Origin of the sequence: Streptomyces tyrfis (genome assembly GCF_037034285.1) — a bacterium.
In the GTDB taxonomy this organism is placed as follows: Bacteria; Actinomycetota; Actinomycetes; order Streptomycetales; family Streptomycetaceae; genus Streptomyces.
This window is the reverse complement of sequence record NZ_JBAGJZ010000007.1, coordinates 172,228-215,245: the sequence shown is the minus strand read 5'-3', so window position 1 is coordinate 215,245 and position 43,018 is coordinate 172,228. Positions and strand designations below refer to the sequence as shown.

Below are 43,018 nucleotides of genomic sequence, written 5' to 3'. Positions count from 1 at the left end.
TGCGTTCCCTCCCACCCCCCCCCCCCCCCCCCCCCGCCGCCATGTTTCACGTGAAACCTGACGCGACTCCTCCCCTGCCCCTCCGGGCGGGGCCGGTTCGCTCAGTTCTGGGCGGCCCACCACTCCCGGAGCCTGCCGACGGCCGCGTCATGCCCCAGCGGGCCGTGCTCCAGCCGCAGCTCCAGCAGGAAGGCGTAGGCCTTGCCGACCGTCGGCCCGGGGCCGATCCCCAGAACCTTCATGATCTCGTTACCGTCCAGATCGGGCCGGATGGCGTCCAGCTCCTCCTGCTGCTGCAACTGCGCGATGCGCTCCTCAAGACCGTCATAGGTCCGGGACAGGGCGGCGGCCTTGCGCTTGTTCCGCGTGGTGCAGTCCGACCGGGTCAGCTTGTGCAGCCGCTCCAGCAGCGGCCCCGCGTCCCGCACGTACCGGCGCACCGCGGAGTCGGTCCACTCGCCGTCGCCGTAGCCATGGAAGCGCAGATGGAGCTCCACGAGCTTCGAGACATCCTTGATCATCTCGTTGGAGTACTTGAGCGCGGTCATCCGCTTCCGGGTCATCTTCGCGCCCACCACCTCATGGTGGTGGAACGAGACGCGGCCGTCCTTCTCGAAGCGCCGCGTCCTCGGCTTGCCGATGTCGTGGAGCAGGGCGGCAAGCCGCAGCACCAGGTCGGGGCCGTCCTGCTCCAGGTCGATCGCCTGCTCCAGAACGGTCAGCGAGTGCTCGTAGACATCCTTGTGACGGTGATGCTCGTCACTTTCCAGGCGGAGGGCGGGCAGCTCCGGGAGGACGTGCTGCGCCAGGCCCGTGTCGACGAGCAGCGCCAGGCCCTTGCGGGGGTTGGCGGAGAGCAGCAGCTTGTTGAGCTCCTCCCTGACGCGCTCGGCGGAGACGATCTCGATTCGTCCGGCCATTTCCGTCATCGCCGTGACCACCTCGGGGGCCACGTCGAAGTCCAGCTGCGCGGCGAAACGGGCGGCGCGGAGCATCCGCAACGGGTCGTCGGAGAAGGACTCCTCGGGGGTGCCGGGGGTGCTCAGCACGCGCCGGGCCAGGTCCTCCAGCCCGCCGTGAGGGTCGACGAACTCCTTGCCCGGGAGCGCGACGGCCATCGCGTTGACCGTGAAGTCGCGGCGGACGAGGTCGTCCTCGATGGAATCGCCGTAGGACACCTCGGGCTTGCGCGAGGTCCTGTCGTACGCCTCCGACCGGTATGTGGTGATCTCGATCTGGTAGCCGTCCTTCTGGGCGCCGACCGTGCCGAAGGCGATCCCCACCTCCCACACCGAGTCGGCCCACGGCCGCACGATCTTCAGCACCGTCTCGGGGCGGGCGTCCGTCGTGAAGTCGAGGTCGTTCCCGAGCCTGCCGAGAAGGGCGTCCCGGACCGAGCCGCCGACCAGAGCGAGACCGAATCCGGCATCCTGGAAGCGGCGGGCGAGGTCGTCGGCGACCGGTGACACCCGCAGCAGTTCACCGACTGCGCGATGCTGCACCTGGGTCAGGGCGCTGGAGCTGTCTTCGTTGGCGTTCGACACAACAGAAAAGGGTACGTGCCCGGACCGGCCCGGTCGTCCGGGTTCCGTCCGGCCCTGCGAGACTCTTCCGATCTTGTAGCGCACTCCGCAGCACTCGGCACCCGCGCACCTCGTTACCATGCGTGGACGCAGCAACCGAGAACCATCGACACGACACCATGCTGACAACGACGAGGGACGGGTAGGCGCGTGGCCGAGGCGGCAGACAATCAGGGGATCGGTCCCTCTCCTGCTCGCCGGTGGTTGCGGCGCACGGCATCGTCGATCCTCGGGGCCCCGCTCGTCGCGGCCCTGCTGACCGTACCGGCCGTGCCCGCGCACGCCGCGCCACCCGCCAAGGCCCCCTCCGGGTCCCAGACCGTGAAGGTGTCCCTGGACACCGTCTCCCCCAGCGCCCCGGTGAAGGGGGACACCCTGACCGTCGCCGGCACGGTCACGAACCGGGGCAAGGCCGCGATCACCGACGCGAGAGTCGATCTGCGGGTGGGGCCGAGGCTCGACGGCCGCACGTCGATCGACGACGCAGCCGGGCGCTCCGGGTACACGCCGGGCAGCGACCCCGCCCCGCTCGGCGGCAAGTACACCGTGAAGCTCCCGAAGCTCTCCTCCGGGATCAGCCAGGACTTCAAGCTGTCCGTCCCGGTCGGCAAGCTGGGGCTCGGCGACGACGGCGTCTACCAGATCGGCGTCTCGCTGTCGGGGCAGACCTCCCGGGCGCACTACGACCAGGTGCTGGGCATCCAGCGCACCTTCCTGCCCTGGCAGGAGGAGGAACGCGACCCCCGGACGCAGCTCACCTATCTCTGGCCGCTCATCGCGTCGCCGCACGTCACCGCCGAGACCGGCACCGACGACGAACAGACGCCGGTGTTCACCGACGACGACCTGGCCGATGAGCTCGCTCCGGGCGGGCGTCTCGAACAGATGGTGTCGCTGGGCAGCGGGCTGCCGGTGACCTGGGTCATCGACCCGGACCTGCTGGCCAGCGTCGACGCGATGGCACGGGGCTACCGGGTGAAGTCCGGCGACACCACCGTCGCCGGGAAGGGCGGGGCCGTCGCCAAGAAGTGGCTGGCCGCCCTGGAGGCCGCGGTGTCCGACGACAAGGTCGTCGCGCTGCCGTTCGCCGACCCCGATCTGGCGGCCATCGCCCACCGCGGGAAGAACGTGTCGGGGACCCTCAGCCACCTGCAAACCGCTACGGAGGCGGCCGCGTCGACCGTGCAGACGGTCCTCCACGTGAAACCGTCGACGGACTTCGCGTGGCCCGTCGACGGCGCGATCGACCCGGCGATCGTCGACGTCGCCACCTCGGCCGGCGCCCACAAGGTGATCGCCCGCAGCGACAGCCTCCAGGAGACCAGCGGACTGCCGTACACGCCGACCGCGGCCCGCCCGATCGGCGGCGGCACCACCGCGGTGGTCGCCGACGCCCGGCTCTCCACCGCGTTCCAGGGCGACATGTCTAAGGCCGGCAACTCCACCCTCGCCGTGCAGAAGTTCCTCGCCCAGACCCTCGCCCTGACCGATCAGGACACCGACATGGAGCGCAGCATCGTCGTCGCGCCCCAGCGGATGCCGACGGTCGCCCAGGCCCAGTCGATGGCCCGCGCCCTGTACGCCCTCGACGACGACCGCTGGACCGAGCCTCTCGGACTCGCCGACGCGGCCGAGGCGAAGCCCGACGAGAACGCGACGACCAGCGTCCCCGGCTCCTCCCGGTACCCGAAGAAGCTCCGCGCCCAGGAGCTGCCCACCCAGGCGTTCCAGGACGTCAAGTCCACCCAGGCCGCGCTCAGCAAGTTCCAGGTCATCCTCACCCAGCCCGAACGCGTGGTCACCCCCTTCGGCAACGCGGTGAACCGGTCCATGTCGACGTCGTGGCGCGGCAGCGCCCTGGAGGCCCAGCAGTACCGGGACTCCGTTCGCGGCTATCTGCAGGGGCTCATCAACGAGGTCCAGCTCATCTCGAAGTCGGACGTCACCCTGTCCGGCCGCAGCGCCACGATCCCCGTGACCGTGCAGAACAGGCTGCTGCAGGGAGTGGACCACCTGGTTCTCCGCCTGAAGTCGGACAACGCGACCCGGCTCAGGCTGAACGACGGCGGAGCCGTGGCGGAACAGCCGATCCGGATCGCCGGCGGCCACAGCCAGTCCGTGAAGTTCGACGCCGCGGCCAACGTCAACGGCCAGGTGCAGATGACCGCCCAGCTCTACACCGAGGACGGCACGCCGTACGGCGAGGAGATGACCTTCACCGTGAAGGTCTCGGAGCTGACCCCGACCGTGCTGCTCGTGATCGCCGGCGGGCTGCTGCTGCTGGTTCTCGCCGGCATCAGGATGTACACCCAGCGCAAGCGGGCCAACGCCGACGGCGCGAACGGGGACGACGGCGACGAACCCGGGCAGCCGAGTGACCCCGCGCCGGACACCGGACCGGAAAGCCAGGAGGCTTCGGACCCGGGTGAGAAAGTGGAACGTTGAGCGATTGCTGTCGTGGCCGGTCGGCCGGGGACGATGAGGTGGGGTTTCGATGAACGCGCCGTACGACGGAGACCGCGGTCAGGGTGCGGGCGCAGCCGGGTCCCCCGGCGGGCCCCCGGCGCCTCCCGGGCCGGGCGGGGTTCCGCCGGTGCCCGAGCCGTACCCGCAGCCCCTGTACGACCACGATCCCTACCGGGCCCAGGACCTCACGGTCCAGGACCCGGTGGGCGAGGCGCTGTACGACCGTGCCGCGCATCCCCCGCCGCCGCCCGGCGCCTACCAGCAGCCCCAGCCGCTCTACCAGCAGCCGCCCCCGGCGCCGTACGCGCCCGACCCGCGTCTCTGGGCCCAGACCCCGCCGCCCGAGCCGGACGGCCCCTCGCGCCATCTGCCGTACGGCGACGCCGCGGCGGCCACCCGGTTCGTCGGGGTGGACGACCTCGTCAGCCAGACCTCCCAGGACCAGGACCAGCCGGACGCCTTCGCGCACCTGTACCGGGACCAGGAGGGGCCCGCGGGCGCGTCCGCCGCGCCGTCCGAGCCCGAGCCCGCCCCGGCGCCCGCGCCGCCCAAGTCCGGCGGCCGGGCCTCCGGGCTGCTGAAGTCCAGCGCCCTGATGGCGGCCGGCACGCTGGTGTCCCGCCTCACCGGCTTCGTCCGCACGCTCGTGATGACCGCCGCGCTCGGCGCCGCCCTGCTCGGTGACAGCTTCACCATCGCGTACACCCTGCCGACGATGATCTACATCCTCACCGTCGGCGGCGGCCTGAACTCGGTCTTCGTCCCCCAGCTCGTCCGTTCCATGAAGGACGACGAGGACGGCGGCGAGGCCTACGCCAACCGGCTGCTGACCCTGGTCATGGTCGCGCTCGGGTTGATCGTCACGCTGGTGGTCTTCGCCGCCCCGTGGCTGATCCACATGATGTCCCCGACGATCGCCGGGGACCCGGCGGCCAACGGCGTAGCGGTGACGTTCGCCCGGTACTGCCTGCCCACGATCTTCTTCATGGGCATCCATGTCGTGATGGGCCAGATCCTCAACGCGCGCGGCAGGTTCGGCGCGATGATGTGGACCCCGGTCCTCAACAACATCGTCATGATCTTCACATTCGGCCTGTTCATCTGGGTCTACGGCACCTCCGCCGAGTCCCGGATGGGCGTCCAGACGATCCCGCCGGAGGGCATCCGGCTGCTGGGCATCGGCACGCTGCTGGGTCTGGTCGTCCAGGCCCTGGCCATGGTCCCGTATCTGCGTGAGGCGGGCTTCCGGTTCCGTCCGCGCTTCGACTGGCGGGGGCACGGCCTCGGCAAGACGGTCAAGCTGGCCAAGTGGACCGTGCTGTTCGTCCTGGCCAACCAGGCGGGCGTGATCGTCGTCACCCAGCTCGCGACCTCGGCGGGCAAGCTGTCCGGCAAGGACGGCACCGGCTTCCTCGCGTACTCCAACGCCCAGCTGATCTGGGGCATGCCGCAGGCGATCATCACCGTGTCGGTCATGGCCGCTCTGCTGCCCCGCATCTCCCGCGCCGCCCACGACGGCGACCCGGGCGCCGTCCGCGACGACATCTCCCACGGGCTGCGGAACTCGGCGGTCGCCATCGTGCCGATCTCCTTCATGTTCCTCGCGCTCGGCGTGCCGATGTGCACCCTGCTGTACGCCTCCGCCGGCACCGAGGCCGCCCGCTCCATGGGCTTCATCCTCATGGCGTTCGGGCTCGGGCTGATCCCGTACTCCGTGCAGTACGTGGTGCTGCGCGGCTTCTACGCCTACGAGGACACCAGGACGCCGTTCTACAACACGGTCATCGTCGCGGCGGTCAACGCGGCGGCCTCGGCCCTCTGCTACGTGGTGCTGCCCTCCCAGTGGGCCGTGGTCGGCATGGCCGCCTCGTACGGGCTCGCCTACGCCGTCGGCGTCGGCGTCGCCTGGCGGCGGCTGCGCAACCGGCTGGGCGGCGACCTGGACGGCGCGCTCGTCGTGCGGACCTACGCCCGCCTGTGCCTGGCCGCCGTTCCGGCGGCGCTGCTCGGCGGCGGCGTCGGCTTCGCCACTCTCAAGGGGCTCGGTGACGGCGCCCTCGGTTCGCTCGTCGCCCTGGTCTGCGGCGGTGCCGTTCTGCTGGGCGTCTTCGTCGTCGCCGGCAAGCGGATGCGGATCGAGGAGATCAACGGCATGGTCGGGATGGTTCGCGGACGACTCGGGCGCTGAGCGTCCCGGTGCACAACCATCACCGCCCCCTGCGTGTCGTGCATAGCGCGGGAGTGTGGGCACAATTGGCGTGACTGTGCAGGGCCGGCTGGCATCGCGCAATGGATGGGGAGGCAGGAACGACGGTGGCGGAACGTAGCACGGCTGCCGTCGACGTGGCCGACAACAGCGGTGAGACGCTGGCCGCCAAGGCGGACGAGGCCACGACCGACGGGACGGCAGAAGCGCAGGACTCCGCGGCCACCGAGCCGCAGGACACGGACGACGGGCTCCACCGCTCGGAATCCCCCCTGCCGGCCCCCGATCTGCACAGCGGGCACAAACTCGCCAGACGCTACCGGCTCGAGGAGTGCGTCACCCGACTGGACGGATTCAGCAGCTGGCGCGCCGTGGACGAGAAGCTGCGCCGCGCGGTGGGGGTCCATGTGCTCCCCGCCGACCACCCCCGCGCGCGTTCCGTGCTGGCGGCCGCCCGGTCCGCCGCGCTGCTCGGCGACCCGCGGTTCGTGCAGGTGCTCGACGCGGTGGAGGAGGACGACCTCGTCTATGTCGTCCACGAATGGCTTCCCGACGCCGTCGAGCTGACCGCCCTGCTGGCCTCGGGGCCGATGGAGGCGCACGACGCGTACCAGCTCGTCAGCCAGGTCTCCCAGGCCATGGCGGCGGCGCACCGGGAGGGGCTCGCCCATCTGAGGCTGACGCCGGGGGCCGTGCTGCGGAGCTCGACCGGCCAATACCGGATCCGCGGTCTCGCGGTGAACGCGGCCCTGCGGGGCATCACCTCCGACGGGCCGCAGCGGGCGGACACCGAGGCCATCGGCGCCCTGCTCTACGCCGCGCTGACCCACCGCTGGCCGTACGAAACCGACGCCTACGGGCTGTCCGGGCTGCCCAAGGGTGTGGGGCTGCTCGCCCCCGACCAGGTGCGGGCCGGGGTGCACCGCGGTCTCTCCGAGATCGCCATGCGCGCGCTCGCCAACGACGGGGCCACCGCCTCCCGGCAGGAGAAGCCGTGCACCACGCCGGACGAGCTGGCCAAGGCCGTGGCCGCGATGCCCCGCATCCGGCCTCCGGAGCCCGCCTTCACGGCTCCCCCGGAGTACCAGCGCACCACGTACCAGCAGGGCACCTACCGACGGCCGCCCAGCAGTCCCGGCATCGCCACCACCGCGCCCGTCGCCGTGCCGCCGCCTCCGCTGCAAAGCCGCACCGGCAAGGCCCTGAAGTGGGCGGTCTCCGCCCTGCTGATCGCCGCACTGGGACTCGGCAGCTGGCAGCTCGCCGAGAAGCTCATCGGCCGGGCCGACAACTCGGGGACCGACAGCACGCAGACCCCGCCGCCGAGCCGTGACAACAAGCCTCCGGTCCAGCCCAAGCCGTTGCGGATCGACAGCGCCTCGGAGTTCATGCCCAGCGGTTCCGGGATAAGCCAGAAAGACGCGCCGAAGGCCGTCGACGGCAACAGCGGCACCGCCTGGATCACCCCGCGGTATGTGGGCTACGCGAACTTCGGCAACCTCCCGCCCCGTAAGGACGGCAGCGGCGTCATCGTCGATCTCGGCAGCGTGCGGGACATCAGAGGCCTCAAGATCAAGATGTTCCGGGGCGGTCAGAAGGCCGAGGTGCTCGCCGCCGACCCGAACGCCTCCGTCCCCTCGTCCCTCGCGGACTTCCCGCAGCACCTCACCAAGCTGGAAACCGTGGGAAGCGAGCTGAAGCAGACCTTGGACAAGCCGGTACGAGCCCGCTTCGTCCTGGTCCACATCACTGAGCTGCCGTCGGACGGCACATCCGACGGCTACCGGGGCGGCATCTCGGAGATCTCGGTACTCGGCTGACGGATCCGGCCGGTGAGGGATCCCCCACCGGCCGGCCGCGCCCCTGCCCCGGCCGGCCCCGGCACCCCCAGTGAATCCCCCTCTTCCCCTCTGCCCTCGTCCGCTCGGATCGTGATAGACAGACGGATCTCGATACGGACAGGGAGGGAGGGGGAGGTGGCCGCCGAGCCGTCCGAACCACTCAGCGACTCAGACCTCCTCGCTCGCCATGTGGCCGGTGAGCCCGATGCCTTCGGCGAGCTGGTGCGCCGCCATCGTGACCGGCTGTGGGCGGTGGCGCTGCGTACGCTCGGGGACCGCGAGGAAGCGGCCGACGCCGTCCAGGACGCCCTGGTCTCGGCCTTCCGCGCCGCCCATACCTTCCGCGGTCAGTCGGCCGTCACCACCTGGCTGCACCGCATCACCGTCAACGCCTGTCTCGACCGGGCACGCAAAGCGGCCTCTCGCAGGACCTCACCGGTCGACGACACGGAACGGTTCGAGCAGCTCCTGGAACCGCATGAGTCCGCGGAGGCCCCGGCGGAGCGCCGGGATCTGCACCGCGAGCTCCTGGCCGCGCTCTCGACCCTTCCCCCCGAGCAACGCGCGGCGCTCGTTCTCGTGGACATGCAGGGATATCCGGTGGCCGAGGCCGCGCGTATCCTCGACGCTCCCACCGGCACGGTGAAGAGCCGCTGTGCACGGGGCCGGGCCCGGCTCGCTCCGCTGCTCACCCATCTACGCAACGAAGGCATGAGAGTCGACGAGCTCGACGTGGACGTGAAAAGGAACCGGACGCCGCACGCATCCGTCCCACCCCCATCGGGACCGAAGGACACGGGCACGAGTGATCCCGCCGCGGCGAAGGGCGGAGGTGGACGCGCATGACATCGACCGACACGAGCGGGCACCCGGACGTCGCGGAGATCTCCGATCTAACGGAGGGACTGCTCCCGCCCTCGCGCGCGGACGAGGTACGCGGTCATCTGGACGGCTGCGCGCTCTGCGACGACGTCCACGCTTCGCTCATCGAGATCCGCGACCTTCTCGGCACGGTGCCCGTGCCGCAGCGCATGCCCGACGATGTCGCGGACCGCGTCGACGCCGCACTCGCCGCAGCGGCCGTCGGCTCTGCGGTCTCCGACGGCCCGGCGCATGTTTCACGTGAAACAACGCCCACCCGAACCGCCGAGCCCAACGCGAAGATCCCGGCCATGGACCGCCCCGCGGGCCGTCCCAGGGCCGCCACCGGCCCGGGCCGCCGCTCCCCCGGGCCCCGTCGCCGTGCGGCGGTGCTCGGTACCGCGCTGGGCGCGGCCGTCATCGGCGTGAGCCTCTTTCTGCTGCAGAGCGTCCAGCCGGCCCAGGACGCCGACGCCCCCAAGACGGCGATGCACGATTCAGGCTCCGCCACGGGCGACGGTTCGACCTTCTCGGAGTCCACTCTCGAAGGCCGGGTACGCACGCTTCTGCGGCACGCCGACCGGCAGTCATCCACCCCGAACGGCATCGGGCCCGAGAAGCAGGCGCCCTCCGTGACGACTCAGTCGACGCCCGGGAACTCCCCCCAAGCGCCCGAGCCGCCCTCCGCACCTCTGCGCACGCCCACCGCCTCCGTCCCCGCCTGCGTCCGCGCGGGAATCGGCCTCGACACCCCGGCCCTCGCCGTGGAAGCGGGGACCTACGAAGGAACGAACGCCTTCCTCGTCGTCCTGCCCGATCGCTCCGATCCCGCCCGCGTCCAGGCGTACGTCGTCGACGCTGCCTGCACCCGGGACGAAACCGTGTCCGAGGGGAAGCTCCTGCTCAGCCACTCCTACGCGCGGCCCTGAGAACACCCCCGTGCGCCGCCCCGGCGTGTGGGGAATGCATCCCCCGTAGGATCCGTTGGGTGGGGTGTGAGTCGTTGAACCGACCCCCAGTAGGCGTGGACAGCAGGCAGTCTGCAGAGACGAGGAAGAAACCCGTGAGCGACGTCCGTAACGTGATCATCATCGGCTCCGGCCCCGCGGGCTACACAGCCGCTCTTTACACCGCACGTGCCTCGCTGAAGCCGCTGGTCTTCGAGGGCGCCGTCACCGCCGGTGGCGCGCTGATGAACACCACCGACGTGGAGAACTTTCCGGGCTTCCAGGACGGAATCATGGGCCCCGAGCTCATGGACAACATGCGCGCCCAGGCCGAGCGCTTCGGTGCCGAGCTCGTCCCGGACGACATCGTCTCCGTGGATCTCGCCGGTGACATCAAGTCCGTGACCGACACCGCCGGCACGGTGCACCGCGCCAAGGCCGTCATCGTGGCGACCGGCTCTCAGCACCGCAAGCTGGGCCTGCCCAACGAGGACGTCCTTTCCGGCCGCGGTGTCTCCTGGTGCGCCACCTGCGACGGCTTCTTCTTCAAGGACCAGGACATCGCCGTGATCGGCGGCGGCGACACCGCGATGGAGGAGGCCACCTTCCTCTCCCGCTTCGCCAAGTCGGTCACCATCGTCCACCGCCGTGACACGCTGCGCGCCTCCCAGACCATGCAGGACCGCGCCTTCGCCGACCCGAAGATCAAGTTCATCTGGGACAGCGAGGTCGCGGAGATCCACGGCGATCAGAAGCTCTCCGGGCTCACCCTCCGGAACACCAAGACCGGCGAGACCTCGGAGATCGCGGTCACCGGCCTGTTCATCGCGGTGGGCCATGACCCGCGGACCGAGCTCTTCAAGGGGCAGCTCGACCTCGACGACGAGGGTTACCTCAAGGTCGAGGCCCCTTCGACCCGCACCAACCTGACCGGTGTCTTCGCCGCCGGTGACGTCGTCGACCACACCTACCGGCAGGCGATCACCGCCGCCGGAACGGGTTGCTCGGCCGCTCTCGACGCCGAGCGCTTCCTCGCCGCGCTCGCCGACGAGGAGAAGGCCGCGACGGCGACTGTCTGATCAACGTCTTTCACCCCACTCCCCCAGTAGTTGAGTTAAGGAGGCCGCCGTGGCCGGCGCCCTGAAGAACGTGACCGACGACTCCTTCGACGAGGTCGTCCTCAAGAGCGAAAAGCCCGTCCTGGTGGACTTCTGGGCCGCCTGGTGCGGTCCCTGCCGCCAGATCGCCCCGTCCCTGGAGGCCATCGCCGCCGAGCACGGCGACCAGATCGAGATCGTCAAGCTCAACATCGACGAGAACCCCGCCACGGCCGCCAAGTACGGCGTCATGTCCATCCCGACCCTGAACGTCTACCAGGGCGGCGAGGTCGCCAAGACCATCGTCGGGGCCAAGCCGAAGGCCGCGATCCTCCGCGATCTCGAAGGCTTCATCGGCGCCTGAGACTGCGATTCGCTGTTTCACGTGAAACGGTCCATCCCCTCGGGGGTGGACCGTTTCACTTTCCCCGGCCCGGCTCACTCGACCTGGGCGGAACAGCCGGATCACGGAACTCGGATCACAGCGGTCGCAGGGCCGGTTCCTTCTGGACCGCGCCCAGCAACCGGTCCAGCGCCAGTTCGACGTCCTCCTTCCAGGAGAGCGTCGTACGGAGTTCCAGCCTCAGCCGTGGATGGACGGGATGGGGCCGCACGGTCTTGAAGCCGACCGCGAGAAGGTGATCCGCGGGAAGCACACAGGCCGGCTCCTTCCAGCGGGCGTCCCCGAAGGCCTCGATCGCCTTGAACCCCCGGCGCAGCAGGTCCTTGGCGACGGTCTGCACCATCACCCGGCCCAGCCCCTGTCCCTGGTATCCGGGAATGATCCGGGCGGTCATCAGCTGCACCGCGTCAGGAGAGACGGGACTCGTGGGGAACGCCGTCGAACGCGGCACATAGGCCGGCGGTGCGTAGAGAACGAAGCCCACCGGCACATCGTCGACATAGACCACGCGGCCGCACGATCCCCATTCCAGCAGGACGGCCGAGATCCACGCCTCTTTCTCCAGCTCCGGTGTTCCCGCCTTCACCGCGGCGTCCCCGCTGACCGGATCGAGCTCCCAGAAAACACATGAGCGGCAGCGCTGGGGAAGATCGGAGAGGTTGTCCAGTGTGAGCGGTACGAGCCGACGCCCCATGAAGGCTGTTCCTCGCTTCCTTCGCCTGTCGCATCGCGTACGACAACCGGTGCGTCCCGCTCGGGGAGCGGGCCACCGGCGCATCCTCCGGCAGCTCCCGGGCCCAGCCGCACCGTCGCCGATGGGCTGCGGCTTCACCGGTCGCGTGGCTCTCCCCCGCCGAGGTGGCTCAAGCCGGATAGGCCGTACCAGAATGCATCGTAGCCAGCCCGGCATCGAGTCGACACCGAGGGAGAGCAAAGGGCGGGCTGTGATCCGGCGTCCACCGGAACACAGCCCGCCCGCGATCATCCCGCCGACTCAGTCCTGGTCCTCGTCGCTCGTGGCGCCGTCCTCCGCCGTCACCCGGTCCAGCACCCGGCCCTCGCCGGGGGCCAGGCTGCCGAGAATGCGGTCGAGGTCCTCCATCGACGCGAACTCGACGACGATCTTCCCCTTCTTCTGTCCGAGGTCGACCTTCACCCTGGTCTCGAAGCGGTCCGACAGGCGGGAGGCGAGATCGGACAGCGCCGGCGAAACCCGGCCGCCGGCCCTCGGCCTCTTCGACTTGACGGGGCTCCCGGACTCGGAGCCCATCAGCGTCACGATCTCCTCGACGGCTCGCACCGACAGCCCCTCGGCCACGATGCGATGGGCCAGCCTGTCCTGCTCCTCCGAGTCGTCCACGGAGAGCAGCGCCCGTGCGTGCCCGGCGGACAGCACCCCGGCCGCCACTCGCCGCTGAACCTGCGGCGACAGCCTCAGCAGGCGCAGGGTGTTGGAGACCTGCGGGCGAGAGCGGCCGATCCGGTCGGCCAGCTGGTCATGGGTGCACTTGAAGTCCTTGAGTAGCTGGTCGTACGCCGCCGCCTCTTCCAAGGGGTTGAGCTGAGCCCGGTGCAGGTTCTCCAGCAGGGCGTCCAGGAGGAGCTTCTCGTCCTCCGTGGCCCGCACGATGGCCGGGATCCGCTCCAGCTCCGCCTCCCGGCAGGCCCTCCAGCGCCGCTCGCCCATGATGAGCTCATAGCGGTCCGGGCCCGCCTTCCGGACGACGACGGGCTGGAGCAGGCCCACCTCCTTGATGGAGGTGACCAGCTCGGCGAGAGCGTCCTCATCGAACACCTCGCGTGGCTGACGCGGATTGGGCGTGATGGCGTCGATGGGAACCTCGGCGAAGTACGCACCGGCTACGCCGGCCGGCTCCGCTGCCGCCACGGGCTCCGACACCGGGGCGCTGGGCTCCGGCACCATCGGCGTGGCGCCCAGGGAGGCCGCCTTCGCCGCGGCGACCCCCCGCATCGGCGCCATGACAGGACCCGCACCGGCAGAGGCCGCGCCCGGCATCTGCTTCTCCTGCGGAGCGGCGGGGATCAGGGCACCCAGCCCACGCCCCAACCCTCTACGACGCTCACTCACTGAATCCCCTCCGAAATGTTCTGCTGACTGTTCCCGCTGCCCGGGTGGGCATGCTGGGCCTCGTACTGCACCCCAACACCTCGGAGGGCGATCTCACGCGCCGCTTCGAGGTAAGACAGCGACCCGCTCGACCCGGGGTCATAGGTCAGCACGGTCTGCCCGTAACTCGGCGCCTCCGAGATGCGCACCGACCGGGGAATGCTGGTCCGCAGCACCTCCTTGCCGAAGTGGGTGCGCACCTCCTCCGCGACCTGCGAGGCGAGCCTGGTCCTGCCGTCGTACATGGTGAGCAGAATCGTCGACACGTGAAGCTCCGGGTTGAGATGTCCGCGGACCAGCTCCACATTGCGCAGCAACTGCCCGAGCCCCTCCAGCGCGTAGTACTCGCACTGGATCGGGATCAGCACTTCGGCACCGGCGACCAGCGCGTTGACCGTCAGCAGGCCGAGCGAGGGCGGGCAGTCGATCAGGATGTAGTCCAGCGGCTGCTCGTACGACTGGATCGCCCGCTGCAGCCGGCTCTCCCGCGCCACCAGCGACACCAGTTCGATCTCCGCACCGGCGAGATCGATGGTGGCGGGGGCGCAGAAGAGGCCCTCGACATCCCGTACGGGCTGAACCACTTCCGAGAGCGGCCTGCTCTCCACCAGGACGTCATAGATGGAGGGGACTTCGGCGTGGTGGTCGATCCCCAGGGCCGTGGAGGCGTTCCCCTGTGGGTCCAGGTCGACCACCAGAACACGTGCGCCGTGAAGCGCGAGCGAAGCGGCAAGATTCACCGTCGTGGTCGTCTTGCCCACGCCGCCCTTCTGATTGGCCACCACCATGATGCGCGTCTGGTCGGGGCGGGGCAGGCCCGCACCGGCACGGCCAATGGCCTCGACCGCCATCTGGGCCGCGCGCCCGATGGGTGTGTCGTCCATCGGCGGCGGTGTTTCACGTGAAACATCCTCCCCCGCCGATTCGGTTCGGGGACCGGGGACCGGTTCGGTCATCGGTCCCGCGATGTTGGCGTCGGACCGCAAGGATTCACTCTCCTCGACTTCAGGCTCGCGATGAACAGAGCCTGCCATGCTTTCGGGGTCATGAACCAGCGAGGCCCGCTCTTCTGTGGACGAATCCACTTCTGTGGACAACTCCGTAGCCCTAACGGGCCCGCGATGCCGCGGTGCGGTGGTGGCACGGCCGCGGCTGATGATCCCATGCAGCAGAGAGCGACGTTTCACGTGAAACACGATGCCCCCGCAGCCACGCTGCGGGGGCACGACACTCCGTACCGTGCACACGGACAATGTGTCAGGAGGATCACCACCCTGCGGAAGCCCGCCTGATCACAGGACAGTCCTTACAGCTTCCGCAGCGCGTCCGTGCGCGTCAGCGACGCCGTCTCGATCGGCTCGTCCGCGCGGCCTTGGCCCTCTTCGCGGCGAACCTGACACCACCCGGACTCTCCCCGACCACCACGCGCACGACCGTGGACAGCGGATCGACGACGCCCTCGCCGACGTGGAGGACCTCGGTCTCCACCACGCCGAGCTTGCTCAGCGCGCCTCGGGCACCGGCGAGCTCCTCCTCGGCGGTGTCCCCCTTGAGCGCCAGCATCTCGCCGTACGGACGCAGGAGTGGAACACCCCAGCCCGCCAGCCGGTCCAGCGGCGCCACCGCGCGAGCGGTCACCACATGCACCGGCTGGAGCGTTCCCAGAACCTCCTCGGCCCGGCCGCGCGCCACCGTCACATGGTCCAGCCCCAGCAGTTCGACGACCTCCTGGAGGAAGTTGGTGCGCCGCAGCAGGGGTTCCAGCAGGGTGATCTTCAGGTCGGGGCGCACCAGCGCCAGCGGAATGCCGGGCAGGCCCGCGCCGGAGCCCACATCGCACACCGTGACCCCTTCGGGCACGACCTCGGAGAGCACCGCGCAGTTCAGCAGGTGCCGCTCCCACAGCCTGGGCACCTCGCGCGGACCGATCAGTCCCCGCGTCACCCCGGCGTCCGCCAGCAGTTCCGCGTACCGGACAGCCTCCGGGAAGAAGTCACCGAATACCGCCCGCGCGCCCTCGGGCGCCTGGGGAAGCTCTACTTCCGCCGTCACGGGAACCGTCCTTCCATACCGCACGACCGCACTGGGGCGGCTGACTATCAGGCTGACAAAGATCGGCCCCGCCTGCGAACAGACGGGGCCGACAGAACAAGGGTCCGGTCAGGCCGGGAGAACGCCCCGGTCAGGCCGGGAGGACGACGACGAAACGCTGGGGCTCCTCGCCCTCCGACTCGCTGTGCAGTCCGGCGGCCGCGACCGCGTCGTGCACGACCTTGCGCTCGAACGGGGTCATCGGGTCCAGCTTCACCGGCTGCCCGGTGCTCTTGACCTCGTCCGCCGCCTTGGCTCCGAGCTCGGCGAGCTGGGCCTTCTTCTTGGCCCGGAAGCCGGCGATGTCCAGCATCAGACGGCTGCGGTCACCGGTCTCCCGGTGCACGGCGAGCCGCGTCAGCTCCTGAAGCGCCTCCAGCACCTCACCGTCGCGACCCACGAGCTTCTGCAGATCACGCGCCGAGTCACTGATGATCGAGACCGCAGCCCGGTCCGCCTCGACGTCCATGTCGATGTCACCGTCGAGATCGGCGATGTCGAGCAGTCCCTCGAGGTAGTCCGCCGCGATCTCGCCCTCCTGCTCCAGGCGGGTCAGGGTGTCGGTGCCCTCAGCGGCCGTGGAGGTGGTGCCTTCCGTCACGGATGGACTCCTTCTTACTTCTTGGACGGGTGCTTGGGCCGCTGCGGGCCCTTGCGCTGCCCGGACTTGGCTTGGCGTGAGGAGCCGGACGCGGTCGAGCCCGCCGGCTTGGACGTGTCGTCCTGCGACGCGTCCGACTTCTTCTGCGTGGTCTTGGCCCGCGCGTGGGAGGTGCCGGCCCGGGAGCCCGCCTGCTGGGCGGTACCGGTCTGCCGCTGGGCCTTGGTCTGGCGCTTGGGCTGCTGGCGTCGCTGCGCGGCCCCGCTCTCGTCCTCGGCGAGGGCGGCGCTGTCGCTCCTGATCACCGTGCCGTCCTCCTGGGCGGCGAAGCCCTGCTTGGCCAGGCCCGTGATGAACTTCCGCTCGATGTCGTTGCGGTCCGGACCCTTGGACACGATGCGCTTGATCATGTTCCGCCTGGTCCTGCCGCGCACCTCGCCGTGAGCGATGACGCTCTTCAGTAGACGTCCCAGGTACTGGTCCTGCGCCTTGCTGCCCGGGGTCGGGTTCTGGTTGATCACGTACATCTGCTGACCCATGGTCCAGACGTTGGTGGTCAGCCAGTAGACGAGGACACCGACGGGGAAGTTGATGCCCATGACGGCGAAGATCAGCGGGAAGATGTACATCAGCATCTTCTGCTGCTGCATGTACGGCGTCTTGACCGTCAGGTCGACGTTCTTCGTCATCAGCTGGCGCTGGGTGAAGAACTGGGACGCCGACATCAGCACGATCATGACCGCGGTGACGACCCGGACATCGGTCAGCGAGGCGCCGAGGGCCTGGGCCTTCGCCTCGGTGTCCATGAACTTCACGGCGAGCGGCGCGCCGAAGATGTGCGCCTGGCGGGCGCTGTCGAGCAGCGGCTGGTCGATGACCCCGATCGTCTTGCCCGAGGCGATGGCCGAGAGCACGTGATACAGGGCGAAGAAGAACGGCGACTGCGCGAGGATCGGGAGGCACGAGGAGAGCGGGTTGGTGCCCGTCTCCTTGTACAGCTTCATCATTTCCTCGGACTGGCGCTGCCGGTCGTTCTTGTAGCGCTCCTGGATCGCCTTCATCTTCGGCTGGAGCACCTGCATGTTCCGGGTCGACTTGATCTGCTTCACGAAGAGCGGGATCAGGCAGATCCGGATCAGCACGACCAGAGACACGATGGACAGGCCCCAGGCCCAGCCGGTGTTGGCGCCGAAGACGGCTCCGTACAACCTGTGGAACTGGACGATGACCCAGGAAACGGGCCAGGTGATAAAGCTGAACAGACTGGCAATCGTGTCCACTAATCAGGCTCCTTGAGCATTGGGCGAAGTCTCTGCGGCCGGGCTCGGAGGTTCGGAGACCGATCCCCCGGGAGGCACATCAGCGGCGGAGTCCCCGCCCTTGCCACCGCGCATGGCGTTGCGCAGCAGTTCGTGCCAGCGCGGACGTTTACGTGGTGGGACATGATCCACGCCACCGGGTGACCACGGATTGCACCGCAGGATGCGCCAGGCCGTCAGCGCGGTTCCCTTGATCGCTCCGTGCCGGTCGATCGCCGTATATCCATAGTGGGAACACGACGGGTAGTAACGGCAGACGGGCCCGAGCAGCGGGCTGATCGTCCACTGGTAGAGCTTGATCAGAGCCAGCAGCGGGTACTTCATCGCGCGCCCCCTCCCAGGAGCCGCTGGAGTGCGGCATCCAGGTCTCGGGCCAGTTGCTCGTGATCGGCGTCGCCCGCTCCGGGCAGCGCTCGTACGACAACCAGGCTACCGGGGGGCAGCAGGGCCAGCCGGTCGCGGACCAGATGGCGAAGCCTCCGCTTCACCGCTGTGCGCACAACCGCGCCACCCACGGCCTTGCTGACAACGAAACCCGCACGTGTCGGGGGAGCATCCTCCCCAGTCACGTGCGGGTACGTGGCACCGCTGCGTAGATGAACGACGAGGAGCGGGCGCCCGGCCCGGCGTCCTCGGCGTACTGCGGTCGCGAAGTCCTCGCGCCGCCTCAGCCGATTCTCGGTAGGCAGCACGTCATGACCTGTTGGCGATCAGGCGGACAGGTTGGCGCGACCCTTGGCACGGCGGGACGCGAGAATCGCGCGGCCGGCACGGGTGCGCATCCGCAGCCGGAAGCCGTGGGTCTTCGCGCGACGACGATTGTTCGGCTGGAAGGTGCGCTTGCTCACTCGGGGGCTCCAGAAATGACTCGGGTTTCGGCGGGACGTCGCCTGGCTGTCACCGTGCGCCCACGAGAGACTCGCGTAAACGCTCAAGTGCACCGCTTCACGATCACAGATCGTGATCTTTGCCCATCGGAGGCAGGCGGCAGCAGCCATCGACAACTCGACCTGGTCACGGTACGCGCGGCTACGCCATCCGGTCAAACCAGCTCCCCGGCACCCGCCACTGTGCACAGGCTGTGGACAACGACTTGAACCTCGCGGGTCGCCCTGACTACCGTGGCTGAACTCCGGTTCTTTTTCTTCCCGCCTGCCGGTCCTCACCCATACCGACCCACACCGACCCACCCCGTCCCGAGAACCACACATTCGTGGGACCAGCGAGAAAGCGTGCCTTGTGGCTGACGTACCTGCCGATCTTGCCGCAGTGTGGCCACGCGTGCTGGAACAGCTCCTCGGGGAGGGCCAGCAGGGCATCGAGCCGAAGGACAAGCAGTGGATCGAGCGCTGCCAGCCGCTCGCCCTGGTCGCCGACACGGCGCTGCTCGCCGTCCCCAACGAGTGGGGCAAGCGCGTGCTGGAGGGCCGGCTGGCGCCTCTGATCAGTGAGACGCTGAGCCGCGAGTGCGGCCGTCCGATCCGCATCGCGATCACCGTCGACGACTCCGCCGGCGAGCCGCCGAGCCCGCCCGCGCCGCCGATGCACCAGCCGCCGCAGCCGCCGCGATATCCGGGCCCGCAGCACGACGACGCGTACGACGGCTACGGGCACCGGCCCTCGGACGACGGCATGCCGACGGCCCGGCCCGCCTACCCCGACTACCAGCAGCAGCGTCCCGAACCCGGTGCGTGGCCGCGCACCCAGGAGGACCTCTCCTGGCAGCAGCCGCGGCTCGGCGGGTTCCAGGACCGCGACAGCGCCGCCGACCAGTGGCGCGAACCGTACGGCGGCGGTCACCCGCAGCACGACTACCGCCCGCAGCCGCCCGAGCGCCCGGCGTACGAACAGCACCGCCCCGAGCGCCACGAGCTGCCGGACCCGCAGGCGCCGCACCGGCCGTCCGCCGCCGGCACGGGCAGGCCGGGCGGCGCCGCCGGGCCGATGGGCGCGCCGTCCGCCGCGACGCCCGGCCCCGGGGAGCCCGCCGCGCGGCTGAACCCGAAGTACCTCTTCGACACCTTCGTCATCGGCGCGTCCAACCGGTTCGCGCACGCGGCGGCGGTGGCGGTCGCGGAGGCCCCCGCCAAGGCGTACAACCCGCTCTTCATCTACGGGGAGTCGGGGCTGGGGAAGACCCATCTGCTGCACGCCATCGGGCACTACGCCCGCAGCCTCTACCCGGGCACCCGGGTGCGGTACGTGAGCTCCGAGGAGTTCACCAACGAGTTCATCAACTCGATCCGCGACGGCAAGGGCGACACCTTCCGCAAGCGCTACCGCGATGTGGACATCCTGCTGGTCGACGACATCCAGTTCCTGGCGAGCAAGGAGTCGACGCAGGAGGAGTTCTTCCACACCTTCAACACGCTCCACAACGCCAACAAGCAGATCGTGCTGTCCTCGGACCGGCCGCCCAAGCAGCTGGTGACCCTGGAGGACCGGCTGCGGAACCGGTTCGAGTGGGGGCTGACCACCGATGTGCAGCCGCCGGAGCTGGAGACCCGGATCGCGATCCTGCGCAAGAAGGCGGTGCAGGAGCAGCTCAACGCCCCGCCGGAGGTACTGGAGTTCATCGCCTCCCGCATCTCCCGGAACATCAGGGAGCTGGAGGGCGCGCTGATCCGCGTGACGGCGTTCGCCAGCCTGAACCGCCAGCCGGTGGATCTCGGGCTGACCGAGCATGTGCTGAAGGACCTGATCCCGGGCGGCGAGGACGCGGCTCCGGAGATCACGGCGGCGGCCATCATGGCCTCGACGGCGGACTACTTCGGCCTGACGGTGGACGACCTCTGCGGAACCTCGCGCAGCCGCGTGCTGGTGACGGCCCGCCAGATCGCCATGTACCTCTGCCGCGAGCTCACCGATCTCTCGCTGCCCAAGATCGGGGCGCAGTTCGGCGGGCGCGACCACACGACGGTGATGCACGCGGACCGGAAGATCCGCGCGCTGATGGCGGAGCGGCGGTCCATCTACAACCAGGTCACCGAACTCACCAACCGCATCAAGAACGGCTGAGGAAACGCTGGAGCGTTCCGTTCCCGTTCTCCAGGCGTCGCCGAGGGCGCCCGGGCAACCCCTGACAGACGGTTGCCCGGGCGCCCTCATGCGTCAAAAAATTCCGCTGGATAAAAACTGGTCTGCGGGGCGGTGTCCGGGCCGTGCGGGCTCGCCGGCGCGGCGGACCATCCCCGTATCGCGGCCTCTCCCCGGCTCCCACGCCTTCCGACGGTGCCACCCGGCCCCACCCGTGGCGCCCTCAGCCCTCGAACGAGCCCTTCGAGGCCCCTCCCGGACCTTCCCGAGGCCCCTCCCGGACCTTCCCGAGGCCCCTCCCGGACCTTCCCGAGGCCCCTCCCGGACCTTCCCGAGGCCCCTCCCGGTCCCTCCCGAGCCTTCCCGAGAGCCGTTTCGGACTCGGTCCCGCCGTCCCGGCGCGTCCGCGGTGTTCGAATACCTGCCGCGCGCACCCGGTTCTCCACAGATCTGGGGAGATTTTCCCCTCCACAGCCTGGGGATCCAAGAGTTGTCCATACTGCTTCCACAGGGCTTGCTGCCGATGCACCATCAGGCCAGGTCAGAGGCTTGGGGATTTGTGGCAAACCGTGATCCACAGGCTGTGGAAAAAATCTTCGTGCACATGCCGCCCCCGATGTTGTCCACGGGGATCCCACAGCTACGACCGCGTTGTCCCCAGCAGACCCGGGCTTCTCCACACCCCTGTCCACTGTTCGGCAACACGACACCGCTCATCACCACGCCGAGTGAAAGGCGTCACATCGAGAGGCGCGATTGGGCTGTGGGGAACCTGGGTAAAGCTGGGGACAGCCCTGGGGAGAACCACCCCTGCCCTGTGCACCGGTTGTGCAGAACTTTCGGGTGTCCACAGAAACGCCGGGTTGTCCACTCCGCCCCCCACAGGACCGGTGGACAAAAAATCCGTTCTGACCTGCGCAAACGGCGTTATCCACGGTTTCCACAACCCCTACTACTACCCCCACTCATAGTTAGCTCGGGATTCGTTTGGAAGCGGGGCCTGTGCACAACTCGGCGCCGACGCTCGCCGCGCCTCTCGTCGCGACTTGACCCCGAGCAGCAGCGACTGTCGGTGCGGTACGTCAGACTGGTCCCCGGCGTCCTTCCGCCCTCATGGCCGAGGGACCCGATCAGATGACGAAGGCCGGCAAGGGCGAGCGAGCAACAGCAGGAGGCGGTTCCGGTGAAGATCCGGGTGGAGCGCGATGTACTCGCGGAGGCGGTGGCCTGGGTGGCCCGCAGCCTCCCGGCCCGTCCGCCGGCGCCCGTTCTCGCGGGCCTTCTGCTGAAGGCGGAGGACGGCGCCCTCAGCTTCTCCAGCTTCGACTACGAGGTCTCGGCGCGGGTCTCGGTGGACGCCGAGGTGGAGGAGGACGGCACGGTCCTGGTCTCCGGCCGGCTGCTCGCCGACATCTGCCGCGCCCTTCCCAACCGCCCGGTGGAGATCTCCACCGACGGGGTGCGGGCCACCGTGGTCTGCGGCTCCTCGCGATTCACACTCCACACCCTTCCTGTGGAGGAGTACCCGGCGCTCCCCGAGATGCCGAGCGCGACCGGGACGGTCCCCGGCGAGGTCTTCGCCTCCGCCGTCGCCCAGGTCGCCATCGCCGCGGGCCGGGACGACACGCTGCCGGTCCTGACCGGCGTGCGGATCGAGATCGAGGGCGAGACCGTCACCCTGGCCTCCACCGACCGCTACCGCTTCGCGGTCCGCGAGTTCCTGTGGAAGCCGGAGAACCCGGAGGCCTCGGCCGTCGCCCTGGTCCCCGCCAAGACTCTGCTGGACACCGCCAAGGCTCTGACCAGCGGTGACACGGTGACGCTCGCGCTCTCGGGCACGGGCGCCGGCGAGGGCCTGATCGGTTTCGAAGGCGCGGGCCGGCGCACCACCACGCGGCTGCTCGAAGGCGACCTGCCGAAGTACCGCACGCTGTTCCCCACCGAGTTCAGCTCGGTCGCGGTCATCGAGACCGCCCCGTTCGTCGAGGCCGTCAAGCGCGTCGCCCTGGTCGCCGAGCGGAACACCCCGGTGCGGCTCAGCTTCGAGCAGGGCGTGCTGATCCTGGAGGCCGGTTCCAGCGACGACGCACAGGCTGTGGAGCGGGTCGACGCGGTGCTGGAGGGCGACGACATCTCGATCGCCTTCAACCCGACCTTCCTGCTGGACGGCCTGAGCGCGATCGACTCCCCGGTCGCCCAGCTGTCCTTCACCACCTCGACCAAGCCCGCGCTGCTGAGCGGCCGCCCGGCCGTCGACGCCGAGGCCGACGAGGCGTACAAGTACCTGATCATGCCGGTGCGCCTCTCCGGCTGACGGCTTCGCGGCTCACGGCCGGAGACCGGCGGCTGACGACCGACGCGTGCCCGACGGCGGCTGGCACCCGGCCGCCGTCGGGCCGCCGCCCGGCACGGCCGTCCGGAGCCGGAGCCCCGCGGCCGCGGGCGAACACGGCGGGCGCCCGACGGCGGCCACGCCCGCCGGTCCTTCCCCCTTCGGGCGTAGGCTCGCTCCTGGGTACGAATCGGCACAACGCTTAAGGAAATCTCTGATGGAGCTCGGTCTCGTCGGCCTCGGCAAGATGGGCGGCAACATGCGCGAGCGCATCCGCCGCGCAGGCCACACCGTCATCGGTTACGACCGCAACCCGGACCTCTCCGACGTCGGCAGCCTCGAGGAGCTCGTGGGCAGGCTGAACGGCCCCCGGGTCGTCTGGGTGATGGTGCCGGCCGGCGCTCCGACCCAGGCCACCATCGACGAGCTGGCCGGACTCCTGTCCCCCGGCGACGTCGTGGTGGACGGCGGGAACTCCCGCTGGACGGACGACGAGAAGCACGCCGTCGAGCTGGGCATCAAGGGCATCGGCTTCGTGGACTGCGGGGTCTCCGGCGGCGTCTGGGGCCTGGAGAACGGCTACGCGCTGATGTACGGCGGCGACGCCGAGAACGTGGCCAAGGTCCGGCCCATCTTCGAGGCGCTGAAGCCCGAGGGCGACTTCGGCTCCGTCCACGCGGGCAAGGTCGGTGCCGGCCACTTCGCGAAGATGGTCCACAACGGCATCGAGTACGCCATGATGCAGGCGTTCGCCGAGGGCTGGGAGCTGCTGGAGAAGGTCGACTCCGTCACCGACGTGCGCGAGGTCTTCCGCTCCTGGCAGGAGGGCACGGTCATCCGTTCCTGGCTGCTGGACCTGGCGGTCAACGCGCTGGACGAGGACGAGCACCTCGGCAAGCTCCGGGGCTACGCCGCCGACTCCGGCGAGGGCCGCTGGACGGTGGAGGCGGCGATCGACAACGCGGTGCCGCTGCCCGCGATCACGGCGTCGCTCTTCGCCCGGTTCGCCTCGCGGCAGGAGGACTCCCCGCAGATGAAGATGATCGCCGCGCTGCGCAACCAGTTCGGCGGCCACGCGGTCGAGAGCAAGTAGCAGCCGCGGGGGTGCGGGCCGTCCCGCCCGCGCCCACCGCTCGGAGCACGGAGCAGGAAGCCGGGAAGGTCGGCGCACACCCATGCACGTCACGCATCTCTCGCTGGCCGACTTCCGCTCGTACGCCCGGGCCGAGGTTCCCCTCGACCCGGGCGTCACCGTGTTCGTGGGGGCCAACGGTCAGGGCAAGACGAATCTGGTGGAGGCCGTCGGCTATCTGGCGACGCTCGGCAGCCACCGGGTCTCCTCCGACGCGCCGCTGGTGCGGATGGGCGCCGACCGGGCGGTGATACGGGCCGCCGTCACCCAGGGCGAGCGTTCCCAGCTGGTCGAGCTGGAGCTCAACCCCGGCAAGGCCAACCGCGCCAGGATCAACAGATCGTCGCAGGTCAGGCCCCGTGACGTGCTGGGCATCGTGCGGACGGTGCTGTTCGCCCCGGAGGACCTGGCGCTGGTCAAGGGCGACCCCGGGGAGCGCCGGCGCTTCCTCGACGAGCTGGTCACGGCGCGTTCGCCGCGCATGGCCGGGGTGCGCGCCGACTACGAGCGGGTGCTGAAACAGCGCAACACCCTGCTGAAGTCGGCGGCGATGGCGCGCCGGCACGGCGGCCGGTCGATGGACCTGTCCACCCTGGACGTGTGGGACCAGCATCTGGCCCGGGCGGGCGCGGAACTGCTGGCGCGGCGGCTCGATCTGGTCGCCGCCCTGGGGCCGCTGGCCGACAAGGCGTACGGCGACGTCGCGCCGGGCGGCGGCCCGGTGACGCTGGAGTACCGGAGCTCCGCCGCCGGGGCGGAACCGGCGGCCGGCCGGGAGGAGCTGTACGAGCGGCTGACCGCGGCCCTGGCCGAGGTCCGCAAGCAGGAGATCGAGCGCGGCGTGACGCTGGTCGGCCCGCACCGCGACGACCTGCTCCTGGGCCTGCGCGGGATGCCGGCCAAGGGGTACGCGAGCCACGGCGAGTCCTGGTCGTACGCGCTGGCGCTGCGGCTGGCCTCGTACGAGCTGCTGCGCGGCGAGGGGAACGAGCCGGTGCTGGTGCTGGACGACGTCTTCGCCGAGCTGGACGCGCGGCGCCGCGAGCGGCTGGCGGAGCTGGTCGCGCCCGGGGAGCAGGTGCTGGTGACGGCCGCGGTGGACGACGACGTCCCCGGGGTGCTGGCGGGGGCGCGGTACGCGGTCTCCGCGGGCGAGGTGGAGCGACTGTGACCGGCCGGGACGAGGCGCCGGGAGCGCCGGGGGGCCGGGCGGGCGGAGCCGTCGGGCCGGAGCCGTCGGGCGTCGACCTGGCCCGGGTGGCGTTGCGCGCGGCGAAGGAGCAGGCGCGGGCGCGCGGCGCGGCGGTGCAGCAGCGGAAGCAGGCCCGGCGAGGCGGGGGGCTGCGTTCCGGGGCGCGGGCCGACGGGCGCGACCCGTTGCCGCTGGGCGCGGCGATCAACCGTCTGATCACCGAGCGGGGCTGGGAGACGCCCGCCGCGGTGGGCGGGGTGATGGGGCGCTGGCCGCAGATCGTGGGCGAGGACCTGGCCAAGCACTGCGTGCCGCTGCGGTACGACGAGGAGCCGGACGCGCGGGTGCTGACCGTGCAGTGCGACTCGACGGCGTGGGCGACGCAGCTGCGGCTGCTGGCGCCCCAGCTGGTGGCCCGGCTGAACGCGGATCTGGGGCATGGCACCGTCCGGATGATCAAGGTGCTGGGGCCGGGCGGCCCGCAGCGCGGATACGGCCCGCTGCGGGCGCCGGGGAGCAGGGGACCGGGCGACACCTACGGCTGAGGCGGCGCGCTCCTCCCCCCGGCGGCGCGTCGGAGCCGGGTCTCTCCCCCGCTCCCGGGCCTGGACCTCTCCCCCGCTCCCGGGCGTCCGGACCGGACGGGCAGGGCCTTGGACCGGACGGACGGGACCTGGTCCGGGTCCGGGACGGGCCCTCTGAACGAGATCTGGGCCGGGGCTGGACGAGCCGTCGGACGGGCGGTCGGTCCGTGCCTCGGACGCAGCGGTTCGCGGGCGCGGCGGGCCCCGGACCCATGGCCTCCGCCCGGCGGGACGCCCGTCGCACCCCGTCTCGTACAGGCGTACGGCGGTCGAAACCACAAGGCTGGAGCGGGGCGTCCCTCACGGTAGCGGGAGGTTGACAGTCGGAAGCGCACAATGCCCGCGTGAGCCTCTTGGGGGCCCTTCCTGAATATGGGGAGTCGTCAGGCGCTCATTGAGGGCGGCACATGCGTACTCAGGTACCGGCAAACCCCCATGAGTGTCGGCGCTACCGGTAGACTGGTGGACAATCCCGCATTTCGCGGGAGTCGTCGATTACAAGCCGAACGACGCAGCCGCTCCGGTCTGTCCGGAGGATGGCCTGTGCTGTGCCAGAAAGGGCGCTTCGTGGCCGATTCCGGCAACCCCAACGAGAACATTCCGTCCGCATCCGGTGAGAGCGGCGAGCCCGCCGTCCCGGACGAATCGGTCGCCGTCGAGGCGGCGGCGGCCGGGGCCCCCGGCTCCGGCGAGGCCGCCGCCTCGTACGACGCCAGCGCGATCACCGTCCTTGAGGGCCTGGACGCGGTCCGCAAGCGACCTGGCATGTACATCGGCTCGACCGGTGAACGCGGCCTGCACCACCTCGTGCAGGAGGTCGTCGACAACTCGGTCGACGAGGCGATGGCCGGGCACGCGGACACGATCGACGTCACGCTCCTGGCCGACGGCGGCGTCCGCGTGGTCGACAACGGCCGCGGCATCCCGGTCGACATCGTGCCGTCGGAGAAGAAGCCGGCGGTCGAGGTCGTGCTGACGGTGCTGCACGCGGGCGGCAAGTTCGGCGGCGGCGGCTACGCCGTCTCCGGCGGTCTGCACGGCGTCGGCGTCTCCGTGGTGAACGCGCTGTCGACGCGCCTCGCCGTCGAGGTCAAGCGGGACGGATACCGCTGGACCCAGGACTACAAGCTCGGTGTGCCCACGGCCCCGCTGGCCCGCAACGAGGCCACCGACGAGTCCGGCACCTCGGTCACCTTCTGGGCCGACGGAGACGTCTTCGAGACCACCGAGTACTCCTTCGAGACGCTGTCGCGCCGCTTCCAGGAGATGGCGTTCCTCAACAAGGGCCTGACCATCCGGCTCACCGACGAGCGCGAGTCGGCGAAGGCCACGGTGGGCGCGGACGTCGCCGAGGTGGCCGAGGTCGCCGAGGAGGAGCAGGCCCGCACGGTCACGTACCACTACGAGGGCGGCATCGTCGACTTCGTGAAGTACCTCAACTCCCGCAAGGGCGAGGTCATCCACCAGTCGGTGATCGACATCGAGGCCGAGGACAAGGAGCGTCTGCTCTCGGCCGAGATCGCCATGCAGTGGAACACGCAGTACACCGAGGGCGTGTACTCCTTCGCGAACACGATCCACACGCATGAGGGCGGCACCCACGAGGAGGGCTTCCGCGCCGCGCTGACCACGCTGGTCAACAAGTACGCGCGCGAGAAGAAGCTGCTCCGCGACAAGGACGACAACCTCACGGGCGACGACATCCGCGAGGGCCTGACGGCGATCATCTCGGTGAAGCTGGGCGAGCCGCAGTTCGAGGGCCAGACGAAGACCAAGCTGGGCAACACGGAGGCGAAGACCTTCGTCCAGAAGGTCGTCCACGAGCACCTCACGGACTGGTTCGACCGCAATCCGAACGAGGCGGCCGACATCATCCGCAAGGCCATCGCGGCCGCCACCGCCCGGGTCGCGGCCCGCAAGGCGCGCGACCTGACCCGCCGCAAGGGGCTGCTGGAGAGCGCCTCGCTGCCGGGCAAGCTGAGCGACTGCCAGTCCAACGACCCGTCGCAGTGCGAGATCTTCATCGTCGAGGGCGACTCCGCCGGCGGTTCGGCGAAGTCCGGCCGCAACCCGATGTACCAGGCGATCCTGCCGATCCGCGGCAAGATCCTGAACGTCGAGAAGGCCCGGGTCGACAAGATCCTGCAGAACGCCGAGATCCAGGCGCTCATCTCGGCCTTCGGCACCGGGGTCCACGAGGACTTCGACATCGAGAAGCTCCGCTATCACAAGATCATTCTGATGGCGGACGCCGACGTCGACGGCCAGCACATCAACACCCTGCTGCTGACGTTCCTCTTCCGTTTCATGCGCCCGCTGGTCGAGGCCGGGCACGTGTTCCTCTCCCGCCCGCCGCTCTACAAGATCAAGTGGGGCCGGGACGACTTCGAGTACGCGTACTCGGACCGCGAGCGCGACGCCCTGGTGGCGCTGGGCAAGCAGAACGGCAAGCGGATCAAGGAGGACTCGATCCAGCGCTTCAAGGGTCTCGGCGAGATGAACGCCGAGGAGCTGCGCGTCACCACCATGGACATCGACCACCGGGTCCTCGGCCAGGTCACGCTGGACGACGCGGCGCAGGCCGACGACCTCTTCTCGGTGCTCATGGGCGAGGACGTCGAGGCGCGGCGCTCGTTCATCCAGCGCAACGCCAAGGACGTCCGCTTCCTCGACATCTGAGTCGGCCGTACCAGCAACCGCCGCTCGAAAGGACTTTGACCAGCAATGGCCGACGAGAACACCCCTGTGACACCTGAAGAGGAGCCCGCCGCCGCCGGCGTGGGCATGCGCGTCGAGCCCGTCGGGCTCGAGACGGAGATGCAGCGCTCCTACCTCGACTACGCGATGTCCGTGATCGTCTCGCGTGCGCTGCCGGACGTGCGGGACGGCCTCAAGCCCGTCCACCGCCGCGTGCTGTACGCGATGTACGACGGCGGCTACCGGCCCGAGAAGGGCTTCTACAAGTGCGCCCGCGTCGTCGGCGACGTCATGGGCACGTACCACCCGCACGGCGACTCGTCGATCTACGACGCCCTGGTGCGCCTGGCGCAGCCGTGGTCGATGCGGATGCCGCTGGTGGACTCCAACGGCAACTTCGGTTCCCCGGGCAACGACCCGGCCGCCGCCATGCGGTACACCGAGTGCAAGATGATGCCGCTGTCCATGGAGATGGTCCGCGACATCGACGAGGAGACCGTCGACTTCCAGGACAACTACGACGGCCGCAACCAGGAGCCGACGGTCCTGCCGGCCCGCTTCCCGAACCTGCTGGTCAACGGTTCGGCGGGGATCGCGGTCGGCATGGCGACCAACATCCCGCCGCACAACCTGCGCGAGGTCGCGGACGGCGCCCAGTGGTACCTGGAGCACCCGGAGGCCTCGCAGGAGGAGCTCCTGGAGGCGCTGATCGAGCGCATCAAGGGCCCGGACTTCCCGACCGGCGCGCTGGTCGTGGGCCGTCAGGGCATCGAGGAGGCGTACCGCACCGGCCGCGGTTCGATCACGATGCGCGCGGTCGTCGAGGTGGAGGAGATCCAGAACCGCCAGTGCCTGGTGGTCACGGAGCTCCCGTACCAGACCAACCCCGACAACCTGGCGCAGAAGATCGCCGACCTGGTGAAGGACGGCAAGATCGGCGGCATCGCGGACGTCCGCGACGAGTCCTCCTCGCGCACCGGCCAGCGGCTCGTCATCGTGCTGAAGCGGGACGCGGTCGCCAAGGTCGTGCTGAACAACCTGTACAAGCACACCGACCTCCAGAGCAACTTCGGCGCCAACATGCTGGCGCTGGTCGACGGCGTGCCGCGCACCCTGTCGATCGACGCGTTCATCCGCCACTGGGTGACGCACCAGATCGAGGTCATCGTCCGGCGCACCCGGTTCCGGCTGCGCAAGGCCGAGGAGCGGGCGCACATCCTGCGCGGCCTGCTCAAGGCCCTGGACGCGATCGACGAGGTCATCGCCCTCATCCGGCGCAGCCAGACGGTCGAGGCGGCGCGCGAGGGCCTGATGGGCCTGCTGGAGATCGACGAGATCCAGGCGAACGCCATCCTGGAGATGCAGCTGCGCCGACTGGCCGCGCTGGAGCGCCAGAAGATCACCGCCGAGCACGACGAACTCCAGGCGAAGATCAACGAGTACAACGCGATCCTGGCGTCGCCGGAGCGGCAGCGGCAGATCGTCAGCGAGGAACTGGCCGCGATCGTCGAGAAGTTCGGCGACGACCGGCGTTCCAAGCTGGTGCCCTTCGAGGGCGACATGTCCATCGAGGACCTGATCGCCGAGGAGGACATCGTCGTCACGATCACGCGCGGCGGCTATGTGAAGCGCACGAAGACGGACGACTACCGCTCGCAGAAGCGCGGCGGCAAGGGCGTGCGCGGCACGAAGCTCAAGGAAGACGACATCGTCGACCACTTCTTCGTGTCGACGACCCACCACTGGCTGCTGTTCTTCACCAACAAGGGCCGGGTGTACCGCGCGAAGGCGTACGAGCTCCCGGACGCCGGGCGGGACGCGCGCGGTCAGCACGTCGCCAATCTGCTGGCCTTCCAGCCGGACGAGCGGATCGCCCAGATCCTGGCGATCCGCGACTACGAGGCCGCGCCGTATCTGATCCTGGCCACGAAGGGCGGTCTGGTGAAGAAGACCGCGCTGAAGGACTACGATTCCCCCCGTTCCGGCGGTGTCATCGCCATCAACCTCCGTGAGACGGAGGATGGTTCGGACGACGAGCTGATCGGCGCGGAGCTGGTGTCGGCCGAGGACGATCTGCTGCTCATCAGCAAGAAGGCGCAGTCGATCCGGTTCACGGCGACGGACGAGGCGCTGCGGCCGATGGGCCGTGCCACCTCGGGCGTGAAGGGCATGAGCTTCCGCGAGGGGGACGAGCTGCTCTCGATGAATGTTGTCCGTCCGGGCACGTTCGTGTTCACTGCCACCGACGGCGGTTACGCGAAGCGGACTGCCGTCGACGAGTACCGGGTTCAGGGTCGCGGCGGCCTCGGCATCAAGGCCGCCAAGATCGTGGAGGACCGCGGTTCGCTGGTCGGGGCGCTGGTGGTGGAGGAATCGGACGAGATCCTCGCCATCACCCTGGGCGGTGGCGTGATCCGTACCCGAGTGAATGAGGTCAGGGAGACGGGCCGTGACACCATGGGCGTCCAACTGATCAATCTGGGCAAGCGCGATGCCGTCGTCGGGATCGCTCGCAACGCCGAAGCCGGCCAGGAGGCCGAGGAGGCCGAGGGGTCCGAGACGGACGCCGGGGCCGCGACGGCGGAGCCCGCCCAGGACACGGCCGGCAGCACGGTCGAGGGCAACGCCGAGGACACGTCGTCCTCGGCCGGGGAGCACGAGGAGTAGAGCGTGAGTGGAGCCACGGGCGCCGGTTCGGCCGCTTCCGGAGCTGGAGCGAACGGTGCCCGTGGCCCTGCCACGGACTCCCAAGGGGGCACTGTGACGGACACCCGGGGGCCTCGGCCCTCGTACGAGGGCTATGCGAACGGGCCGTTGCCCGGTGACCGCGAGCCCGCATCGGGGCAGGCGAGCGGGCCGTACCACCCGCCGCAGGCGTACCCCTCGCCCGCGGGCGGGACCCAGGGCGGCCGGCCGAACGGCACGGAGGGGGCGCAGGCGTCCCGGATGCCGCGGACCGGCGCGCGCACGACCCCGCGCACCCGCAAGGCCCGTCTGCGGGTGGCGAAGGCCGACCCGTGGTCGGTGATGAAGGTGAGCTTCCTGCTCTCGATCGCGCTCGGCATCTGCACGGTGGTGGCGTCCGCGGTGCTGTGGATGGTGATGGACGCGATGGGCGTCTTCTCCGCCGTGGGCGGCACGCTCAGCGAGGCCACCGGCTCGAACGACGGCGGCGGCTTCGATCTCCAGTCGTTCCTGTCGCTGCCGCGGGTCCTGCTGTTCACGTCGGTCATCGCGCTGATCGACGTGGTGCTGGCGACCGCGCTGGCGACGCTGGGCTCCTTCATCTACAACCTGTCGGCCGGTTTCGTGGGGGGCGTCGAGCTCACGCTGGCCGAGGACGAGTAGGGCTCGCGGTATCGATTTTGGGACTGGCCCCGACGTGCGCTAATCTTCAGAAGTCAGCGCACAGCGCGGCGGGGCTATAGCTCAGTTGGTTAGAGCGCATCCCTGATAAGGATGAGGCCACAGGTTCAAATCCTGTTAGCCCCACAGTGACGGACGAAGGCCCGGTAACTCCTCGGAGATACCGGGCCTTCGTCGTGCGCAGCGGTCGTGATCGGCGGACGGTCGGGGCGGTGGCGGCCGGGCCTGGCGGCGGAGGAGCGCCGGGCGGCCCGGGTGTCGGGGAGAGTGCCGGACGGGCCGGGTGGTGCGGAGGCGCCGGACGGGCCGGCTGGGGCCGGCCGACGGGGCGGCGAGTCTGCCGGCCGGCGGATGGCCGGGCCGGCGGAATGGTCTGGCGGGCGGGTCGGCGGGAGGCGCTGGGCGCGTGAAGAAGCCCCCGCCCGGTGTGGACCGGGTGCGGGGGCTCGGTGTGCCGGTCACCGCCCTCGGGGCGGCGGGGCCGCTCAGGGCGGCAGGAGGGAGGTGTCCCCCGCCGCGGCCCAGTGGGCGATGCGGGCGGAGCCGATCGCGGCCGGGATGTTCGCCAGGGCGTCCGCGGGGACGTGTCTCGCGGCGGGCGAGGAGCCGTGCGCCTCGGCGCGGATGCGCTGCTTCATCGTCGGCGGCAGCGTCCTGTCACGCGGAAGAGTCCATCGGACCGACGGGGCGGTCGCGGTCACCGTCGTCGAACCCGCCTGTGCCTGGTTCGTGGTGGCCGGTTCCGGGACGCTCTGCTCCGTGGCCGTGGCCGGGCTGCTCATGAGGCCCAGGGCGGCGAGGAGGGCGAAGAAGGCGGTGACGAAGGCGGTCCAGATGCTCTTGGGCGTGAAGGCGCTCATGGCCCCTCGCTTTCGGTCGGTCCGGTTTGCTTGCCTTTCCGATGATGTGGAAGAGGCTCGCGATTTCGTGGACCGACGCCTCGAATCCGGCGATCTTCAGATGAACACCACTCGTATGGTTCAACCGGCCTTGACGGGCTTCTCCGGGCCGAGCGATGCGGCCCCGCCCGCCGGGTCCGGCGGGTCCCCGCGCGTGCTTCTCGGGGCGGCTCACGGGCCGTCCTCGGGAGGATTCTCCGGGTGGTCACGGGTGGGCGTGCGGTGCGTTGATCGCTTTTCCCCCGGCTCCAGTTGGGTCGCGGGCAGGTCACCGATCGATATCGGCCGGTGTGTATAGTCGGGCGGCAGAAGTCCCCTACGTCAAGGAAAGACGAGGTCGCGCGGTGAAGAAGCTTCTCCTGGTCGCACTGGCCGCCATCGGCGGGCTCCTCGTGTACCGCCAGATCCAGGCGGATCGCGCCGAGCAGGATCTGTGGACGGAGGCGACTGACTCCGTGCCCGCAGGTTCGGGTGTGTGAGACAGACAGCCTGATTGCGGGCCCCGGTCGCTGAGCGGCCGGGGCTTCGTGCTGTTGCGGCGGCGGCGCGTCCGTGCGCCGGACGCGTCCTCACCGCGGGTGTCGCCCGCGCGTATCGGCCGGGCGTGTCGGCCGGGTGCGCGCGGGCCCGGCGGGAGGCCGCCCGGCCGCGCGGCCGGGCGGCCGGAACCTGGACAAGGCGGGCAATCGGATCGGCGTCGAAGACAGCGGCGGTGCGGGCGGGGCAGGATGGACCGGCATCGCGGCCGCCGCCGGGCGGACGCCGCGGCGGTGATCGCGCGGCCCGTGTCCGTACGTCCTGGCGTCGCGGGCGGGCCGGGCAGGGGACGACGAGGGGAAGCGCGTGATGAGGCAGCGCAGCAGGGGCCGGACGGCGCTGGTCGCGGTCGCGGCGATGTGCGCGGCGGCGGCGCTGCCGGGGCAGGCGTACGCGGCCGGGGAGAGCTCGGCGTACACCTTCGATCCCGGGGCGAAGAAGATCACCGGCTCCGAGGTCAGCATCGAGGCGTCGCCGCTCTCGGCCGGGTCGGTCTACCGGAGCTCGATCAAGGGCGGCGAGCAGCTCTACTACCGCCTGGACCTCGACGCGAAGACGAACGCGTACGTCTCCGTCGTGGCCGTGCCCAGGGGCGGCGGCCAGGTCGCCTACGGGGACGGCTTCACGGTCAGCGTCCGGGACAGCACGGACCGGCAGTGCGGCTACGACACGGCCAGGTTCCAGTCGGCGGAGTTCCCGCGCCCGATCGCCGCGTACGCCTACCGGACCGTCGACGAGGGCGGCGGCGCCTGCCAGGAGGCCGGGACGTACAGCGTCCTGATCGAGCGGGAGAGCAAGGACACCTCGTCGCCCGAGGCGTGGGACCTGGAACTGCGCTACGTTTCGGAGCCGCGGCTGAGAGCGGCCGGCCCGATGCCCTCCGAGGCCCCGGAGAACTGGCCGTCCGAGTCGCCCGCGCCGCCCGCCACCGCCCCCCAGAAGCGCTCCGGCGGCACCAGCTACTACGACGCGACCAGCCTGGACACCGGCGAGTGGCACGACGACGTCGCGCCCGGGCAGACCCGCTTCTACCGGGTGCCGGTCGACTGGGGCCAGCAGCTCTACGCCACCGTCGACCTGGGCAACAACAACGCCTCCACCGAGTTCGTCGGCAGCGCGCTCACGCTGTCCCTGGACAACCCGGCGCACGGCCACGTCGACGACGCGTCGCCGCTCTCGTACGCCGGCAAGTCCACGTCGGTGTCGCTGGCCCCGCTGCCCCCGGTGGCGTACGAGAACCGCCACGCGTCCAACAGCAGCGTCAGCGCGATGCGCTTCGCCGGGTGGTACTACCTGTCGGTCACGCTCAGCCCCAAGGTGGCGAAGTCGTACGGCGACAAGCCGATCCCGCTCAGCCTCAAGGTCACGGTGAAGGGGACGGCGGAGAAGACGCCGTACGCGGGAGACCCGGGGATCTTCTCGGTCACCGGGAACGACAAGGACATGGCGAGAAGCGGAAAGAGCGCCTCCGACGCGGCCCGGAGCGACACCATGCGGGCGGTCGGCGTGGCCGGGATCAGCGCGGGCGCGGTGCTGGTGCTCGGACTCGGGGTGTGGACGCTGCTGGCCCGCCGCCGGGCCGCGGCGACGGCCGGAGGCCAGGGCGGGGCCCCGGGTGCGACGGCCGGCGCGTCCGGTGCGGCCGGTGCTCAGGGCGGGGCTGCCGGGGACGGCCGGTCGCCCTACGGAGGGCCGCCGCAGAACTGGTAGCGGCCACGCGGGCCGCGCGTCCGGCCCCGCCGTCCGGGCGCGTGCCGGGAGGCGGCGCGTGCCGGGAGGCGGCGTGTGCCGGACGGCGGCGCGTGCCGGACGGCGGGTGCGTGCCGGACGGCGGGCGCGTCGGATACGCCGGAGGGGGCCGGGCCGGAGGCTCAGGCCTGGGTCAGCGCCCAGATGCCCACGGCGAAGCAGAGCAGGGCCACCACCAGGACCGGGACGGCCACCTTCGCGGGCGGTCCGGGACGCCGTACCGGTACCGGAACGGCGCTCCCCGGATGCGGCGCGTCCGCCGGTCCGGGGCCGGGGAACGGCGGACGGCCGGAGGTGTACGCCCGGGTGAGGGCCGGATCGCGCGACACCCCGGCCGTCGGGAGCTGCGACGGGTCCGGCGCGGCGGCGGCCGGAGGGAAGGCCGCGGCGGGCGCGGCCGCCGGGTCCTGCGGCCCGGACGGCCCGGGCGGTACGGCGGACGCCGGGTCCTGCGGGGCCGTCGGCGCGGGCTGCCGGGGCGGCGGCGGGAGGTGGAAGCTGCCCGTCTCCGACATCGACACGGGCGGCTGCGCGGGGGGCGACGCCACGGGCTGCGCCGACCGGGCGGCCTGCCCCTGGCCGGCCGGGAAGCTCTGCTCGGTCCGCGGGCCCTGGCCCGGGTACGGCTCGGCCCCCGACGGCGGGCCCTGCCGCCGCGACTCCGGATGCCGCGCCCCCTGGTGGGGGGAGCCCTGCTCCGGTCCGGGCGCCTGGCCCGGCCGGGGCGCGGCCTCGGGGCCGTCGGGGCCGAAGCCGGCGGGCAGCGGGCCGATGTGGTCGAAGACCTCCACCGGCTCCTCGTCGTCACCGGCCTCCGGCAGCATCTCGACCGCGGCCGACAACGCCTTGCGCGCCCCCGTCGCCGTACGGAACCTGGCCTGGGGGTCCGGTTGCAGCAGCCCGGCGAGGACCTGCCAGAGCGGTTCCGGAATGCCCTCGGGGGCGCCGGGGGTGCCGTGCGCCGCGAAGTGCTCGACGAGGGCCCGCGAGTCCGGCTTCTGCCCCTGGAGCAGATAGAGCGAGACCAGCCCGACCGCGAACAGGTCGGCGGGGAAGTCGGGTTCCGCGCCCATCATCTGCTCGGGCGCGAAGTAACCCGGCGTCCCGACCACGTAGTTGGTCTCGGTGAGCCGTGGTTCGCCCTTCCGCATGGAGATGCCGAAGTCGGACAGCCGCAGATGCGGACGGCCCGTTCCGGTGGCCTCCAGCAGGATGTTGGCGGGCTTGATGTCCCGGTGGACCACGCCCTCCGCGTGCACCGTGGAGAGCCCGGACAGCAGCTGGTCGAGCAGCACGCAGACGAAGCGCGGCGGCAACGGCCCGTAGTCACCGATCAGATGGGCGAGCGAACCGCCGCTCACCAGATCCATGGTGAACAGCACCTTGTCGTCGTCCGCGGCCCAGCTGGCCGGGGCCAGCACGTGCGGATGCTCGATCCGCAGCGCCTGCTCGCGAACGAAACGCAGCAGGGTGTGCGCGTCGCTCTGCTGAAGGACCTTGGCCGCCACATAGCGTCGGCGGCGATGGTCCCAGGCGCGCCAGACGGCCCCGACCCCACCGCGTCCGATCGGATCGATCAGTTCGTACCGACCGGCGAAGACCTCACCCATTGCGCTGTGCCCGCTCCCCGTTCCTGTCTCGGCTCCTGCCCGGCTCCCGGGAAAGCGCCCCGGGAGGTGACGGGCCGTCCACGGCCGTGATGCCCGCCGGCTCAGTGTCCCCCGGATCCGGCGACGTCGGCGTCATGCCCACGGCTCCGGGGTCCCCGGCCTCCGGCGTACCGGCTCCCGGCGTTCCGGCCTTCGGCGCCCCCGGCTTCCGGCGTTCCGTGAACGGGCCCTCAGCTCTGGTGTCCCTCGTAGTGCGCCACCGCGTCCGCGGTGCGCCCCGCGCCGTACACCTTGAGGAACTCTGCCAGTTCCGGGTGGGTCGGGGCGAGGGAGTCCGCGGCCTCGATGATGTCGCCGGCCGCCGCGACGGACCTCAGCAGCGACTGGATCTCGCGCACCACGCGCCGGACGGTCGGGGCGCCGCCGGTGTGCGAGGTCTGGCTGGTGGCGGTGAGGACGGACCCGCCCTGGGACTTCTTGATCTCCTCCATGCGCTCGGCGGCCTCGCCGGCGCTGACGCTGCCGTCGGCCACCTGACCGGCCAGTTCCTGAAGGGCCTGGACGCGCTGGACGACCGCGGGGTTGCCGATCTTCGCGCGCTGGCCGCTCATCAGCTGGGAGAGCATGGGCGCGGACAGCCCGAGGACAGCGGCGAGCCGGGCCTGGTTCAGGCCGAGGTCGTCGATCAGGCGGCGGAACAGCGCCCCGAGGGGCTCTCCGTACCAACTGCGCTGAAGCTCCCTGGCTCTGGCCGTCGCCTCTTGCTGAGCTGCATCCATGGCGTCTCCCCTTCGCTGCCGCTTCGCTGCTGCGAACCTCGTCGTGCATCTTACGGAGAGTGGTTGCCGACCGGGAGTCCCCCTTTTCTTGCGAGATCCCCGGGGAGACCCGGTACTCTGGTCTGCGGCGGTGGCCGAGGCGCTGAAACGTCCGGTGTTGTCCGCCTTCCCGGGGCCTTAGCTCAGTTGGTAGAGCGCTGCCTTTGCAAGGCAGATGTCAGGAGTTCGAATCTCCTAGGCTCCACAGACGACATGACGAAGCGGGCACCGGAAGATCCCAGGATCTTCCGGCGCCCGCTTCGTCATGCGAGGACCGCTTTGCTCGGGAGCCGGACGCCGTCGGTCGGCGGCAGGGCCTCGGCCCGCTCCGGACCCTCTAGTCCTCCTCGGTCTCTCCCGGCTCCCTGGGTTCCGCCCTGGAGCTTCCCCCGGCCTCCGGGCCGGAGCCGTCGACCGAGGACAGCGGGGCGCGGTCGGAGACCTCTGTCGGGGCGGGCGGCTCGACCAGCCAGTCGGGGTTGGCCTGCTTGTCCCACCACCGCCAGGCGGCGTAGGCGGCGCCCGCGACGAGGCCGGTCAGGAGGAAGCCCCGGCATAGCCGCCCGGTCCTCGCCCGCCGTTCGTGCTTCCTGGACAGTCGCCTGATCTCGTCGGCGGTGACCTGGCTGCGCAGTGCGGCCAGCGCCGCCGCGCTGCGGGCCGACGCCTCCTCGGCGATCGGCTGGGCCATGGCCATCGCATGCCCGACGCGCGGTGCGGCGTAGGCCGCGGTGCTGCGGGCGGCCCGGCGGGTGTGGTGCGCGGCGCGCTGTGCGGCCTCGTCGATCTTGGGCGGCACATGGGCGCGGGCCTGTTCGATACGTGGTGCGAGATGTGTGCCGTAGTGGACACGGGCCTGCCGGGCGGCCCTCGACACCCTCGGCGCGAGCCGTGCGCGGGCCTCGCACGCGAGAAACGCGGCCTGCTCCTTCGCCGTGTCGGCGTAGGGCGCCACCACTTCCGCGGCGTGCTGCACGCTGTCCCTGGCCGATTCGGTTGCGGCGCGCACGCTGTCGATGCGGGTCACGGGATCCTCCTCCTTGGTGGCGGGTGGTTAATCCGCCTTTCCACCCATTCAAAGATCATGCCTGCCGGCGGCGGCTCCGGCACGTGGGGCGGGCATCCGGGTCAGGCCGCGGGGTCGTCCGGGCCGGCTGGACCGTCCAGGCCGGCCGGGAACGGTCTGCGGCTTCGGAGTGACGTGGTGCAAGGGAGCTTGCCGAGCAGAGGGCCGGGGTTCGGTCCAGCCCGCGCCGGTTCGTCACGCGCTTGGCCGCACGCGTTCCTGCGGGGAGCGGCATGGACGCGTCGGACACGGCGTACGGGACGGACCCGGCCGGGCAGGACGTACGGCGTACGGGAACGAACGGGGCGTACGGGAGCGGGCGGGGCGTACGTCGGCGGACAGGGCGTACGGGAGCGGTCGGGAATCGGGCAACGAGGTGAGCGGGGCGTGCGCGAGGCGGCGGCAGAGCGCCGGAACGCGCGGTCCGTGCGAGGATCGACGGGCGTCACCGAACACCTGACGTCACCGAGGACTCACGGAAGGCAGATCGTGGCCGAGCAGCTTTACGCCACTTTGAAGACCAACCAGGGCGACATCCAGATCCGGCTCCTGCCGAACCACGCGCCCAAGACGGTCAAGAACTTCGTCGAGCTCGCCCGGGGCGAGCGCGAGTGGACGCACCCCGAGACCGGCAAGAAGTCCACGGACAGGCTGTACGACGGCACCGTCTTCCACCGCGTCATCAGCGGCTTCATGATCCAGGGCGGCGACCCGCTGGGCAACGGCACCGGGGGCCCGGGGTACGAGTTCGGCGACGAGTTCCACCCCGACCTGGCCTTCACCAAGCCGTACCTGCTGGCCATGGCCAACGCCGGCCCGGGCACCAACGGCTCGCAGTTCTTCGTGACCGTGGCGCCGACCGCCTGGCTGACCGGCAAGCACACCATCTTCGGCGAGGTCGCCGACCCCGCCAGCCAGAAGGTCGTCGACGCCATCGCGTCCGCCCCGACCAACCCCCGCACGGACCGTCCGGTGGAGGACGTCGTGATCGAGTCGGTCGTCATCGAGAGCCGCTGATCCGTCCGCGAGAGCTGTTGATCCGTCCGTGAGAGCCGCTGATCGCCCGGGGTCATCGGATGATCACGTTCTGATCGTCCCGTTGGGGAACCAATCGCCCTGCTCGTCCGTACTCGTTACATGGCGGACGGGCGGGGCCGTGTTGTCGCGTGCCGCCGCCACGACGAGGACCGAGGGGACCGGGAAGTGATGGGACCGATGGACGAGCAGCCGCCGGGAGGCCGGGACCGGCCCGCCGCCATGGACGGTTCGCTCAGTTGCTACCGCCATCCCGACCGCGGGACGCACATCCGCTGCACCCGCTGCGAGCGCCCGATCTGCCCCGACTGCATGGTCAGCGCCTCGGTCGGCTTCCAGTGTCCGGACTGCGTCCGGACCGGGTCCGGTACGGGGCATGCCCCGGCCGCCTCCCATCCGCGTACGGTCGCGGGCGGCGTCATGACGGCCGATCCCCGGCTCGTCACCAAGATCATCCTGGGGATCAACGTCGCCGTGTACCTCGCCGTCCTGGCGAAGGGCGACGAGCTGGTCAACGAACTGCTGCTGCTGGGCCGCGCGACCACCTACTACGGCGGCCCGCTGGAGGGCGTCGCCGAGGGGCAGTGGTACCGCCTGGTGACGTCGATGTTCCTGCACCAGGAGATGTGGCACATCCTCTTCAACATGCTGGGGCTGTGGTGGCTCGGGGGGCCGCTGGAGGCGGCGCTCGGCCGCGCCCGCTATCTCACCCTCTATCTGCTCTCCGGCCTGGCGGGCGGGGCGCTGACGTACTGGCTCTCCGCGCCGGTCCAGGGCTCGCTCGGCGCGTCCGGCGCGATCTTCGGCCTGCTCGGCGCCACCGCTGTGCTGATGCGCCGGCTGAACTACGACATGCGCCCGGTCTTCGTGCTCCTCGCGGTGAACCTGGTCATCACGTTCAACCCGTGGGGCGGGATCGCCTGGCAGGCGCACGTCGGCGGGCTGATCGCCGGCACGCTGATCGCGATCGGCATGGTGCACGCGCCCCGGCAGCGGCGGACGCTGGTGCAGTACGGCACCTGTGCCCTGGTCCTGCTGGCCATCGTCGGGATCGTCGTCGCCCGCACGGCCGCGCTGACCTGAGGCGACGCCGACGCGCGGATGCGGGCACGGCGCCGAGGCGGGGCGCGATGCGCGGTGCCGAGGCGGGGCTGGGGGCTTTATCGGGCCGAGGACGTCGCCGGTCCGTTCCGGAGGTCGGACACCGCCGTGGTTGTCCACAGCATGTGCCCGATCTTGTGCGTTCTGTGGGAACGCCTGATCCCCTTGTCGCTCAACCGGGTCTTTTCCAGCGGAGACAAGGGGTACCGCTGCCTCCGGACGGAGGCAGCGGCGGCCGCATCGGTGTCAATCGGCGGCGAGTTATCCACAGATCGTCTGACCTTTTCCCCCGCCTGTGGATAACTCTGTGGGTAACTCGGGGCAAGGGTTGTGCGACCGGGCCCCGCTGTGGCATGGGGCCACTACCGCCGACGGAGGCCACGACCGCCCATGGGGCCACTACCGCCGATGGGACGGACGGGACGCCATGGGGCAGGGCCCGGGGCGCGGCGCCTCGCGGGAGGGGCGGACCGGGGCGGACCGGGACACGCCTCAAGAGGGGCCGGACCGGGTCCGCCCCGGTCCCGCCTGCTCCAGCTGTGTTCCTACTTCCACTGGGTGGAGACGCCGAAGCCGCCGGCGATGAAGCCGAAGCCGACCACGATGTTCCAGTTCCCCAGCGACTTGACCGGCAGGCTGCCGTCGGTCACGTAGAAAACGACGATCCAGGCCAGCCCGATCAGGAAGAGCGCCAGCATCACCGGCGCCACCCAGCTGCGGCTGGTCAGCTTCAAGTTGGTCGCCTGCTTCGCCGGAGGGGGCGTGAAGTCGGCCTTCTTGCGGATACGTGACTTCGGCACGAGGAACTCTCCTGTCGATGCGCTGCGTGACCGCGCAGGTAACTGTGGCTGGTGTCGGGGGTGGGTGCGAGGGGGAATGCCTCCTCCCCCGGGCGTCCGTTAGCGTAGTGCTTCCGTGGCTCCGAAGGAGATAAGGGTACGTTGAGCAATTCCGCCGACTCCCCCCGAGGACCGGGTCGCCGCATCTTCCGGCACCCGGCCCGGGTGCTCACGGCTGCGGTCTTCGCTCTCGCCGGACTGATCTTCGTCACCAGCGCCAACACGGCCAAGGGCACCAATCTGCGCACCGACTCCTCGCTGCTGAAGCTCTCCGACCTCATCCAGCAGCGCAGCGGGAAGAACGCCCAGCTGGAGGAGACCAACGGGTCCGTCCGCGAGGACATCGACGCCCTCGTCCGGCGCGATCACGGCGCCACCGAGGAGGAGAACGCCCGGCTCAAGAAGCTGGAGCGGGCCGCGGGCAGCGACAAGCTCTCGGGCCGGGCGGTGTCGGTCACCCTCGACGACGCCCCGCCCGACGCCACCGCGAACCCGGGCTACCCGGACCCCCAGCCCAATGACCTGGTCATCCACCAGCAGGACCTCCAGGCCGTCGTCAACGCGCTCTGGCGGGGCGGCGCCCAGGGCATCCAGGTCATGGACCAGCGGCTCATCTCCACCAGCGCGGTCCGCTGCGTCGGCAACACACTGATCCTCCAGGGCCGGGTCTACTCCCCGCCCTACAAGATCACCGCCGTCGGTGACCCGGCCGGCCTCAAGCGGGCCCTCGACGACTCCCCCGCGATCAACAACTACCTGCTGTACGTGAAGGCCTACGGGCTCGGCTGGAAAGTCGACGAGCACCGGGCGGTGACTCTTCCCGGCTACTCGGGCACAGTGGAGCTCCACCAGGCGAAGCCGGTGGGCTGAGCGGGCCTCCGCCGGGCCTGACCGGCGGGGCGGCGAGCGGCCGGGGGAGGGTGGCACGTGTCGGTGCGACTGATCGTCCGGACGTTCAGCGAGTTCTGCATCACCGTCGGCGCCCTGATCGTGCTCTTCGTGGTCTATGTGCTGTTCTGGACCGGGGTGAGGGCCCAGGGCGCGGCCGAGGACCAGCTCGACGCCCTGCGCGGCCAGTGGGCCCGGGGCGGCCCGGCCGCCGCGCCCGCGTCCCCCGGCCCGTCCGGGACCCCGGCGCCCTCCGCGTCCGCGCCCGCGACCCCGTCCGCGACGCCGGTCGCCCCCGCGGCGTACCGGGACGGCAAACCGTTCGCGATGCTGTACATCCCCCGCTTCGGCAAGCGCTGGGAGTGGCCCGTCCTGGAGAACACCGAGGCCGGGACCCTGCAGAAGGGAATCGGGCACTACGCCGGGACCGCCCGGCTCGGTGCGCGGGGGAACTTCGCGCTGGCCGGGCACCGCCGCACCTATGGGGACCCGTTCAAGGACTTCCCGAAGCTCCGTCCGGGGGACGCGGTGCTGCTGACGGACGGGACGACCTGGTTCACGTACCGGATCGACCGGAAGCCGTACCGGACGGTG

General features: G+C 70.6%; 36 protein-coding genes and 2 tRNA genes (1 of these 38 cut by a window edge). 23 read left to right on the top strand and 15 right to left on the bottom strand.

Annotation, left to right across the window (positions count from 1 at the left end):
• Positions 1-101: 101 nt before the first annotated feature.
• The gene (locus WA762_RS08115; RefSeq protein WP_335934135.1) at positions 102-1,544 is read right to left on the bottom strand and encodes a CCA tRNA nucleotidyltransferase; all 1,443 of its coding nucleotides are present in this window, start codon (positions 1,542-1,544) and stop codon (positions 102-104) included.
• A 189-nt stretch (positions 1,545-1,733) separates the two neighbouring features.
• Between WA762_RS08115 and WA762_RS08110 the strand changes: the two genes are divergently transcribed.
• The 7 genes from WA762_RS08110 (at position 1,734) to trxA (ending at position 11,365) form a co-directional block, all read left to right on the top strand.
• On the top strand, positions 1,734-4,028 hold the full coding sequence (locus WA762_RS08110) for a DUF6049 family protein (RefSeq protein ID WP_335934134.1): 2,295 nt from the start codon (positions 1,734-1,736) through the stop codon (positions 4,026-4,028).
• Between the two features lie 49 nt (positions 4,029-4,077).
• Complete coding sequence (murJ, locus tag WA762_RS08105; protein WP_335934132.1) at positions 4,078-6,237, top strand: murein biosynthesis integral membrane protein MurJ; 2,160 nt, start codon at positions 4,078-4,080, stop codon at positions 6,235-6,237.
• Positions 6,238-6,362: 125 nt separating this feature from the next.
• Entirely contained in the window at positions 6,363-8,075 is a 1,713-nt protein-coding gene (locus WA762_RS08100) for a protein kinase family protein (RefSeq protein ID WP_335934130.1), read from the top strand.
• Positions 8,076-8,231: 156 nt separating this feature from the next.
• Positions 8,232-8,942, top strand: a complete 711-nt coding sequence (gene sigM, locus WA762_RS08095) for an RNA polymerase sigma factor SigM (protein ID WP_335934128.1) — start codon at positions 8,232-8,234, stop codon at positions 8,940-8,942.
• On the top strand, positions 8,939-9,886 hold the full coding sequence (locus tag WA762_RS08090; protein WP_335934127.1) for a hypothetical protein: 948 nt from the start codon (positions 8,939-8,941) through the stop codon (positions 9,884-9,886). Before sigM ends, WA762_RS08090 begins: the two co-directional genes overlap by 4 nt.
• Positions 9,887-10,020: 134 nt before the next feature.
• Positions 10,021-10,983, top strand: coding sequence for a thioredoxin-disulfide reductase (gene trxB / locus WA762_RS08085; protein WP_335934126.1), 963 nt, complete (start codon positions 10,021-10,023; stop codon positions 10,981-10,983).
• Positions 10,984-11,032: 49 nt separating this feature from the next.
• Positions 11,033-11,365 carry a thioredoxin gene (gene trxA / locus WA762_RS08080; protein ID WP_335934125.1) on the top strand — a complete coding sequence of 111 codons (333 nt, stop codon included), beginning with the start codon at positions 11,033-11,035 and terminating at the stop codon, positions 11,363-11,365.
• A gap of 115 nt (positions 11,366-11,480) precedes the next feature.
• On the opposite strand, the gene WA762_RS08075 is transcribed toward trxA, so the two are convergent.
• The 9 genes from WA762_RS08075 to rpmH form a co-directional block, all read right to left on the bottom strand.
• Entirely contained in the window at positions 11,481-12,098 is a 618-nt protein-coding gene (locus tag WA762_RS08075) for a GNAT family N-acetyltransferase (protein WP_335934124.1), read from the bottom strand.
• A gap of 300 nt (positions 12,099-12,398) precedes the next feature.
• Positions 12,399-13,493: a ParB/RepB/Spo0J family partition protein gene (locus WA762_RS08070; RefSeq protein WP_335934123.1), complete on the bottom strand. Its 1,095-nt coding sequence runs from the start codon at positions 13,491-13,493 to the stop codon at positions 12,399-12,401.
• Positions 13,490-14,566 (bottom strand): ParA family protein, encoded by a 1,077-nt coding sequence (locus tag WA762_RS08065; protein WP_335934162.1) that lies wholly within the window; start codon positions 14,564-14,566, stop codon positions 13,490-13,492. The genes WA762_RS08070 and WA762_RS08065 overlap by 4 nt, the downstream gene beginning before the upstream one ends.
• Positions 14,567-14,867: 301 nt before the next feature.
• Entirely contained in the window at positions 14,868-15,584 is a 717-nt protein-coding gene (gene rsmG / locus WA762_RS08060; protein ID WP_335934122.1) for a 16S rRNA (guanine(527)-N(7))-methyltransferase RsmG, read from the bottom strand.
• Positions 15,585-15,714: 130 nt separating this feature from the next.
• Entirely contained in the window at positions 15,715-16,224 is a 510-nt protein-coding gene (locus tag WA762_RS08055) for a Jag family protein (protein ID WP_335934120.1), read from the bottom strand.
• 14 nt (positions 16,225-16,238) lie between these two features.
• On the bottom strand, positions 16,239-17,504 hold the full coding sequence (yidC, locus tag WA762_RS08050) for a membrane protein insertase YidC (protein WP_335934119.1): 1,266 nt from the start codon (positions 17,502-17,504) through the stop codon (positions 16,239-16,241).
• Positions 17,505-17,507: 3 nt separating this feature from the next.
• The gene (gene yidD / locus WA762_RS08045) at positions 17,508-17,867 is read right to left on the bottom strand and encodes a membrane protein insertion efficiency factor YidD (protein ID WP_335934118.1); all 360 of its coding nucleotides are present in this window, start codon (positions 17,865-17,867) and stop codon (positions 17,508-17,510) included.
• The gene (rnpA, locus tag WA762_RS08040) at positions 17,864-18,235 is read right to left on the bottom strand and encodes a ribonuclease P protein component (protein ID WP_335934116.1); all 372 of its coding nucleotides are present in this window, start codon (positions 18,233-18,235) and stop codon (positions 17,864-17,866) included. Before rnpA ends, yidD begins: the two co-directional genes overlap by 4 nt.
• Positions 18,236-18,253: 18 nt before the next feature.
• A complete protein-coding gene (gene rpmH / locus WA762_RS08035; protein WP_073790753.1) occupies positions 18,254-18,391 on the bottom strand; it encodes a 50S ribosomal protein L34 in 138 nt (45 codons plus the stop codon).
• A 391-nt stretch (positions 18,392-18,782) separates the two neighbouring features.
• Between rpmH and dnaA the strand changes: the two genes are divergently transcribed.
• The 9 genes from dnaA to WA762_RS07990 all read left to right on the top strand — a co-directional run bounded on the left by dnaA (position 18,783) and on the right by WA762_RS07990 (position 32,008).
• Positions 18,783-20,561, top strand: coding sequence for a chromosomal replication initiator protein DnaA (gene dnaA / locus WA762_RS08030; RefSeq protein WP_335934115.1), 1,779 nt, complete (start codon positions 18,783-18,785; stop codon positions 20,559-20,561).
• A gap of 1,201 nt (positions 20,562-21,762) precedes the next feature.
• On the top strand, positions 21,763-22,893 hold the full coding sequence (dnaN, locus tag WA762_RS08025; RefSeq protein ID WP_335934114.1) for a DNA polymerase III subunit beta: 1,131 nt from the start codon (positions 21,763-21,765) through the stop codon (positions 22,891-22,893).
• A 235-nt stretch (positions 22,894-23,128) separates the two neighbouring features.
• Positions 23,129-24,004 (top strand): phosphogluconate dehydrogenase (NAD(+)-dependent, decarboxylating), encoded by an 876-nt coding sequence (gene gnd / locus WA762_RS08020; protein ID WP_335934113.1) that lies wholly within the window; start codon positions 23,129-23,131, stop codon positions 24,002-24,004.
• An 82-nt stretch (positions 24,005-24,086) separates the two neighbouring features.
• Positions 24,087-25,214, top strand: coding sequence for a DNA replication/repair protein RecF (gene recF, locus WA762_RS08015; RefSeq protein ID WP_335934112.1), 1,128 nt, complete (start codon positions 24,087-24,089; stop codon positions 25,212-25,214).
• Positions 25,211-25,780 carry a DciA family protein gene (locus WA762_RS08010; protein ID WP_335934111.1) on the top strand — a complete coding sequence of 190 codons (570 nt, stop codon included), beginning with the start codon at positions 25,211-25,213 and terminating at the stop codon, positions 25,778-25,780. The genes recF and WA762_RS08010 overlap by 4 nt, the downstream gene beginning before the upstream one ends.
• A gap of 582 nt (positions 25,781-26,362) precedes the next feature.
• Positions 26,363-28,498: a DNA topoisomerase (ATP-hydrolyzing) subunit B gene (gene gyrB / locus WA762_RS08005; protein ID WP_335934109.1), complete on the top strand. Its 2,136-nt coding sequence runs from the start codon at positions 26,363-26,365 to the stop codon at positions 28,496-28,498.
• Positions 28,499-28,543: 45 nt separating this feature from the next.
• Positions 28,544-31,183: a DNA gyrase subunit A gene (gene gyrA / locus WA762_RS08000; RefSeq protein ID WP_335934107.1), complete on the top strand. Its 2,640-nt coding sequence runs from the start codon at positions 28,544-28,546 to the stop codon at positions 31,181-31,183.
• Positions 31,184-31,276: 93 nt separating this feature from the next.
• Positions 31,277-31,864 (top strand): DUF3566 domain-containing protein, encoded by a 588-nt coding sequence (locus WA762_RS07995; protein WP_335934105.1) that lies wholly within the window; start codon positions 31,277-31,279, stop codon positions 31,862-31,864.
• A gap of 70 nt (positions 31,865-31,934) precedes the next feature.
• Positions 31,935-32,008, top strand: a tRNA-Ile gene (locus tag WA762_RS07990).
• Between the two features lie 359 nt (positions 32,009-32,367).
• Here WA762_RS07990 and WA762_RS07985 read toward each other — a convergent pair.
• Positions 32,368-32,742, bottom strand: a complete 375-nt coding sequence (locus WA762_RS07985; protein ID WP_335934103.1) for a DUF6344 domain-containing protein — start codon at positions 32,740-32,742, stop codon at positions 32,368-32,370.
• A 383-nt stretch (positions 32,743-33,125) separates the two neighbouring features.
• Here WA762_RS07985 and WA762_RS07980 point away from each other — a divergent pair, with 383 nt between their 5' ends.
• Together WA762_RS07980 and WA762_RS07975 are read left to right on the top strand one after the other, a co-directional pair.
• On the top strand, positions 33,126-33,260 hold the full coding sequence (locus WA762_RS07980) for a DLW-39 family protein (protein WP_003958712.1): 135 nt from the start codon (positions 33,126-33,128) through the stop codon (positions 33,258-33,260).
• 367 nt (positions 33,261-33,627) lie between these two features.
• The gene (locus tag WA762_RS07975) at positions 33,628-35,028 is read left to right on the top strand and encodes a hypothetical protein (RefSeq protein WP_335934097.1); all 1,401 of its coding nucleotides are present in this window, start codon (positions 33,628-33,630) and stop codon (positions 35,026-35,028) included.
• 161 nt (positions 35,029-35,189) lie between these two features.
• Here the strand turns inward: WA762_RS07975 and WA762_RS07970 are convergent, their stop codons facing one another.
• Entirely contained in the window at positions 35,190-36,677 is a 1,488-nt protein-coding gene (locus WA762_RS07970; RefSeq protein WP_335934095.1) for a serine/threonine-protein kinase, read from the bottom strand.
• Between the two features lie 230 nt (positions 36,678-36,907).
• Positions 36,908-37,456, bottom strand: coding sequence for a helix-turn-helix domain-containing protein (locus WA762_RS07965; protein ID WP_335934094.1), 549 nt, complete (start codon positions 37,454-37,456; stop codon positions 36,908-36,910).
• Between the two features lie 171 nt (positions 37,457-37,627).
• On the opposite strand from WA762_RS07965, the gene WA762_RS07960 reads away from it, so the two are divergent.
• Positions 37,628-37,700: transfer RNA gene (locus WA762_RS07960), tRNA-Ala, on the top strand.
• A 132-nt stretch (positions 37,701-37,832) separates the two neighbouring features.
• Here the strand turns inward: WA762_RS07960 and WA762_RS07955 are convergent.
• A complete protein-coding gene (locus tag WA762_RS07955) occupies positions 37,833-38,522 on the bottom strand; it encodes a DUF5324 family protein (RefSeq protein WP_335934092.1) in 690 nt (229 codons plus the stop codon).
• Positions 38,523-39,050: 528 nt separating this feature from the next.
• Here WA762_RS07955 and WA762_RS07950 point away from each other — a divergent pair.
• Together WA762_RS07950 and WA762_RS07945 are read left to right on the top strand one after the other, a co-directional pair.
• The gene (locus WA762_RS07950; protein ID WP_335934091.1) at positions 39,051-39,578 is read left to right on the top strand and encodes a peptidylprolyl isomerase; all 528 of its coding nucleotides are present in this window, start codon (positions 39,051-39,053) and stop codon (positions 39,576-39,578) included.
• A gap of 198 nt (positions 39,579-39,776) precedes the next feature.
• Positions 39,777-40,679 (top strand): rhomboid family intramembrane serine protease, encoded by a 903-nt coding sequence (locus WA762_RS07945; RefSeq protein ID WP_335934089.1) that lies wholly within the window; start codon positions 39,777-39,779, stop codon positions 40,677-40,679.
• A 563-nt stretch (positions 40,680-41,242) separates the two neighbouring features.
• Here WA762_RS07945 and crgA read toward each other — a convergent pair.
• Positions 41,243-41,497 (bottom strand): cell division protein CrgA, encoded by a 255-nt coding sequence (crgA, locus tag WA762_RS07940; RefSeq protein ID WP_335934087.1) that lies wholly within the window; start codon positions 41,495-41,497, stop codon positions 41,243-41,245.
• Between the two features lie 141 nt (positions 41,498-41,638).
• Between crgA and WA762_RS07935 the strand changes: the two genes are divergently transcribed.
• Both WA762_RS07935 and WA762_RS07930 read left to right on the top strand, forming a co-directional pair.
• Entirely contained in the window at positions 41,639-42,406 is a 768-nt protein-coding gene (locus WA762_RS07935) for a DUF881 domain-containing protein (RefSeq protein ID WP_335934086.1), read from the top strand.
• 57 nt (positions 42,407-42,463) lie between these two features.
• Positions 42,464-43,018 carry the 5' portion of a class E sortase gene (locus WA762_RS07930; protein ID WP_335934085.1) on the top strand. It continues 183 nt past the right edge of the window, so 555 of the gene's 738 nt are visible here — the first part of the coding sequence; the start codon lies at positions 42,464-42,466; its stop codon lies off the right edge, out of view.

Coding starts and splice junctions, on each gene's coding strand:
- WA762_RS08075 (WP_335934124.1), bottom strand. CDS start 12,098: ATGGGGCGTCGGCTCGTACCGCTCACACTGGACAACCTCTCCGATCTT.
- WA762_RS08065 (WP_335934162.1), bottom strand. CDS start 14,566: ATGGCAGGCTCTGTTCATCGCGAGCCTGAAGTCGAGGAGAGTGAATCC.
- WA762_RS07945 (WP_335934089.1), top strand. CDS start 39,777: ATGGACGAGCAGCCGCCGGGAGGCCGGGACCGGCCCGCCGCCATGGAC.
- WA762_RS08090 (WP_335934127.1), top strand. CDS start 8,939: ATGACATCGACCGACACGAGCGGGCACCCGGACGTCGCGGAGATCTCC.
- recF (WP_335934112.1), top strand. CDS start 24,087: ATGCACGTCACGCATCTCTCGCTGGCCGACTTCCGCTCGTACGCCCGG.
- WA762_RS07985 (WP_335934103.1), bottom strand. CDS start 32,742: ATGAGCGCCTTCACGCCCAAGAGCATCTGGACCGCCTTCGTCACCGCC.
- WA762_RS07965 (WP_335934094.1), bottom strand. CDS start 37,456: ATGGATGCAGCTCAGCAAGAGGCGACGGCCAGAGCCAGGGAGCTTCAG.
- gyrA (WP_335934107.1), top strand. CDS start 28,544: ATGGCCGACGAGAACACCCCTGTGACACCTGAAGAGGAGCCCGCCGCC.
- WA762_RS07975 (WP_335934097.1), top strand. CDS start 33,628: ATGAGGCAGCGCAGCAGGGGCCGGACGGCGCTGGTCGCGGTCGCGGCG.
- murJ (WP_335934132.1), top strand. CDS start 4,078: ATGAACGCGCCGTACGACGGAGACCGCGGTCAGGGTGCGGGCGCAGCC.
- WA762_RS07970 (WP_335934095.1), bottom strand. CDS start 36,677: ATGGGTGAGGTCTTCGCCGGTCGGTACGAACTGATCGATCCGATCGGA.
- yidD (WP_335934118.1), bottom strand. CDS start 17,867: ATGAAGTACCCGCTGCTGGCTCTGATCAAGCTCTACCAGTGGACGATC.
- gnd (WP_335934113.1), top strand. CDS start 23,129: ATGGAGCTCGGTCTCGTCGGCCTCGGCAAGATGGGCGGCAACATGCGC.